A 56,475-nucleotide genomic window follows, 5' to 3' on the forward strand; every position below is an offset into this window, starting at 1 on the left:
AACATCGGCGCAAGCTACGGGCATTCGTCGAGGTCGACCGGCTGGTCAGTTCCTCGTCCCACTCCGCTGTGCCTTCCGGTGGCAGGCGCATCATCACGTGAAACATCGACGACGGACAACGCGAAGGGGCGGTGTTTCACGTGAAACACCGCCCCTTCGCGTAAAAGAGGACCTACTTCGCGGAGTACTCCGACAGGCAGAGGGTGAAGTCGTCACTGCCACCCGTCTCCGTGTACTCGGCGTACTTGGTGCGGTCGCAGCCGGAGTTGTCGCTCTTCTTCTGAGCCACCTTGTACTTCGCCTTGGAGTTGCCGCAGTCAACGACCTTCAGGCCCGGGTCCGTGGAGTTGTCCGGGTTGCTGATGCTCATGCAGTCGCCGACCTTTGCCGTGTCCGGGTCGTGCCGACTCGCCAGCCAGCCGATGCCGGCGGCTATGACCACACAGACGACGATGCCGATCCGCAGGTACTGCTTGAAGCCCCGCTTCGGGCGCTGCGGCGCGACCGGGGCGAAGCCGGGGGTCTGCTGCTGAGGGAAGCCGGGCTGGCCCGGCTGCTGCGGGTAGCCCTGCGGGGGCTGCTGGGCGTAAGGGTTCTGACCCTGGGGCGGCGGGCCGTAAGGCTGCTGGCCCTGAGCGAACGGGTTCTGGCCCTGAGGCGGCGGTGTGGTCACTGGGAGTCCCCCCATTGGAACGCTGGCGCGTGGCGCGTATAAGACCCACGTAAGTTATCGGGCCCCAGTGACAACGCAGTAGCCAGGATTGGCTCTGTGGCACTGATGTGACACTTACTGAAGTTCAAAGCGGGCCATAGCGGCAGCAATGCATGCGTAGATCGCCGCAACTGTCGCGACGAGTGCTGTCGACCGGCCGTCAGAAGGCAGCATCAGCGCGGCTACTCCGGCCGCTCCTACGAAGGCGACGTTGAACAGGACGTCGTAGATGGAGAAGATCCGGCCGCGGAATCCGTCGTCCACCGAGGACTGCACGATCGTGTCCGTCGCGATCTTCGCGCCCTGGGTGGTCACTCCCAGCACGAATGCGGCGACCAGCATCGGTGTGGGCCTGAAAGGAAGGCAGAGCGCGGGTTCCAGGACCGCGGCGGCAGCGGCGCAGACGGCGATCCAACGGCCGGGGCCCAGCCGTCCGGCCGCCCAGGGCGTCACCACGGCGGCGACGAAGAATCCCGCCCCTGACACCCCTACGGCGACTCCGAGGAGAGCGAGCCCGTCGTCCGATCCCGATGCCCACGCATAGCGGCAGAGCATCAGCAGCATGACGGTCAGGGCGCCGTAGCAGAAGCGCAGCAGCGTCATCGCCATCAGAGCCCAGGCTGCCTCCCGTCGCGAGGGCTGGGCGAGGTGGCGTACGCCTGCGGCGAGACCACGTGCTGTGCCGGCGAGTGCCGTGGCGATGCGGGGGTGGAGCAACGCGCGATCAGGTCCGAGGAGTTGCGGAGCGATGCGGGCGGCGGCGAGGGCGGCGCAGAGATACAGCACGGCTCCCACGAGGACCACGGTCGCGTCGGAGTCAGCGACCAGTAGCCGTACGGCGAAGGCGACTCCTCCGCCCATGGTCGCGGCCAGCGTTCCGGCCGTGGGGGAAAGGGAGTTGGCCAGCACCAGCCGATCCGCGTCCACGACACGGGGCAGTGAGGCCGACAACCCGGCCAGGACGAATCGGTTGACCGCCGTGACGCAGAGCGCCGAGATGTAGAAGAGCCAGTCCGGGACGTGGCTCAGCATCAGAACGGCCGTCACGCACGCGAGGGCCGCGCGCAGGAGATTGCCGTACAGAAAAACCTGCCGTCGGCGCCATCGGTCCAGTAGGACACCCGCGAAGGGGCCGATGAGGGAGTACGGAAGCAGCAGGACCGCCATCGCGGAGGCGATGGAGGCCGCCGAGGTCTGGTTCTCCGGGGAGAAGACGACGTAGGTGGCGAGCGCGACCTGGAAGACGCCATCGGCCCCCTGGGACAGCAGCCGTACGCCGAGCAGGCGTCTAAATCCCTGGAAGCTCAGGAGGATGCGCAGGTCACGCACGACAGCCATGGGGCACAGCCTCACATACGGGGAAGGTCCCCGGGCACAGTGCCCGGGGACCTTCGACAGCAAGCACGAAGAGCTGTGCTTTAGCGCTCGACCTCGCCCTTGATGAACTTCTCGACGTTGGCGAAGGCCTCGTCGTCGAAGTACTGGACCGGCGGGGACTTCATGAAGTAGCTCGACGCGGAGAGGATCGGGCCGCCGATGCCGCGGTCCTTGGCGATCTTCGCGGCGCGCAGGGCGTCGATGATGACACCGGCCGAGTTCGGGGAGTCCCAGACCTCGAGCTTGTACTCCAGGTTCAGCGGGACGTCACCGAAGGCACGGCCCTCGAGGCGGACGTACGCCCACTTGCGGTCGTCGAGCCAGGCCACGTAGTCCGAGGGACCGATGTGGACGTTCTTCTCGCCCATGTCGCGGTCGGGGATCTGCGAGGTGACGGCCTGCGTCTTCGAGATCTTCTTGGACTCGAGGCGGTCGCGCTCCAGCATGTTCTTGAAGTCCATGTTGCCGCCGACGTTGAGCTGCATGGTGCGCTCAAGACGGACACCGCGGTCCTCGAACAGCTTCGCCATCACACGGTGCGTGATGGTGGCGCCGACCTGCGACTTGATGTCGTCGCCGACGATCGGGACGCCGGCCTCGGTGAACTTGTCCGCCCACTCCTTGGTGCCGGCGATGAAGACCGGGAGAGCGTTGACGAAGGCGACCTTGGCGTCGATGGCGCACTGGGCGTAGAACTTCGCCGCCGCCTCGGAACCGACGGGCAGGTAGCAGATCAGGACGTCGACCTGCTTGTCCTTGAGGACCTGGACCACGTCGACCGGCGCCTCGGCGGACTCCTCGATGGTCATGCGGTAGTACTTACCGAGACCGTCCAGGGTGTGACCGCGCTGGACCGTGACGCCCTTGTTGGGGACGTCGCAGATCTTGATGGTGTTGTTCTCGCTGGCACCGATGGCGTCGGAGAGGTCGAGGCCGACCTTCTTCGCGTCGACGTCGAACGCGGCGACGAACTCGACGTCACCGACGTGGTAGTCGCCGAACTGGACGTGCATCAGGCCGGGGACCTTGGCCGCCGGGTCGGCGTCCTTGTAGTACTCGACGCCCTGAACCAGCGAGGCGGCGCAGTTGCCCACGCCGACGATGGCTACGCGAACCGAACCCATTCCGGTTGCTCCCTGTGTGTATCGGTGAAACCCCGAATGGGTCTCACGTGACGGTGTCGTCGGACGGATCCGGCCGGGTGCTGTCCCGGTGCCGGGGCAGGCCGCCCGTCTCTCCAGATGTGTTGTCCTGCTGAGCAGAGCCGTCGGAGGCGGAAGTCTTGATGTCCCGTCCGGCTCGCTCACTCTCGATGAGCTCGTTCAGCCAGCGCACTTCGCGCTCCACGGACTCCATTCCGTGGCGCTGGAGCTCAAGCGTGTAGTCGTCGAGGCGCTCTCGGGTGCGCGCCAGTGAGGCGCGCATCTTCTCGAGGCGCTCCTCCAGACGGCTGCGGCGACCTTCCAGTACGCGCATGCGCACATCGCGTGACGTCTGCCCGAAGAAGGCGAAGCGAGCAGCGAAGTGCTCGTCCTCGTATGCGTCGGGACCCGTCTGCGCGAGAAGTTCCTCGAAGTGATCCTTACCTTCTGCCGTCAACCGATAGACGATCTTGGCGCGGCGCCCCGCGAGCGTTGCTGTGAGGGCGTCTTCGGGTGTGGATCCTGATTCCTCGATCAACCAGCCGTTGGCGACCAGCGTCTTGAGGCAGGGGTAGAGCGTTCCGTAGCTGAAGGCACGGAAGACGCCCAGTGATGTGTTGAGTCGTTTGCGCAGCTCATAGCCGTGCATCGGGGACTCGCGGAGCAGGCCGAGTACGGCGAACTCGAGGATCCCGGCACGCCGGCTCATCGTCGCCTCCTCCCTGTCGCTGCCTCGTCGGCACGACGTTTATGCCGTGCTGATGTATCGACTCGATACATCAGCACGATAGAACGCCTCTGCGGATGCGACAAGAGGGGCCATGGTGAACGGCGTCACATCACTGATTCATACGAAGCAAGTTGCCTGATTTGGGGTGAACTTCGGTGCTAGGCAGGTTTTGACGGTGCGTAGTCTGTGCGGCATGCACACCACCGGGAACCGAGTGACGACTGAGGACGTCATCGTCTTCGGTGCAGTACGGGTGAATGCGCGATCGACCGCATCCGTACTTCGGGGGGACCGGAAACCAGCCGCCGTTTCCAGGCGCGCAAAGGTGCGCCTGCCCGAGGAGTAATCGTTCGATGAGCGAGCACCGTCGCAAACCGTCGCAGCCGCAGGGCGGCGGACGTGCCGCGGCCCGACGCGGTCAGCCCGACCCGTCCGCAGGCCGCCGCGCGGCACCGCGAGGCGCCACCGGGTCTCCTTCCGACTCATACGAGTCGGGGGGTGAAGAACGCCCGTACGGCAGTCGTGCCGAGGCACGGCGAGCCGCACAGAAAGGCAGCGGCGGCCGCCGCCGAGCCGCCGACGGCGCCGGACGTGGCGGCCCCGGCGGCCCTGGAGGCGGGGGCGGCCGACGTGGTGGTCCCCCGGGACCCAGCGGGCCGGGACGCGGTCGTGGCCGCGCCCCCGAACCCTCCAAGAAGCGCATCATCGACTACCCACGCGCCGACAAGTACGGCGCCGCACGCTGGGTGCCGTCCTGGAAGCTCGTGACGGGCCTCTTCATCGGTTTCTGCGGCAGCCTTGTCGCGGTCGCAGGTGTCGCGTACGCCCTCGTGGGTGTCCCGGACGAAGCCAAGACCGCGACCGCGCAGAACAACGTCTACTACTGGGCGAACGGCAAAGAGATGGTCGCGACGGGCGGTGAGACCAACCGCCAGATCATCGGCTACGCCCAGATCCCCAAGGAGATGCGGTACGCGGTCATGTCGGCCGAGAACAAGACGTTCGAGGACGACAGCGGCGTCGACCCGATGGGCATCGCCCGTGCCTTCGTGAACATGGCCAAGGGCGGTCAGACGCAGGGTGGTTCCACCATCACCCAGCAGTACGTGAAGAACGCCATGCTGGACGATCAGTCGCAGACGATCTCCCGCAAGTTCAAGGAGCTGTTCGTCTCCGTGAAGGTCGGTGCCTCGGTACCGAAGGAAGACATCATGGCCGGCTACCTGAACTCGGCCTACTACGGACGCAACGCCTACGGCATCCAGGCTGCGGCACGGGCCTACTTCAACAAGGACGCCACGGATCTGGACGCCAGTCAGTGCGCGTTCCTGGCGGCTGTCCTGAAGGGCGCCACGTACTACGACCCCGCGGGTGCCCAGTCGATCGGAGGGGAAGCGGCCTCGCCGCAAGCCAACCGCAAGCGCGCCGAGGCCCGCTGGAAGTGGATCCTCGATGAAGAGGTCAAGGACGGGCGCCTGACCGAGGCGGTTCGCGGCAAGTACACCGAGTTCCCCAAAGTCCATAGCCCGCGCTCCAACGCCGCTCTTGGGGGGCAGATCGGCTACTTGGTCGACCTGGCCAACTCGTACATCGTCAACAACAGTGACAAGACCGGAATCACCGAGACCAAGCTTCGTCAGGGTGGCTACGAGATCCACACGACCTTCGACAAGGCGAAGATCGACGCCCTTGAGGCCTCGGTCAAGAAGGTGCAGAAGGCCAACATCAAGGAGAAGCTGCGCCCGAAGACGGACAAATACGTCCAGTTCGGCGGAGCATCCGTCGACCCGGCCACCGGCGCGATCAAGGCCATCTACGGCGGTTCGGACGCGACGAAGCACTTCACCAACAACGCTGACCAGACCGGTGCTCAGGTGGGCTCGACGTTCAAGCCGTTCGTTCTGGCGGCCGCCATGTCCTGGGGTGCCAAGAATCCCGACGGGCCCGAGAATCAGGCGCAGGACGAACGCACCATCGTCTCCCCGAAGAGCCTGTACAGCGGCAAGAACAAGCTGAAGATCAAGGACTACACCGGAACGGACTGGAAGGACGACAAGGGCAAGGAGTGGCTGCAGCAGAACGACGGCCAGCAGTCGTACAACCCGCCCAGCTACAAGATCGACCTGCGTGAGGCGATGCGTGAGTCCGTCAACTCCGCTTACGTCCAGCTGGGCATGGATGTCGGCCTGGACAAGGTCAAGGAAGCGGTCCTGGCTTCCGGCATCAAGGAGTCCAGCCTCGCCAGCTCCAGGTTCCCGTCGTTCTCGCTGGGTACCTCGTCCCCGAGCGCGATCCGCATGGCCGGCGCCTACGCCACTTTCGCCGCCAGTGGTAAGCAGCGTGACCCGTACTCGGTCGAGAAGATCACGAACAGGGACGGCAACGTCTTCCAGCACGACGACGTCGAGAAGACCACGGAGGCCTTCACCTCGAAGGTCGCCGACAATGTCACCGACGTCCTGAAGACAGTGGTCGAGAAGGGCACCGGCACCAACGCTCAGTTGAAGGGCCGCGAGGTGGCGGGCAAGACCGGTACGACGGACGGCAACAAGTCCGCCTGGTTCGTCGGCTACACCCCGCAGCTGTCCACGGCGATCAGCATGTACCGCCTGGACGACGACGAGACCAAGAAGAACCGCAAGTTCCTGCAGATGTACGGCACGGGTGGCGAGAAGACCATCCACGGCGCGTCGTTCCCGTCGCAGATCTGGCGGGACTACATGGAAGTGGCGCTCAAGGGACAGGAAGCGGAACGCTTCCCGAAGCCCGAAGAGATCGGCACGGTGCTCAACGACACCCCGAGCCCGACGCCGACCCCGACGGTCAGCGAGAGTGAGTCCCCGAGCCCGACGCCGACCCCGACCCCGACCCCGACCCTCACGTCACCCTCGCCCTCGGCGAGTGAGACCTGTGGCAAGTTCGACTGGTCCTGCAGCAACAACGGCGGGACGGACAACGGTGGCACCGACAACGGTGGCACCGACGGAGGCGTGACGTCGACGCCGACGGAGTCCGCGACCGACGGGACCACCAGAGGCAATGGCAACGGCAATGGCGGGGGCCTCTTCGGAGGCAGCGGATAGCCGTCACCGTGTGTGTTTCACGTGAAACGCACCGTTTCACGTGAAACGAGGGCCGCCGCACCGACCAGGTGCGGCGGCCCTCAGCGCATTCCTGGACGCGTACGGCAGGATGTGCGGCATGCCCAGTGCAGAGACGACGCGCGTGAGCGCGCACGAGCCGGAGCTGGTACGGCCGACCAAGGATGACGAGGTCGCCGCCAGCGGCAGCGAGCTGATCGGCGGTCCCATCGGACGACGAGCCCTGCTCGGGACGTCTTGGTGGACGCCCGTGCGGGTCGTCGCCTTGATCGCGATCGGCATGTTCGCCCTCGGCATGGTGCAGAAGCTGCCCTGCTACGACGGAGGGTGGTTCTTCGGAGCCAGTTCGCAGTACACGCATGCGTGCTACTCGGACATCCCGCACCTCTACCAGGGCCGCGGATTCGCCGACGGGCTCGTGCCCTACTTCGACAAGCTCCCCGGCGACATGGACTACCTCGAGTACCCCGTGCTCACCGGTGTGTTCATGGAGGCCGCGGCCTGGCTCACCCCCGGCAGCGGGAGCATCCAGGACCAGGAGCAGATCTACTGGATGGTCAACGCGGGGATGCTCATGGTGTGCGCGGCGGTCATCGCCGTGTGTGCCGCCCGTACCCACCGTCGGCGCCCCTGGGACGGCCTCCTGGTGGCCTTGGCGCCGGCTTTCGCGCTCACGGCCACCATCAACTGGGATCTCCTCGCTGTGGCCCTCCTGGCCGCCGCGATGCTGATGTGGTCGCGGGGGCGCGCCTTGGCCTTCGGTATCCTGGTCGGGCTGGCCACGGCCGCCAAGTTCTATCCGTTCCTGGTGCTCGGTCCGCTCTTCCTGCTCTGCTGGCGGGCCGGCAAGTGGCGCGAGTTCGGGACAGCTCTTCTCGGGGCCGTCGGCGCCTGGCTCGTGGTGAACCTTCCGGTCATGTACTTCGCGCCCGAAGGGTGGTCGAAGTTCTACACCTTCAGCCAGGAGCGCGGGGTCGACTTCGGCTCGGTCTTCCTGTTCATCTCGCAGTGGCTGAAGATCACGATCACCCCCGACACGGCCAACACGTGGGCGCTGGTCATGATGCTGCTCCTGTGCGCGGGGCTCAGCGCGGTCACGCTCACCGCCCCCCGCAGGCCCCGCTTCGCCCAGCTCGCGTTCCTGATCGTCGCGGCCTTCATCCTGACGAACAAGGTCTACTCGCCGCAGTACGTGCTCTGGCTCGTCCCCCTCGCCGCGCTGGCCCGCCCGCGCTGGCGGGACTTCCTGATCTGGCAGGCGTGCGAGGTCGCGTACTTCCTGGGGATCTGGATGTATCTCGCGTACACGACCAGTGGGGACGCTCACAAGGGTCTGCCGACCGACGGGTACCAAGTCGCGATCGCCGTCCACCTGTTGGGGACGCTCTACCTCTGTGCGGTGGTGCTCCGGGACATCTTCATGCCCGAACGCGACGTGGTGCGGCGAGCCGGTGACGACGATCCGTCGGGCGGGATCCTGGACGGCGCCGAAGACGTGTTCGTCCTGGGCGCGGCTGCCCATCCGCCACGGCATGCGGCGCACTTCGACGGGCAGCCCCCGGTCGATTGGGGTGGCAGGAGTGGTCCCCCTGGAGGCAGTTCGCTCTGAGCGAACAGGCTGGGGAGAGGTCATGCGAAAGGCCGTACACGGAGCCCGTGTACGGCCTTTCGCATGAGTTGGAGCGGAACCGGATCCGGCGTCAGCGCTCGACGACGCGGTCGTACTGCGTCGTGGTGTGCCGCAGGTGCGCCACGAGTTCGTCACCGACCTTCGGCTCCGAGGCGTCGGAGGGAACGAAGAGGATCGACACCTGCATGTGCGGGGGCTCCGCGAACCAGCGCTGCTTGCCGGCCCAGACGAACGGTGCGAGGTTGCGGTTCACCGTGGCCAGGCCGGCGCGTGCGACGCCCTTGGCGCGCGGCATGACGCCGTGCAACGCCTTGGGAGCCTCCAGGCCCACCCCGTGCGACGTGCCGCCCGCCACGACGACGAGCCAGCCGTCCGAGGCGGCCTTCTGCTGCCGGTAGCCGAAGCGGTCGCCCTTGGAGACGCGCGTGACGTCCAGGACGGCTCCGCGGTACTCGGTGGCCTCGTGGTCCCCCAGCCACAGCCGCGTGCCGATGCGGGCGCGGAAGCGGGTCTGCGGGAACTGCTGCTGAAGACGCGCGAGTTCGTCCGCCTTGAGGTGGCTGACGAACATCGTGTGCAACGGCAGGCGGGCCGCACGGAGGCGGTCCATCCAGCCGATGACCTCCTCGACGGCGTCCGAGCCGTCGGTGCGGTCCAGCGGCAGGTGGATGGCGAAGCCTTCCAGCCGCACGTTCTCGATCGCGGCGTGCAGATGCGGCAGGTCCTGCTCACTCACACCGTGCCGCTTCATCGAGGACATGACCTCGATGACCACGCGGGCTCCCACGAGGCCGTAGACGCCGTCGATGGACGACACCGACCGGATGACACGGTCGGGCAGCGGCACGGGCTCCTCGCCGCGCCTGAACGGCGTCAGCACCAGGAGATCGCCGCCGAACCAGTCCTTGATCCGGGCGGCCTCGTACGTGGTGCCCACGGCGAGGATGTCCGAGCCCAGGCGGGTGGCCTCGTCCGCGAGCCGTTCGTGGCCGAAGCCGTAGCCGTTGCCCTTGCAGACGGGGACCAGCCCCGGAAACTGCTCGGACACCTGCTTGTGGTGTGCCCGCCAGCGCGCGGTGTCGACGTAGAGCGTGAGCGCCATGGCCGGTCCCGGAACCTTTCTCGTGGCTGCCGTGTGTTCAGAGGTACGAAAGCGAATTGTCGCTGATTTGTCGGGCCGATGGGGAGGTGCCGGGCAGGATCAGGGGCCCGGCACGTGTTCCGGGACGGCTCAGCGGCGCGACATGTAGATGTCGAGCGCCTTGTGGAGCAGCTTGTTGAGCGGGAAGTCCCACTCGCCGAGGTACTCGGCGGCCTCGCCGCCGGTGCCCACCTTGAACTGGATGAGGCCGAAGAGGTGATCGGTCTCGTCCAGCGAGTCGGAGATGCCACGCAGGTCGTAGACCGTGGCGCCCAGAGCGTACGAGTCGCGCAGCATGCGCCACTGCATCGCGTTCGAGGGCCGGACCTCGCGACCGATGTTGTCCGAGGCGCCGTAGGAGTACCAGACGTGGCCGCCCACGACGAGCATCGTCGCCGCGGAGAGGTTCACGCCGTTGTGGCGCGCGAAGTACAGCCGCATGCGGTTCGGGTCCTCGGTGTTGAGGGCCGTCCACATGCGCTGGAAGTACGACAGAGGGCGCGGCCGGAAGTGGTCGCGGACCGCGGTGATCTCGTAGAGCCGCTGCCACTCCTCCAGGTCGTGGTAGCCACCCTGGACGACCTCGACCCCGGCCTTCTCTGCCTTCTTGATGTTGCGGCGCCAGAGCTGGTTGAAGTTCTTGTGGACCTCTTCCAGCGAGCGGTTGGCGAGCGGCACCTGGAAGACGTAGCGGGGCTGGACGTCGCCGAAGCCGGCGCCGCCGTCCTCGCCCTGCTGCCAGCCCATGCGGCGCAGCTTGTCGGCCACCTCGAAGGCCCGCGGTTCGATGAAGTCGGCCTCGATGTCGCGCAGACGCTTCACGTCCGGGTTCTGGATGCCGCCCTTGATGGACGTGGCCTCCCAGCGCCGGATGATCACCGGCGGGCCCATCTTCACGGAGAAGGCGCCCTGCTGCTTGAGGTGCGCGAGCATCGGCTGCAGCCAGTCGTCCAGGTTCGGCGCGAACCAGTTGATGACCGGGCCCTCGGGAAGGTAGGCCAGGTAGCGCTTGATCTTGGGCAGCTGGCGGTAGAGCACCAGGCCCGCACCGACCATCTCGCCGGTCCTGTCGTCGAACCAGCCGAGGTTCTCGGAGCGCCATTCGGCCTTTACGTCTGCCCATGCGGGGACCTGCATGTGACTGGCCGCGGGCAGGCTCTGGATGTATGCCAGATGCTGCTCACGGCTGATGGTCCTCAGGGTCAGGCTCATTAGGGGCGCTCCTCGGGCTGGTGTGTCCCCATGGGTACAAGGGCTCCGGCTCTCGCGCCGAAGCCTACTGCGCCCTGCGAGCGCCCCGTCTGGCCGTATGGAACCTGAGCCCCGGGAAGAGAGCGTGAAGCGTCCCGGGGTCAGGGGAAAACGGACGTTCGACTCAGAACGTCCCACCGAAGAGGCCGCCGTGGGCCAGACCGAGGTAGAAACCGACCCCCGAGAGGCCGAGTCCCAGGATCAGTCCGAAGCGCTCCCGGGTCGTCACGGAGATGAACTGGCCGTAGGCGCCGGTGAGGATTCCGATGAGGCCGGCCCAGGAGCTGACCAGATGCAGACTGTGGAACATCGACGTGACGAAGGCCAGGGTCCCGAGCATCAGAGTCACCGCGAGCAAGGTGTCCTGGAGGGGATGAGGCTTGCCGTCCGTGGCGAAGAGTGAGCCGGTGGTGTTCGGTCGCAATACCTGTGCCATAAGGCACCTCCTGCGGAAGGCGGCGCATCGTAGCGCCATACACACCCGATGTGTACAGACTGGGGGTCAACCCGGTCGGATTTCAACCGGAAGCCGGGGTGCAGGTAGTCTGTACTCTCTGCACCGGTGTCTGCCCAGGCTCATGGCCAGGTCACGACAGGGATTGCCGCTCGGTTTCACCGACGGCGGCCCCGATTGTCAGTGGCGGCCGATACCGTTGCGTACGCATCACAACCCTCCTGCCACGGAACGACCGTGGCCGCTGAGTCCAAAGGAGGTGGGTTCCACATGCGTCACTACGAAGTGATGGTCATCCTCGACCCCGATCTGGAGGAGCGCGCTGTCGCCCCCCTGATCGAGAACTTCCTCTCCGTCGTCCGTGAGGGCGCCGGAAAGGTCGAAAAGGTCGACACCTGGGGCCGTCGTCGTCTCTCGTACGAGATCAAGAAGAAGCCCGAGGGCATCTACTCGGTCATCGACCTGCAGGCCGAGCCTGCGGTCGTCAAGGAGCTCGACCGCCAGATGAACCTGAACGAGTCGGTCCTCCGGACCAAGGTCCTCCGTCCCGAGACCCACTGAGCTCTCCAGCTCAGCTGATCTCGGGCATCGAGTAGCAGCACCAGCAGCCAGCAGCAAACCCGCCGAGAGGTACCCCCATGGCAGGCGAGACCGTCATCACGGTTGTCGGCAATCTTGTCGACGACCCCGAGCTGCGCTTCACCCCTTCCGGTGCGGCGGTCGCGAAGTTCCGTGTCGCGTCCACTCCCCGCACCTTCGACCGTCAGACCAACGAGTGGAAGGACGGCGAGAGCCTGTTCCTGACCTGCTCGGTCTGGCGTCAGGCGGCGGAGAACGTCGCAGAGTCGCTCCAGCGAGGCATGCGCGTCATCGTGCAGGGCCGGCTGAAGCAGCGGTCCTACGAGGACCGTGAGGGCGTCAAGCGCACGGTCTACGAGCTGGACGTCGAGGAAGTCGGCGCCAGCCTGAAGAACGCCACGGCCAAGGTCACCAAGACCACAGGTCGAAGTGGCCAGGGCGGCCAGGGTGGTTACGGCGGTGGCGGTGGCGGCGGCCAGCAGGGCGGTGGCTGGGGCGGTGGCTCCGGCGGCGCTCCGCAGGGCGGCGGCGCTCCCGCCGATGACCCCTGGGCGACCGGCGCTCCCGCCGGTGGCAACCAGGGCGGCGGCGGTGGCGGTGGCGGCTGGGGTGGAAACTCCGGCGGTGCCGGCGGTTCCGGCGGCGGCTACTCGGACGAGCCCCCCTTCTAGGCCCTCGGGCCGAAGGTGGGTCGTACCCCCACTTCTTGATCACACAGGAGATACACCATGGCGAAGCCGCCTGTGCGCAAGCCGAAGAAGAAGGTCTGCGCTTTCTGCAAGGACAAGGTCACGTACGTGGACTACAAGGACACGAACATGCTGCGGAAGTTCATTTCCGACCGCGGCAAGATCCGTGCCCGCCGCGTGACCGGCAACTGCACGCAGCACCAGCGTGACGTCGCCACGGCTGTGAAGAACAGCCGTGAGATGGCGCTGCTGCCCTACACGTCCACCGCGCGATAAGGGAAGGGTGACCGACAAATGAAGATCATCCTCACCCACGAGGTCTCTGGCCTCGGTGCCGCGGGCGACGTCGTCGACGTCAAGGACGGCTACGCTCGCAACTACCTGGTCCCGCGGAACTTCGCGATTCGCTGGACCAAGGGCGGCGAGAAGGACGTCGAGCAGATTCGTCGTGCTCGCAAGATCCACGAGATCGCCACCATCGAGCAGGCCAACGAGATCAAGGCCCGCCTCGAAGGTGTCAAGGTCCGCTTGGCCGTTCGCTCCGGCGACGCCGGTCGTCTCTTCGGTTCCGTCACCCCGGCCGACGTCGCTTCGGCGATCAAGGCTTCCGGTGGCCCCGAGGTCGACAAGCGCCGCATCGAGCTGGGCTCGCCCATCAAGACCCTGGGCGCCCACGAGACGTCCGTGCGTCTGCACCCCGAGGTTGCCGCCAAGGTCAACATCGAGGTTGTCGCTGCCTGAGTGCAGCGCTCGGCATAGCTGAGAGAAGGGCCGCATCCTTAGGGGTGCGGCCCTTCTGCGTTGCTGGGATCGAATCGTGGAGAAGGGGAGAGACTCCATCTTCGACGGGCTCGTCGTTTCACGTGAAACGCATCGCAGCCCATCGCGGTTTCACGTGAAACGGTGACGTGGCCAGTGCACTGTCAGCGCGTAGCGCCCGTCACGATCCAGCGGCCCGAACGGGAACGCAGCGACAGAGTGAGCATGCGCGTCGCCATCATCAGCGCCATGGCTCCCCAGAGAGCGGTCAGTCCGCCGCCGAGCACCGGAACGAGCAGGGCGACGGGGGCGAAGAGCGCCAGTGTCAGCAGCATCGCGCGAGCCAGATAGGGTCCGTCCCCCGCACCCATGAGGACTCCGTCCAGCACGAAGGCGACGCCGCAGATCGGCTGTACGAGAGCGACGACGATCAGGGCCGGCAGCGCCGCATCCTGCACACCCGCGTCCCCGCTGAACAGAGGAAGGAACATGGAGCGAGTCGCGACGACCAGCAGACCGAGAACGGTACCGGTGGCGATGCCCCACTGGATCATGCGGCGGCAGGTCTCGCGGGCGCCGTGGGCGTCTCCCGCGCCCAGATAGCGGCCGATGATGGCCTGGCCCGCGATGGCGATGGCGTCGAGAGCGAAAGCGAGCAGACTCCACAGCGACAGGATGATCTGGTGTGCGGCCATGTCGGCGTCCCCCAGGCGGGCGGCGACGGCTGTGGCGATCAGCAGGATCGCCCTGAGCGACAGCGTACGGACGAGGAGAGGTGCCCCCGCTTGTGCGCTGGCGCGTATCCCTCCGGCGTCAGGTCGAAGGGACGCGTTGTGCTTCCGGGCTCCTCGCACGACGACGTACAGGTAGACGGCGGCCATGGCCCACTGGGCGATGACGGTGCCCCAGGCGGAGCCGGCGATACCGAGGCCGACTCCGTAGACGAGGAGTCCGTTGAGTGCCGCGTTGGCGACGAAGCCGCCGACCGCGACATACAGCGGAGTCCGTGTGTCCTGAAGCCCGCGCAGTACCCCGGTGGCGGCGAGCACGACGAGCATGGCGGGAATGCCGAATGTCGAGATCCGTAGATAGGTCGTCGCATACGGGGCTGCGGTGTCGGAGGCGCCGAAGAGCGCCATCAGGGACGGCGCCGTGGGGAGAGTGACGGCGATGACGGCCACACCGATGAGCAGGGCGAGCCAGATGCCGTCCATCCCCTGCTTGATCGCGGCTCCGAGATCACCGGCGCCGACTCGTCGCGCGACAGCGGCTGTGGTGGCGTAGGCGAGGAAGACGAACACGCCGACAGCTGTCATGAGGAGTGCGGAGGCGACGCCGAGGCCGGCCAGTTGGGCGGTGCCGAGATGGCCGACGATGGCGCTGTCGGCCATGACGAAAAGAGGCTCGGCGACAAGTGCGCCGAAGGCCGGAACGGCCAGCGCGACGATCTCTCGGTCGTGCCGACGTCGGGCGGTCCGGGGCGCCGCGGGAGCCTGTGTCATGAGCACCAATCTAATCTTCCACAGGTAAGAGATGCAATTGCCGAAGGACCCTTACCGTCAGCCACGCGCGGCGTGTCGTGGCGAACCGTTTCAAGCGATCTTGATCCGACGGGAAAAGTTTTTCTTCTGCACAGCCGGTGGACGGGAAACCGGCAGGTCAGGGCATGTCCTCCGAGAGAGGTGAGGGCTTGTTCACAAGGCTGTCCACCGAGTCGTGCACAGGTTTTGTGGGGTTCTCCACAGCATCAGGCCCGTCGTCCACATGGCCTGTGGATAACCAGATTGGCTGACGGTGCCTGCGGGCCTAACGTGGTGCGGCGCCCGTTCTCTCCTCCGTCCTCGGAATCCACGCAAAACCGACGCGTGAGAACCGGAGTTGGGCAGCTCAGTTGTCAGTGCCGTGCCGTAGAAATAAGGGGCACGGCTAGGTCCGCTCCGGCGGACGGGAGGAGGTGGCTCGGTGAGTATTTCCGAGCCCTTGGACGACCCCTGGGCGGACAGTGGTCCCAGTGATCGTCTGCCCTCGTCCCGCCAGCGCGGCAGCGGCGGCCGAGGCCGCGACGAGCAGCACGACCGAGATCGGGACAATGGCTCGTGGGAGAGCGGCGGTACGTCGTTCGAGCGGGTCCCTCCGCAGGACCTGGACGCCGAGCAGTCCGTCCTGGGCGGCATGCTCCTGTCGAAGGACGCGATCGCCGACGTGGTCGAGGTCCTCAAGGGCCACGACTTCTACCGGCCGGCGCACGAGACGATCTACGGGTCGATCCTCGACCTGTACGCGAAGGGCGAGCCCGCCGACCCCATCACGGTCGCGGCCGAACTCACCAAGCGTGGCGAGATCACCAAGGTCGGCGGCGCCCCGTATCTGCACACGCTGGTGCAGACCGTCCCGACCGCGGCGAACGCCGAGTACTACGCGGAGATCGTGCACGAGCGCGCGGTCCTCCGACGTCTGGTCGAGGCGGGCACCCGCATCACCCAGATGGGATACGCGGCCGACGGGGACGTCGACGAGATCGTCAACAGCGCCCAGGCCGAGATCTACGCCGTCACCGAGCAGCGCACCACCGAGGACTATCTGCCGCTCGGCGACATCATGGAGGGCGCGCTCGACGAGATCGAGGCGATCGGATCCCGCTCGGGGGAGATGACCGGTGTGCCGACCGGCTTCACCGACCTCGACTCCCTCACGAACGGTCTGCACCCGGGCCAGATGATCATCATCGCGGCCCGTCCCGCCATGGGTAAGTCGACGCTCGCGCTGGACTTCGCCCGGGCCTGTTCGATCAAGCACAACATGCCGAGCGTGATCTTCTCGCTCGAAATGGGCCGCAACGAGATCGCGATGCGCCTGCTCTCCGCCGAGGCGCGCGTGGCCCTGCACCACATGCGGTCCGGCACGATGACCGACGAGGACTGGACCCGGCTGGCGCGCCGTATGCCGGACGTCTCGGCCGCTCCGCTGTACATCGACGACTCCCCGAACCTGTCGATGATGGAGATCCGCGCCAAATGCCGCCGCCTCAAGCAGCGCAGTGACCTGAAGCTCGTCATCATCGACTACCTCCAGCTGATGCAGTCGGGCGGCAAGCGTTCGGAGAGCCGTCAGCAGGAGGTCTCCGACATGTCGCGAAACCTGAAGCTTCTGGCCAAGGAGCTGGAGTTGCCGGTGATCGCGCTGTCGCAGCTGAACCGTGGCCCCGAGCAGCGCACCGACAAGAAGCCCATGGTCTCCGACCTGCGTGAATCCGGCTCCATCGAGCAGGACGCGGACATGGTCATCCTGCTCCACCGCGAGGACGCGTACGAGAAGGAGTCACCGCGTGCCGGCGAGGCCGACATCATCGTCGGCAAGCACCGTAACGGCCCCACCGCCACGATCACGGTGGCCTTCCAGGGTCACTACTCCCGCTTCGTGGACATGGCGCAGACCTGATCCGGGAGGCCTGTGGAGCCACGCCGGGCAAATCCGCTCGACGTTCGGTGACAGGGCGGGTGGACTGGTGCCATGACGACACCTCAGGACGATCTGCTCCCCGGCACCCGCCGAGCCCTTCTGCATCGCATCGCCGTCGCGCAGAGCGAGGGGCGGGCGCCATCACTCGTCGCGGCTGTGGTCCGCGGCGGGAAAGCGGTGTGGCACGGAGCGCGGACCTCGGTGGACGGTCACGGGCCGGACGAGAACGTGCAGTACCGGATCGGCTCCATCACCAAGACGTTCACGGCCGTCCTCGTGCTGCGGCTGAGGGACGAAGGCCTCTTGGACCTCGGGGACCCGCTGGAGAAGCATCTGTCGGGGACCGGCGCGGGGGAGATCACCATCGCCCAACTCCTCGCGCACACAGGCGGATTGGCGGCCGAGTCGCCCGCGCCCTGGTGGGAGCGCACACCCGGCTCGCTCCGTCCCGATCTGGCCGATGTGCTGGGCGAGCAGCCCTTCCGGCACCCGGTCGGCCGACGCCATCACTACTCGAATCCCGGCTACACGCTGCTCGGTGCCCTCGTCGAAGAGGTACGAGGTGCCCCCTGGGAGGACGTGCTGCGCCGCGAAGTACTCGAACCACTCGGCCTGCACCGTACGAGCGGACGTCCGCAAGCCCCGCATGCGGGAGGCTGGGCGGTCCATCCGTGGGCCGACGCGATGATGCCCGAGCCGATGGAGGACCTGGGGCGGATGGCCCCGGCCGGACAGCTCTGGTCCACCACCGGGGACTTGGCCCGCTTCGCCGCCTTCCTGGTCGAGGGCGACGACCGGGTACTGAGCACGATGTCGGTGCGGGAGATGCGGACGCCCGCGGCTCCGTCCGAGACCGCGGACCTGGCCGTGGGCACCTCCTACGGTCTCGCGATGCAGATCCTGCATCGCGACGGACGGACCCTCGTCGGGCATTCCGGATCCCTGCCGGGCTTCCTCGCCGGACTCGTGATCAGCGTGAACGACGACGTGGCGGCCGTCGTGCTGTCCAACTGCACCTCGGGTCCTCCCACGTTCACCGTCGCCGCCGATCTGGTCCGGATCGTCGCGGAGGCCGAGCCGAGGATTCCCGATCCCTGGCGGCCGATGAACGAGGTCGACCCGGCCGTTCTGGACATCGCGGGTCAGTGGTACTGGGGGACGCATCCCTTCGGCCTGCGAGTACCGGCGGAGGGCGGGCTCGTGTTGGGACCGTTGTCGGGCATCGGTCGAGGCGCACGCTTCAGGTCGAACGGCGACGGGACGTGGACCGGGCTCGACGGCTACTACGCGGGAGAGCTTCTGCGGCCCGTCCGGCGGGATGACGGCTCGGTGAGCCATCTGGACCTCGGGTCGTTCGTGTTCACGCGTCAGCCGTACGACCAGGAGGCACCGGTGCCTGGTGGAGTGGACACGGACGGCTGGCGGGGAATCCAGTAGGCGTTGCGTTGCGAAGGGGTGGCTGTTTCACGTGAAACAGCCACCCCTTCGCATGGGAGAGAAGGGAGCCTGGCCCCTGAACGGCTCCGTCGCGTGTGCTGTAGGGCGCGTACGAAGGACCGTTCCGGTGTCCCGGCTCGCCTGCTTCAGAGCGCGAGCTTGAAGCCGACGTGGGAGGCCTCGAAGCCGAGCCGCTCGTAGAAGCGGTGGGCGTCGGTGCGGGAGGCGTCGGAGGTGAGCTGGACCAACTGACAGTCCTGTCGGCGGGATTCATCGATCGCCCACTCGATGAGCTGCGTGCCGAGACCACTGCCGCGTTCGGCGGCGTGAATGCGAACGCCCTCGATGACCGAGCGCGTCGCTCCCTTTCGGGAGAGTCCGGGAATCACCGTGAGCTGCAGGGTGCCGACGACCCGGCCATCGCGGACGGCGACGACGACGTGCTGGTTCGGGTCGGCACTCAGGCGCTCGAGGGCGCCCAGGTACGGGGTCAGGTCGTCGGGCGATTCCCGCTGCACGCCCAACGGGTCGTCGGCCAGCATCGCGACGATGGCGGGCACGTCACCGGCTACCGCGGCTCGTATTTCAAGATCTGCCATGAGCGCACCCTACGAGGGCGGGCCCACTGAAGGCATCGGCTGTACGGGCACGCTCGCAGACTCCACGACGCGGACCAGCGGTGCCAGCTCCGGGATTTCGGCGGCGTCGTCGAGCGCCTCACGAAGGGCGGCGTCGTTGGTCGGCCGTGCCGCGGCAAGCAACTCCAGGCCCGCCTCGCTGACGTTCGTGTAGATGCCGCGGCGGTCGGTCGGGCAGAGATAGCGGGCGAGCAGGCCTCGGTCCTCGAGCCGGGTGACCAGACGCGTGGTGGCGCTCTGGCTGAGCACGACCGCGTCCGCGACCTGCTTCATCTGCAGATGGCCGCCCTCACCGTCGTGCTGCCGGCTGAGCACGTCGAGCAGGGAGTACTCGCGCACGCTGAGCCCGTGATGGGCCTGCAGGGCCCGTTCGATGTGCGCCTCGATCCTCCCGTGCAGCAGGGAGAGCGCACACCATCCCTGAGCGAGGGCGGTGAGCGCGGGGTCCGTGGCTGTCATGGCGTTTCCTCCGTCCCGGAGCGGCTGAAACCAGGATAGAGCACCAACGCAATAGCCCGCTCTTGCGCATAGCCCGCGTCTGCAACTATTGTGAACGCACGCAAAGCGCTCCTGCAATCTTCTGGAAGGTGTACCCCACCATGCCTCTCGCGCTTCTGGCCCTCGCGATCGGGGCCTTCGGAATCGGGACGACCGAATTCGTCATCATGGGCGTCCTGCCCGAGGTCGCCGGAGACTTCGGTGTCTCCATCCCCACCGCCGGACTCCTGGTCACGGGCTATGCGCTCGGGGTGGTGATCGGAGCGCCGATCATGACCGCGCTGGGCACGAAGGTCTCCCGCAAGCGAATGCTGATGGCGTTGATGGGGCTTTTCGTCCTCGGGAATCTGCTCTCCGCCGTGGCTCCGGTCTTCGGCCTGATGCTCCTCGGCCGGGTGGTCGCCTCTCTCGCCCACGGTGCCTTCTTCGGCATCGGCTCGGTGGTCGCCGCCGAACTCGTCGCACCCGAGAAGAAGGCGGGCGCGATCGCGATGATGTTCAGCGGTCTCACGATCGCCAACGTCGTCGGTGTCCCGTTGGGCACGCTGATCGGGCAGTCCGCGGGCTGGCGGTTCACGTTCGCGGGCGTCGCCGTGCTCGGACTGATCGGGCTGGTGGGCATCGCCAAGCTGGTCCCGGAGATGCCCAAGCCCGAGGGCGTGCACCTGCGCCATGAACTGGCAGCCTTCAAGAACGTCCAGGTGCTGCTCGCCATGGCGATGACCGTGCTCGGCTTCGGCGGAGTCTTCGCCGCCATCACCTACATCGCACCGATGATGACCAACGTGGCGGGCTTTGCCGACGGATCCGTCACCTGGCTGCTCGTCCTCTTCGGTCTCGGCATGGTCGGCGGCAACCTCGTCGGCGGCAGGTTCGCCGACCGCGCCCTGATGCCGATGCTGTACGTGTCCCTCGGCGGCCTCGCTGTCGTGCTGGCGTTGTTCACCGTCACCGCGCACAACAAGATCCTCGCGGCCGTCACCATCGCTCTGATCGGCGCTCTCGGCTTCGCGACGGTTCCCCCGCTGCAGAAGCGCGTACTCGACCAGGCGCACGGCGCCCCGACGCTTGCCTCGGCCGTGAACATCGGCGCCTTCAACCTCGGCAACGCTCTCTCGGCCTGGCTCGGCGGGATCGTGATCGCCGCCGGTCTCGGCTACACCGCCCCCAACTGGGTCGGCGCGGTCCTCGCCGCCGGCGCACTCGTCCTCGCCGTCCTATCGGCCGCTCTGGAGCGGCGGGCGGCCACCCCCGGCACTGTCGTCGCCGGCGGGACCCCCGCGGATCCGCGGACCGCCGTCCACTCCTGACCGCATCGAGCCGACCTGGGCCAGGGCCGTCCCAGGGCCGTCTCGAAACGGCACCTCCTCAACACCCGGAACCGAACACCCCCACAAGGAGAAACCCCTGATGAGCTCCACCGTCACCGCCGTCGCCCCCCTGACCATCGAGGACGCGGAGGTCCTCGTCACCGCGGCCCGGCATGCCGCCGAGACCGCCGGTGTGCGGGTCAGCGTCACCGTCCTCGACGCCGGCGGTCACCTGCTCGCCTTCCGGCGCGACGACCAGGCCGTCCTGATCTCGGGCGAGACCAGTACCCGCAAGGCCTACACGGCCCTTCAGCTGGACTCGGCCACCGCCGATCTGGTCGACGCCGTGCAGCCCGGCGGTCTCTTCCACACCCTGCCGACCGCGCTCGACCGTCCTCTGCTGTTCATCGCGGGTGGCGTGCCCGTCCACCGCGGCGGCCGTCTGATCGGCGCGATCGGAGTCGGCGGCGGCATGCCCGACCAGGACCACGGCTTCGCCGTCACCGCGGTCGAGTCTCTCGTCTGACCTCAGGCTGTCGAAGCCTCTGCCGGACGTTCGGCAGAGCAGAAGTGCCGGACCCCACCATGCGCGGGGGTCCGGCACTTCTGTCGTGACGTAGGGCGGAGCTCTAGCCGGCGGCCACCGTGAGCGGAGCGACGCGACGCGTCCAGTCACCCGGCAGATCAGGGATCCCGTACGTCATCACCGAGTTGAACGACAGGGAGGCCAGTCCGCGCTCCTTGAGCCAGGCCAACAGTTCCTCGTGCCGTACGTTTCACGTGAAACGTCGCCGCAGGCGCGTTGCCACTCGACGGGGTGCTCGACTCGGCGGCGAAGGTGCAGATCGCGAACCGGCTCTGTGAAGGGTTCGGGACGAGCCGAACCGACTGCATCGCTTACGGCGACTCCCTCTCGGGCGGCGTCCCTATCGGTGTTGCCCCGGTGTCCGTCGCGGTCAATGCGGATCGGCGTCGGCACCGTCTCGTCACTCACCCCTCCCTGAGCCGGAATCTGTGGGACGCCTATCAATTGGTCTACCAGGCACGGTAATTGAGGCAATTGACGGGTCCGGCAGCTGTTCATTCGCGAGGAGCGAAGAGGGGACTTGTGCAGGGGGCTACTGCCGGTATGGTCGACTCCGGTTCGCGTTCACCGAGATGTGCGCACGTCGTGGTGGAACGAACGCAGGCCAAAGCAGCGTAACGGGATGGAGAGATCGAAGACCCGTATTTTCCGTTATGCGGTCGGGTGTCGACCCGCGGTGGGATGCTGCGGTGAGAGCACTGCGGCCAATGTCACATTCTCTCCTTACTTGTCCGTACAGGGCAGGAATCCGGGTTCAATGTGGCCGCATTGGGTCAACGGAACTGAACCGGGAAAGAGAACACGCCGTCTGCGGGGGAAAGCAGGCATCTTCCGATCGTGGAGGTGCGCAGACCGACCGAAAGATGTTCGAGGCGAGGCAGAACATGGACGCTCCGACCACCACGTCGGCCGACAACGGCACTTCAGGCGGCAACGGCGGGGGCGGCTGGTTCACACCACGCAAGGAGCCCGAGGCTCCCAGCGGGGACCAGGCGCCGTCGGACGGCCGCCGACTGGCCGCGATGCGCCCGATGGGCCGTTCGGCCGCGGCGCCCGAGGAACAGGCGCAGGCCGCCCCCCAGCAGACAGCCACTGAGCTGGGAACGTCCGAGCAGGAACGAATATCCACAGGCGAAGCAGTCATGGCTCGGCACGGCGCAGATCCGGCGGTCCACTCGGAAGTTCCTGCGGCGACGAGGGCTGACGGGACGCCCCACCGCACTCTGGGCCCGCATGAGTCAGCGCTGTCCGGGACGCGTCCATCGCCGCCGGCACAGTCCGAGGCGGGCCCTCTGCCGTCGGCGCGGCCGGAGGCCCGGCAGTTCGAGCCGGAGCCCGCTCACGAAGCCGTAGGACACCGCTCCGCCGCCGGACAGCCGGAGCGCCACGCTCCGCACCCCTCAAGGGTCTCCGGGTCCGGAGACGGGGCCACACAGCCGTTCCATGGCGCTCCCGCGGCTGACGCCCGGCCGGAGCCGCGGGCTGCGGCGCCGCAGCCCGCGGCCGCGCGACGGCCGTCCCCCGACGCCGTGTTGGTCCGCCGGACCATGGCGGAGGTCGGCCCGGTCGCCGACAAGGTCACGTCGTACTTCTACGCGCTGCTCTTCGTGCGGCACCCGGAACTCCGCCCGCTGTTCCCGGCCGCGATGGACACCCAGCGGGACCGGCTGCTCAAGGCGCTGCTGACCGCCGCCGAGCACATCGACAACACCGATGTCCTCGTCGCGTATCTGCAGAACCTCGGACGCGGACACCGCAAGTACGGAACCCGGCCCGAGCACTACCCGGCCGTCGGCGAGTGCCTGATCGGTTCCCTCAGCCACTACGCCGCGGCGGTCTGGGATCCGGAGACGGAGGCCGCCTGGGTGCGCACGTACACGACGATCTCCCAGGTCATGATCGACGCAGCGGCCGTCGACGAGTTGCGGGCTCCCGCGTGGTGGTACGCCGAGGTGGTGTCCCACGACCTGAGGACACCGGACGTCGCCGTCATCACCGTCCGGCCCGACCAGCCGTACCCGTTCCTCGCCGGCCAGTACACGAGCGTCGAGACGCCGTGGTGGCCGCGGGTCTGGCGGCACTACTCCTTCGCCTCCGCGCCCCGCTCCGACGGACTGCTGACGTTCCACGTGAAGGCCGTTCCGGCCGGCTGGGTCTCCAACGCGCTCGTGCACCGTGCCCGGCCCGGCGACGTCGTCCGGCTCGGCCCTCCGTCCGGCTCGATGACCGTCGACCACACCACCGACAGCGGGCTGCTCTGCCTCGGCGGCGGCACCGGCATCGCGCCCATCAAGGCCCTGGTCGAGGATGTCGCCGAGCACGGACACCGCCGCCCCGTCGAGGTCTTCTACGGGGCGCGCACGGATCATGACCTGTACGACATCGACACCATGCTGCGGCTCCAGCAGAGCCACCCCTGGCTCGCGGTGCGCCCGGTCATCGACCAACAGGCACACCTGCAACTGCCGGACGTCGTGCGCGAGTACGGGCCGTGGAACGAGTACGACGCGTATCTCTCGGGTCCGCCCGGCATGATCCGCAGCGGTGTCGACGCGCTCCGGGACATCGGCATCCCGTCGGACCGCATCCGCCACGACTCGGTGGAGGAACTCGTCGCGGCGGTGGGCGACTGACCGCCGGCGTCCTGAACCGACGCCGACCGCGTGGGTCAGCCCAGGTCCGGTGCGTGCATGGCGCGCACGCCCTCGATGTTCCCGTCGAGGTAGTGCCTCAGCGACAGCGGCACGAGGTGGACCGAAGCGATGCCGACACGAGTGAACGGGACGCGGACGATCTCGTACTCGCCGCAGGGCTCATCCATTTCCGGACCGTGCCGCAGGGACGGATCCATGGACTCCAGGTGGCAGACGAAGAAGTGCTGGACCTTCACGCCGGTCGCGCCACCGTCGTCCCCGATGTGCTCGACGGTGTCCACGAAACAGGGAACCACGTCGATGATCTTGGCGCCGAGTTCCTCGTGCACCTCACGGTGGAGCGCCTCGACGACAGTCGAGTCCTCCGGTTCGACCCCGCCACCCGGGGTGAGCCAGTAGGGATCGACGCCGGGCTTGGTGCGCTTGATCAGGATCAGGTCGTCGCCATCGAGCAGGACGGCACGGGCGGTGCGCTTGACCACGGGTCGGACGGTCATGGGAGGAATGTGGCCCGGCTGGTTCCACGTGAAACATCACCGCCGCGCGATTTCACGTGAATCCCCCGGAAGACCCGGCCGCGGTGCTGACGACCTGAGCCATCAGCTCCAGTCCGCGGCCGCTCGCAGCAGCCACTCGTGGGCCCGCGCGATGTGCGGCATCGCCAGCGTGCCCGTCCGGACGACGAGGAAGTACGTGCGCAGGGGCGGCACGGCGGGATCGAGAAGCGCCACGACGTCACCGCGTGCGATGGCGTCGGCGCAGAGGTAGGCGGGCAGGACGGCGAGGCCGGCGCCTGCGGCGGCGCAGGCGAGGACGGCTCGCAGATCGGGGACGACGACCATGCCGGAGGAGGCCGGACGGCAGTCGAAGACCGAGGCCCAGTAGCGGGCGACGAGCGGCAGAGACTCGTGGACCTCGACGACCGGGAAGTCCTCCAGCGCGCGGGCCCCCTTGCGGCGGAGTTTGCCGGGGCCGACTTCGGCGGCCCAGCGCGGGGCGGCGACCAGGACGTGTTCTTCGTCGCAGAGCGGAGTCGCGGTGAGGAGCGCACCCCGTGGACGGGCCGTTGTGATGGCCAGATCATGATGTCCGGCGGCGAGGCCCTCCAGGGTCTCCTCCGCGTTGCCGAAGGAGGCGCGCAGCGCGAAGCCCTGGCCGTCCTCCCCGGTCAGTTCCGTGAGAGCGGGCAGTGCCCGTTCAGCCGTGAACTCCGGAGGCCCCGCGAGGTGCAGTGTGCGGACGTGGGAGTCCTCGTCGAGGCCGGTCTCGGCGATCTCGACGAGCGCGTCGAGATGCGGCGCCGCCTTGTGCGCCAGTTCGTCGCCGATCGTCGTGGGGGTCACCCCGCGGGCCTGGCGCAGGAACAGGGGCCGTCCCAGCTGCCGCTCCAGCGTGCGGATCTGTGAGGTCACGGCCGGCTGCGAGAGCCCGAGCAGCGCGGCGGCGCGAGTGAAGGAACCGGCCCGGTGCACCGTCACAAAAGTGCGCAGCAAGGCCAAGTCCATGGTGCCCCTCCCCTTCCAGCACCCCCGCGCGAGCCCCAACTATAAATAAGTCGATAGGTCTCTGTCGCTACTGTGATTGGACACTGACACAGAGTCAACTAGCCTTGTGCGCGCGGTTCTTCGCGCGCAGAACCGGGACGGTCCGAGCCACGAGGGGGGAGGCTCGGACCGTCCGTTGTGCGTAGCGGGGGTACTGATCCCGCCGTCATGCCCTCCCTACTCCGAGGACGCGTCCAGAGCCCGCAGCACGTCCGCCACCAGGTCCTCGGGATCCTCGGCGCCCGCCGAGAAACGGATGAACCCTTCCGGCACGGCGTCCCCGCCCCAGCGCCCACGCCGCTCGGCCGTCGACCGCACCCCGCCGAAGCTGGTGGCGTCGTCCACCAGGGTCAGCGCGTCGAGGAAACGGTCCGCGTGCTCGCGGGTGGGCAACGTGAACGACACCACGCAGCCGAACCGCCGCATCTGCTGCGAGGCGATCTTGTACGAGGGGTCGTCGGGGAGCCCCGGGTAGCGCAGCCCGGTCACCTCGGGCCGCTCCCGCAGCGCCTCGGCGATCGTCCGGGCGTTGGCGGTCTGCCGGTCGGCGCGCAGTTGCAGCGTGGCGAGCGAGCGGTGGGCCAGCCAGGCCTCCATCGGGCCGGGGATGGCGCCGACCACCTTGCGCCAGCGTCGGACGGGAGTCATCAGGGCGGCGTCGCGTCCGGTGACGTACCCCAGGAGGATGTCGCCGTGTCCGGTGAGCATCTTGGTGCCGCTGGCCACGGAGTAGTCGGCCCCGAGCTCCAGCGGGCGCTGTCCGAGCGGGGTGGCCAGCGTGTTGTCGACGGCCACGAGGGTGCCCCGTGCATGGGCGGCTTCCACGAGGCGCCGCAGGTCGCACACGTCGAGCCCGGGGTTGGACGGCGTCTCGATCCAGAGCAGCTTCGCCCCGTCGAGCAGCTCCAACTGGGCGTCCCCGGCGGTGGGTGCGGTGCGCACCTCGACACCGAACGCCGTCAGCTGCTCGCGCACGAGCGGCAGGACCTGATAGCCGTCGTCGGGCAGGACGACGACGTCGCCGGCGCGCAGCTGGGAGAAGAGTACGGCGGAGATGGCGGCCATGCCCGAAGGGAAGGCGAGCGTTTCGACGCCGTCCTGTCCTGGCGCCTCCAGTTCGCCGATGGCACGCTCCAGAAGGGTCCACGTCGGGTTCTCGTCACGGCCGTAGGTGTACGGGCCGGTCGGTTCACCGGGTAGATGGAAGTGCGCGGCGAAGACGGGGCCGGGCAGCGTGGGCTCGTACTTGACGGGCTCGGGCAGCCCGGCACGCACCGCGCGGGTGCCGTCACCCCGTAGCGCCGTGCCCTCGTTCTGTCCTGCCGCGCCGGCGCCGCTTCCCGTGACGAAATCCCCAGACGTCATGCCGCTCGTCCTTCCACTTGCTCTCGAACCGCGGCGAGCAGTCCTGGGCTCGCCGCCTCCACCATCTCAAGACATTCGTCGAAGCCGTCCATATGTCCGTAATACGGATCGGGGACGTCCAGGTCGGCGCCCGCCGCGGGATCGTAGGACCGCAGCAGCCGGACCTTCTCGGCGTCCTCGGCGGTCGGTGCCAGCCGGCGCAGCGCCTTGAGGTGGGACGCGTCGAGCGCTACGACGAGGTCGAGACGGGAGAACCACGAGACCTGGAACTGCCGGGCCGCGTGGCCGCTCCGGTAGCCGTTGGCCTCCAGGACGGCGACCGTGCGCTCGTCGGCGCCATCGCCCTCGTGCCAGCCGCCCGTGCCCGCGCTGTCGACCTCCACCAGTTCGGCGAGTCCGGCGTCCCTCACATGGGCGCGGAAGACGGACTCGGCCATCGGCGACCGGCAGATGTTGCCGGTACAGACGAAACAGACGCGATAGGACATGGAGGTCTCTCAGTCGTCGTCGCCGTCGGGCAGGACGACGTTCAGCGCCCAGGAGACGACGGAGATGATCAAGCCGCCCAGGACGGCGGTCCAGAAGCCCTCCACGTGGAAGCTCAGGTCGAGCTTGTCGGCGAGCCACGAGGTGAGCAGCAGCATCAAGGCGTTCACCACGAGGGTGATCAGGCCGAGCGTGAGGATGAAGAGCGGGAAGGTCAGCACCTTCACGACCGGCTTGACCAGGAAGTTCACCAGTCCGAAGACCAGCGCGACGAGCAGCAGGGTGCCTATCTTCTTGCCTGTGCTGTCGCCCGTGAGGGTGATCTTGTCGAGCAGCCATACGGCGATGGCCAGGGCCCCCGCGTTGGCGATCGTCTTGACTACGAAATTCTTCATGTGTCTGATCGTGGCAGACGAGATCGACAAGCACGTAGCGGCTGTGGACAAGGCCCGCGGTGCACGACAGCGGACGAGGACGATGAAGGCATTCCGGCTGGACGAACTGGAGGCGGAACGCGCCGCCAACGACGGGGCCTACCTGCAGTTCCTGCGTGAGCGGAACATGTCGGTCGGGCTGTACGCCCTCGACGCGGGGGAGCACGACCCCCAGAACCCCCACGCCCAGGACGAGGTCTACTTCGTGGTGAGCGGTCGCGCGTCGATCACGGTCGGTCTGGAGACCACCCCGGTGGCACGCGGCAGCGTCGTCTACGTACCCGCCGGGGTCGCCCACAAGTTCCACCACATCACCGAGGATCTCCGGGTCCTGGTGATGTTCTCTCCCCCGGAGAGCTGACCCGCAGTCTCAGGGTTCCCTAGGGGGACGGTCAGGGGAGGACAAGGGGCGCGAGGCCCCCGTGCGGCCCCATCGGCGACCTAGCATCGACGCAGGACATCAGAGAACCCGGAATCGGCGTCCCGATGTTGGGACCACGGGCGAGAAGAGGCAAGGACAAAGGCGATGCGAGAGATCTTCGACGGTATGCCGTGGTGGGTGAAGTGGGTCGCGGTGCCGGTCATCGCGCTGGTGGTGTTCGGTGGCCTGATAGCGAGCGTCGTCGGCTTCGTCATCGGCCTGCTCTTCAAGCTGCTCGTCTTCGTCGCGCTGGTCGGCGGACTGATCTACATCGTGCGGAAGTTCATGTCGAGTTCGTCCTCGCGCAGCGACTGGTGAGGTGCGAGAGGGTGAGCGATCGGTAACGGTGTGGGGGGAAAGGGAACCCAAGGTTCCCTCGGGCGAGGGAAGTTTCCGGCGAGGACGGCTGTGAGCGGCGGCTGACGGTTAAAGTCCGGAATTCGACGCGGGGGTCGATTCCCGCGGGCAGCGCACACCCCCTCCCGTGTTCCCCCGCACGGGCGGTCCTCCTCGCGCTTCGGGAGTGCCCCTTGGCCACGGTTGACACCGCACCCGCACCATCCGCCGCTCCACCCCTCCAGCGATCGGGCGAACCCGCGGGGGCCCGTGTCACACCGGTGCAACCGCGTACGTCCCCAGGGGAGACGACCCCGCCCCGCTCGTCGCCGGTCCCTCCGGCCTCCCCGGGGGAGCAGACCACTCCGCGCGGCCCGACGGCGCAGTCCCCCGCTTCCCGTACGCGGCAGGAGGACGTGCCCACGGGGAGCGCGCGTCCGCCGGCCTCCGCTCCACGCCCCCCGGCGTCCGGAGCGGTACGCACCGCGCGCGTAGCCTCCCCGGAACCCGAAGCAGCCCCCCTGGACCCGCACCCCACCACGCTGATCGGCTCGGTGCAGCGAGCCATGCGCCTGCTCGAGGCGGTCTCCTCCCGTGACCAGGGCGCCCCTGCCAAACAGCTCGCCAGGGAGGCCGGACTCGCGCTGCCGACCGCCTACCACCTGCTGCGCACCCTCGTCCACGAGGGCTATCTGCGCCGCGAGAAGGGGCTGTTCTTCCTGGGGGACGCCGCCGAACGCCTGAGCAGCAGCGGAGCCCAGCAGAAACGTCGCAGCACGGTGAGCGAGACGCTCGCCCGCTGGCGTGACGCGATCGGAGCCCCCGTCTACTACGCGATCTACCGCGAGGGCGAGATCGAGGTCATGTGCGTGGCCGACACTCCCGCGAACCCCGCGGTCGAGGAGTGGGCGGACTTCCGCGAGACCGGGCACGCGCACGCGATCGGCCAGTGCCTGCTGTCCCAGTTGGACGAGAAGTCGCGGCGCGAGCACCTCACCCGCTACCCGGTGCAGTCCCTCACGCCGTACACGGTGCGTGACGAAGACCGGCTGCTGCGGCGCCTCGAACGGACCGGCCGCATGGAACCGGTGATCGAGCGGCAGGAGTACGCGCTGGGTGCCGTCTGCGCCGCCATCCCCATCACCGTGGGCAGTACTGCCGGGTCAATCGGCCTTTCCCTCCCCTCCCACCAAGCCGACCGACTGCTCCTTGCGACACGGAAGTTGCAGAGTGAAATCGGCCTGGTCCTGGGGTCACTCGGTATCTCTATCAGTATCTGAAAACTCACTCCTTGTGATCTGTCGTGCACGTTGAGCAATATTTCAGCTGTGTCAGGGGGACGATTCCTGGCCAGGTGACAGCGAACGACGGGGTAGACGATGCGCGAGTCGGTGCAGGCAGAAGTCATGATGAGCTTCCTCGTGTCCGAGGAGCTGTCCTTCCGCATTCCGGTGGAACTGCGCTACGAGACCCGCGATCCGTACGCCGTCCGGTTGACCTTCCACCTGCCCGGCGACGCGCCGGTGACCTGGGCGTTCGGGCGGGAGCTGCTCATCGACGGGGTGGGCAGGGCATGCGGTGACGGCGATGTGCACATCGCGCCGGCCGACCCGGAGGCGTTCGGCGAGGTACTGATCAGGCTTCAGGTCGGCTCGGACCACGCCTTGTTCCGGTCGGGGACGGCACCACTCGTCGCCTTCCTCGACCGTACGGACAAGCTCGTGCCCCTCGGTCAGGAGCGGTCGCTCGACGGGTTCGACACCTACCTGGACGACGCGCTCGACCGCATCCTGGCGGAGGAGCAGAGCGCAGGCTGAAACCTCGTCACCCCCGGGCGGAGTAACGCTTCCTCAGCGGGGGCGGCCGCCACGGACCCAGGTGCGCCTGCCCGTCAGAGGCGGCTCAGCGCTTGCGGCGGCGGCCCTTCCCGCTCCTGGCCGACATCCTGGCGCCCGCGGGTGCCACCGACACGGCCGGTACCCCGTCACGGTCCGCCGCGACCACCAGAGCGGCCAGCGCTGTCGTCACCGGCACCGCGGCGACCAGGCCGATCGATCCGACCAGAGTGCGCACGATCTCCTCGGCGACCAGTTCGCTGTTGGCGACGGTGCCCACGCTGCTCTGTGCGATCGAGAAGAGCAGCAGCAGCGGCAACGCGGCGCCCGCGTACGCCAGGACGAGCGTGTTGACCACGGACGCGATGTGGTCGCGGCCGATCCGGATACCAGCCCGATACAGGCCGCGCCAGCCCATCGTGGGGTTCGCCTCGTGCAGCTCCCAGACCGCGGACGTCTGCGTCACCGTCACGTCGTCGAGCACACCGAGCGAGCCGATGATGACCCCGGCCAGCAGTAGACCGCTCATGTCGATCGACGGGTACAGGCCGTGGATCAGGCCGGTGCTGTCGTCCGTGTTGCCGGTCAGGACGGCCCAGTCGATGAAGACCGAGCCCAGGATGCCGATCAGCAGCAGGGAGAGCAGGGTGCCGACCACCGCCACGGATGTTCGGGCCGACAGCCCGTGGCACATGTAGAGGGCGATCAACATGATCGCGCTGGACCCGACGACCGCCACGATCAGCGGGTTCGACCCCTGCAGGATCGCGGGCAGGATGAAGAAGTTCAGGATCATGAAGCTGATGGCCAGAGCGATCAGCGCCATGACGCCGCGCATCCGGCCCACCACCACGACGACCACGGCGAACAGGCCCGCCAGTAGCGTCAGGGGCAGCTTGCGGTTGGCGTCCGCCACCGAGTACTGGAGATCCTTGGGGGCCGAGGGCTCGTAGGCGACGATGACTTTCTCGTCCTGATGCAACTGCCGTGACTGGTCCGGCTGGACGATCTCCGTGAACGTACGGCCCTTGTCCTTGCCGGTGTCGATCCGGATGGTCGCCCGCTTGCACTCACCCGTCGCCTGCTGCTGCGCGGACGCGCCCTCGGCCGTGGAGGTGTCGCCCGTCGGCGTCTCCCCCGAGGCGTTGACGGACTTGCAGTCCACCTGGACGATCTTGGTGACCGTCGCGTTCTGGGTCTGCCGGTCGAAGCCGACACCGGTGCGTTCGTGAGCCGGTGCGCCGCCGGGCCACAGCACCACGAGGCCCACCGCGACCGCGGCGGCGAAGGGGATGAGCACCGCGGCGATGACCTTGCGCAGATGCTTCGAGACAGGGGCAGCCGGCCCGTGGTTGTGGCTGTGCGCGTGACCGTGCCCACCGCCGGGGCCCTGTCCTTGTCCGTCGCCGTCACCAGGGCCGGTGTGTCCGCCGCCCGGTTTCGGACCGGGACCGTTTCCGGGTCCAGAACCGTGCCCGTGTCCCCGCCCATCGGAAGGCCCAGGTTCGTGCCCACGACCGCTGCCGGGACCACGTTCGTGGCCGTCGTCGGAGCCCGGACGGCGGGGCGGCTCGGACGGTGGGAACGAGGGCTGCTGGGTCGTCGTCACCGCCCGATCATCGCAAGAACGGCAAGGGCCCCCTGTTCACCGCGCCAGATATGACGCTAGCGTGGAGTCACCTTTGCACACGCGGGAGCTCGGAGCACCGGGCTGAGAGGGCGCTGACCTCCGTCTTCGCGATGTTTCACATGAAACATCGGCGAACGGAAGCCGCTGCGTCGACCGCCGAACCTGTTACCGGGTAATGCCGGCGTAGGGAGTAGGTCTCATGACCAACAAGGACGTACGCACGCCTGCCTCCAGCCAGACGGACGGCGCTTCTTCGCTGTCTCCGACCGATGAGGCCGGGAAGTCCATCGGCTGGCACAAGGCGTACGTCGGGGGTACGCGCCCCGATCTGCGCGTGCCGGTCCGTCAGGTGCACCTGACCAATGGGCAGTCCGTGACGCTGTACGACACCTCCGGCCCGTACACCGATCCGAGCATCGACACGGATGTGCGCCGGGGGCTGGCGCCGCTGCGGGAGAACTGGATCATCGCTCGCGGTGACACCGAGGAGTACGCGGGCCGTCCCGTCCGTCCGGAGGACGACGGGATCAAGCACACAACTCCGCGCGGTGGTCTGCGCAATCTCGACGCGGTCTTCCCGGGACGGCCGCGTCAGCCCCGGCGGGGGCGTTCCGGGCAGGCGGTCACGCAGCTCGCATACGCCCGCCGCGGTGAGATCACCCCCGAGATGGAGTTCGTCGCCGTTCGCGAGAACGTCGAACCCGAGGTCGTGCGCGAGGAGATCGCCGCCGGCCGGGCGGTTCTGCCCGTGAACGTCAACCATCCCGAGATCGAGCCGATGATCATCGGCAAGCGGTTCCTGGTGAAGGTGAACGCCAACATCGGCAACTCCGCCGTCACTTCCTCCATCGAGGAGGAGGTCGAGAAGATGACCTGGGCGACTCACTGGGGCGCCGATACTGTCATGGACCTGTCTACCGGGCGGAACATCCACACGACCCGAGAGTGGGTGCTGCGCAACTCCCCCGTGCCCATCGGAACCGTGCCGCTCTACCAGGCGTTGGAGAAGGTCGACGGCCGTGCCGAGGAGCTCACCTGGGAGATCTACAAGGACACGGTCATCGAGCAGGCCGAGCAGGGTGTGGACTACATGACGGTCCACGCGGGGGTCCGGCTGGCGTACGTGCCGCTCACCGCGAACCGCAAGACCGGCATCGTCTCGCGCGGCGGCTCGATCATGGCGGCCTGGTGCCTCGCGCACCACCAGGAGTCGTTCCTGTACGAGAACTTCGAGGAGCTCTGCGAGATCCTCGCCGCGTACGACGTCACCTACTCGCTCGGCGACGGTCTGCGGCCCGGCTCCATCGCGGACGCCAACGACGCCGCGCAGTTCGCGGAGTTGAGGACGCTCGGGGAACTCAACACGATCGCGAAGCGTTTCCATGTACAGACGATGATCGAAGGCCCGGGACATGTCCCGATGCACAAGATCAAGGAGAACATCGACCTTCAGCAGGAGATCTGTGATGAAGCTCCGTTCTATACGCTCGGCCCGCTGACCACCGACGTCGCGCCCGCGTACGACCACATCACCTCCGGCATCGGTGCCGCCATGATCGCCTGGTGGGGCACGGCCATGCTCTGCTACGTGACGCCCAAGGAGCACCTGGGGCTGCCCAACCGTGACGACGTCAAGACAGGCGTCATCACCTACAAGATCGCCGCTCATGCGGCCGATCTCGCCAAGGGCCACCCCCGTGCGCAGGACTGGGACGACGCGCTGTCCGATGCCCGCTTCGAGTTCCGGTGGGAGGACCAGTTCAACCTGGCTCTCGACCCGGACACGGCCCGGGAGTTCCACGACGAGACGCTTCCGGCCGAGCCCGCCAAGACGGCCCACTTCTGCTCGATGTGCGGACCGAAGTTCTGCTCGATGAAGATCAGCCAGAGCATCAACGAACGGTTCGGTGGCGACAGGGCTGCGGGTGCTTCGGAGGCGGAGATCTCCGAGGGCATGCTCCAGAAGTCCCGGGAGTTCGCGGAGGCGGGCAACCGCGTCTATCTGCCGCTGGCCGACTGACCCGTTCCGTGGGTCGCGGTCCGGGTCACCGAACCCCCGGGCCGTGACCGGCGGGCTGTCGAGCGGCAGTCGGTCGGGCGCCGGCCGGTCATGCCGTGGTGTCCTGCGGATACCAGCGCAGTTCCACTGTGTTGCCGTCGGGGTCGCGGACATAGAGCGAGGTGGCCGTACCCCGAGCGCCGAAGCGTGGGCCGGGTCCGTCGACGACGGTGAAGGTTCCGGAGGCGACCACCTCGTCCCAGTCCAGCGGTTCCACCGCGAGACAGATGTGGTCGACGTTCGACCCCCCTCGGGCGCCGGCGGCCAGGTCGATGATGGTCTCCTCGGTGACCCGCACCGACGGGAACGGAGCCTGACCGACGCGCCACTCGGCGACGCGGACCGGTTCCAGGCCGAGGAGACCGATGTAGAAGTCCAGGGACCGTTCGACGTCCTCGACGGTGAGCACCAGGTGGTCGAAGGCCTTCACGCGCACGGAGCTCATGACGTCTCCAGCGCCACGGCGAGACGGAGCCACTCGGCGAAGAGGGCCGGATCGACCTCGTCGACACGGCTGAGCTTCACGGAGGCCATCCGGCGGGACCCGGCCACCAGCCGGCCTGACGGGTCGGCCACGTCCTGGCCGCGCCAGAGGCCGAAGGTGACGTAGGACGTGTAGGCCTTGAGCAGGCAGACCGGGGTCCGGCCGGGTCTGTCGCCGAGGCTCCAGGTGGGATGCCCGTGCCACAGCGCACCGGACGTTTCCGGGAGGGCGGAGTCGATGACGGGGCGGATCTTCCCGGCGGTCTCGCGCAGCGGACCGTCGAGGTTGTCCAGATAGGAGGTGATCTCCGAGGCAGTCATGTGGTTCCCGTTCAGGTGAGGGCCCAAGGGGCTCAGGTGAAGGGTGAGGAGACGAGGGCCTGGCCGGGGTTGCCCCGAAAGGCCATGGTGACGCCTTCTACGATCCGCCGTACGGCAGTCGTCATCAAGGCAGGATCGGTGTACGACCGTTGAGCCAGATTTAACGCCGGAGGAATCGTGCTGGAGCGGCTGGAGATCGAGACCTTCCTGGCGCTGGCCGAGGAGCTGCACTTCGGCCGCACCGCCGAGCGGTTGTTGATCACCACCGGACGGGTCAGCCAGGTGATCAAGAAGGTCGAGCGTCAGGTGGGCGGCTCGCTGTTCGAACGAAACAGCCGCTCGGTCCGGCTCACCCCGATCGGACGCCGACTGGCCGACGACCTGGTGCCCTTGGTCGCCGCGATGGACGAGGCGCTGCGACGGGCGAGGGACGCCAGCCGTGGGGTCACCGGGGAGTTGCGAGTGGCCTTCCTCGGGGAGTGGACGGCACCCGCACTGCTCAGAGCGGTCGCCCTGTTCGAGGAGCGGCACCCGGACTGCCGTGTCGACGTGCGGGAGGTCCAGCTGGCCAACTCACGCGCAAGCCTGGTGGACGGTTCGATCGACCTTCTGCTCGCGTCGTACCCCTTCGACGGGATGGCTTGCGGACCCGCGCTGCTGCGGGAGGGACGGGTGCTCGCCGTCGCGGCCGGTCATCCGCTCGCCGGCGAGGAGGGCGTGTCCGTCGAGGTGCTCGCGGAGCACCCCGTGGTGCGGTACCCGCACGTGACCTCGGCGGGGTTCAAGCGGGACCGTACGCCGGACCGCACTCCGTCGGGCAGGCCCGTTCCGAAGGGCCCGGTCGGCGAGTCCTTCTCGGAGATGCTGACCCTCGTCGCGATGGGGCGGGGCGTCCTGCCCGTGGGGGACCACTCCCGGCGGTACTACCCCCGGCCCGATGTCGCCTACGTGCCTCTGTATGACGCGCCGCCGATCGAGAGGGGACTGATCTGGAGTGAGGCCAACACCACCGAGCGGCTGCGCGCGTTCGTACGGGCGGCGACGGACGCCACCCCCTCGCTCTGAGGCCGCGCCCCTACCGAGGGGCTGGGAACCGAGGTCGGAGCGGCCGCCCCGGGCCGGTGGACGGATGGAGGCGCGTGCGGCTGGTTGTGTATCGGGCGGGCCCGGTGCCCGGTTCTCTGGGCAGACTGGGCGTATGACAGCGACATCGATGAGCAAGGGCGGCAACCTTCCCGTCGCCGTCGAGGCGGTGCAGGTCGAGCTCGGCTGGTCCGGGGGCACCGGTGCGCCGGACGCCGATGCCTCGGCGCTGCTGCTCCGTGCCGACGGACGGGTGAGGGACGACGGTGACTTCGTCTTCTACAACCAGCCTCAGCACGCCTCGGGTGCCGTGCGTCATCTGGGGAAGCGACGGGACGGCGGGGCCACGACGGACACCGTCGGAGTGGATCTGGGGGCCCTGGAACCGGAGATCGACCGGGTCGTGCTCGGCGCCTCGGCGGACGGGGGCACCTTCGGCCGGCTGTCCGGTCTGCGGCTGCGCCTGCTCGACGCCGGGACGGGCCGCGAGCTGGCGCTGTTCGAGATGGAGGCCACGACGGAGACGGCGTTCATCGGTGGTGAGCTGTACCGGCGGGCCGGTCAGTGGAAGTTCCGCGCGGTGGGACAGGGGTACGCGTCAGGCCTCGCGGGCCTGGCCACCGACTTCGGGATCAGTGTGGACGAGGAACCGGATGCCACCGGGTCGCCGGCGGCCTCTGCACCCACGCCCACGCCCACGGCATCGCCCACGCCCACCTCCGTGTTCCCGCCCCCTCCCGCTGCCCCGGCACCTCGGCCGGCCGACGCGACATGGCCCGCACCGGTAGCGTCGGCCGCCCCCGTCCCGCCCGCCGGCTCGCCGCACGCGAGCGCTCCGCCGCCGTCCGCCCCTCCCGTACCGCCCCGCTCGCCTGCGGCCCCTGCCCCTGTCCCGGCCGCCGCCTCCGCTCCGCGTCTGGTCAAGGGCGAGGAGCAGTTGCCGGTGGACATGCGCAAGCGGCTCTCCCTGCGGAAGGAGCAGGTGGCGGTCAGCCTGCGCAAGCACGGGGCGGAGGGGGTGACGGCGCGCGTCATCCTGGTTCTGGATGCCTCCGGGTCCATGTCCTTCCTGTATTCGAAGGGTGTCGTCGCGGACGTCGTGGAGCGGATGGCCGCGGTGGCCGCGCAGCTCGACGACGACGGTGAGATGCAGGCGTGGACGTTCGCCTCGAACCCGGCCCGGCTGCCGGACCTCGCGCTGGGAGAGCTGCCGGAGTGGCTGCAACGCCATGTCCGGGTCGGTGAACTGACGCTGTTCCGGCGCAAGAAGCCGCGCAAGGGCCTGCTGCCGGGTCAGGTGGACATGCGCGCGGTGGGAATCCAGAACGAGGAGCAGAAGGTGATCGCGGAGGTGCGCACGTACGTCCGTGAGAACCCCGCCGCCCCCACACTGGTGCTCTTCTTCTCCGACGGCGGCGTCTACCGCAACAAGGAGATCGAGACCGAGCTGCGGGCGGCGGTGGACGAGCCGGTCTTCTGGCAGTTCGTGGGGCTGGGGCGTTCCAACTACGGTGTGCTGGAGCGGTTCGACACCCTGCCCGGCCGGCGCGTCGACAACGTGGGCTTCTTCGCCGTCGACGACATCAGCGACGTACCGGACGCGGAGCTCTACGACCGGCTGCTGTCCGAGTTCCCTTCGTGGATGCGCGAGGCCCGGCGGCTGGGGATCGTCTGAGACGACGACAGTGAGGGTGCCGGCCGGAGGACCGGCCGTCACCCTCCCCGAGGCAGCCGTGTGGGCCCGCGCGCCTGCGCGGGCCCTTCCCCCGTGGTCCCGGCCGTCGGCGGTCCGGAATTATTCGGGCTGGTGTTCCGGCCCCCCGAAGTCCGGGCTCGAGAAGTCCGGGCTGGAGAAACTCGGGCGCGGACCCGCCGCCGGTCCGCTGTCGGGGCTGCTGAACCCCGGCCGGTCGTAGCCCAGGTGCGGGATGCGGCTGGGCGCCGGTGTGGCGCGGTCCAGGGCCACCGAGCCCGGATCCGCGAGGGCTTCCCGGAAGAACGGCAGGATGCCGCGCTCCAGCAGGGCGTCGTGCCAGGCGTCCCTGGCCCGGGCGACCTGTTCGGTCAACTCGCCGCCCGCTCCCGCCAGGAGCGAGGACGAACTGTTGCGCAGGGCCGTCAGCAGCAGACCGGCCGCGGCGACGAGGATCGCCGCCGCGGTGACCGCGCCGAAGACCCATCCGGTGGTCAGGAGGGTCCGGGCGATGTCCGGCTCCGGGTTGAGCATCTTGAGGATGTAGCCCACGAGCAGGAATATCACCGCGGCCGTCCCGGCGAGGACGGGGGCGAGCACCGCGACGACGGCGATGGCGCCCGCGCCCGCGGTCTCGGTGACCTCGCTCACGGTGGCGGCGAGCCCCATCGCGCCGGCGCCCGGCTCCGGGGAGCCGGTCTCCTCACTCACGACCGGAGTGGACGCCACCGGGCGGCGCATTTCCTCGCGGGCCTTCACGTAGTGCGTGTACTCGTCCGCCGCGGCCGTCGTGATGAGGGCGGTGGCGTTGAGCGCCATGGTGCGCAGTTGTTCGAGGTTGAGCCGCTGGCCGACAGCGGCGAGTTCCGGGCGGTGTGGTGCGGAGCGCAGCGCCTCGTCGAGGATCCGCTCGTAATCCTGGCGGTCCTCGCTCAGCAGGTGCTGCGGAACGCTGTTCATCTGCATCCCCCGATGCTCCGTAGGGCTGATGGCTCGCACGCTGACGAGCCGTTGGGCAGAAACGGAGGGGAGCCTGCTACGGATAAGCCGATGGTAGAGCGGTGACGGCACGCCGTGACAGGGGGTTTCCAGAAATTGGCCCCTGGCCGGCGCGCTCCACCCGGAGAGACGCCTGCCCGCTGAACGGTCAGATATCCAAAGGAAGTTGCTGGACCAGTAGCTTTCCGGCCATGGTCACTCCGCCGTCCATGGCGATGGCGAGTCCGTCGGCGTAGAGGTGCGGCCCCTCCACCACGGGGCCCGCGCTGTCCTCGCCCTCCTCCGTGCCGACCTCGCCCAGCAGGTACGGAATGGGGCTGTGACCGTGGACGATGCGTGTGCCGCCGTACGTTCCGAGCAGTTCGCGGACGGCCTCGGAGCCGCCGTCGTCGCGGAAGGCGAAGCGCTTGGTGAGCTTGCGGAACACGTCCCAGCACTCGTCGGCGTCGTTGCGGGTGAGGGTTTCCCGGACGGTGTCGTTGACCGCTTCGATCGAGTCGCCGTAGTCGAGGTAGGCGGTCGTGTCGGAGTGCACCAGCAGGTGTCCGTCGACGAGTTCCATGGCGTCGAGGCGGGCCATCCACTGGAGGTGGTGGTCCTGGAGGCGGTCCATGTCCGTCTTCTGGCCGCCGTTGAGCAGCCAGGCGGCCTGGAAGGTGGCGGTGCCCGCGCCGGAGTTGACGGGGGTGTCGGCGAACCGCTTGGCGCCGAGCAGCAGCAGCTCGTGGTTGCCCATGAGCGCCTTGCAGTAGCCGCCGGCCGCGGCCGCCTCGGCGGAGAGCCTCATCACGAGGTCGATCACGCCGATGCCGTCCGGGCCGCGGTCGGTGAAGTCGCCGAGGAACCAGAGACGTGCGGTGCCCGCGGACCAGTTGCCCGCGGCGTCGAGGAGCCCCTGCTCCTGGAGCGCGGCGACCAGCTGGTCGAGGTAGCCGTGCACGTCGCCGACGACGTACAGCGGCCCTGGGCCCTCGTCGGGGACCGGGACGGCCGCCGGGTCGACGGTGACCTGAACCGTGTCACCTCGGTTGATGACCGGCAGATCGCGCTGTGTGGGCGTGTATCCCTCGGGGAATTCTCCCGGGAACTCGCCCGGGAAGTCCTCGGTGGAGTCCATGACCGCGTACGGCGTGGGCTCTCCCGATGGGTACAGCCCGGACTGCCCGACGGGTCCGGCGCCCTCGCCCTGAGGCGTGTTCTGCGCGTACGGACCGGTCTCGTGGACGTAAGCGGGAACCCGGAAGTCGCGCAACGTCGCCGTCCGCATCACCTCGGGTCCCTGACCGGCCCCCTGAGTCATCGACCCCTCCACCACCATCGCGCCGCATCTGCACCTGTTCGGACTGCCTGGTCGCAGCGGCCCGCGGTGTCGTCCGCCCATCATAGGAATGCGGATCGCGCCATGTGATGACCCAGGGGTGGTGAATCGGAACAGGAGGCCGGTCCACCGTGGTTTTCGCCCGAATTGGGCGGGGCTTTCCCCGCCCTTGTCGCTTCGGGGTCAGCCCTCTTCGGGTGATCGGGGCGGGCTGACCGTCGTCCGGGGCGGCCTGCGCTGCGACGAGGTCCGCACGATGAGTTCCGTCGGTATCACCTGCTCGACCGGTTGGTCCGATTCGACCCCTTCGATGGCGTCGATCAGGAGCTGGACGACGGCGGTGCCGATTCTGCGCGGTTTGAGGGAGAGCGTGGTGATGGGCGGCTCGGTGCTGGCGTAGACCGTGGACTCGCTGCAGCAGACCAGGAGCAGGTCTTCGGGTACGCGCAGACCGTAGCGGCGGGCCGCCGCCAGCAGGTCCGTGCCGTTCGGGTCGAAGAGGCCGTAGACGGCGTCGGGGCGGTCGGGTCGGGCGAGGAGGCGGTCGGCGGCGACGGCTCCGGCGCACGGATCGTGCGCCGGATAGGCCTCGTACACCGGATCCTGGCCCACGCGCTCGCACCAGCGCAGGTAGGCGGTCGTGGAGAGGTGGGTGTACGTGTCCGTGGTGGTGCCGGTGAGCAGGCCGATGCGGCGCGCGCCGGCGGCGGCCAGGTGGTCGAGGATGCCCAGGACGGCGGCCTCATGGTCGTTGTCCACCCAGGCGGTGACCGGGAGCGCTCCGGCCGGCCGTCCGTCGGAGACGACGGGTAAGCCCTGCCGGACCAGCTCGCTGACGACGGGGTCCTGGTCGGACGGGTCGATGACCACGGTTCCGTCCAGGGCCACGTTCGACCACACGTCGTGGCGGGAGGTCGCAGGGAGGATGACCAGGGCGTATCCCCGCGCGAGTGCGGCCGAGGTGGCGGCTCTCGCCATCTCGGCGAAGTAGGCGAACTCGGTGAAGGTGAAAGGTTCATCCCCGTATGTGGTCACGGTCAGGCCGATCAGGCCGGACTTGCCGGTACGGAGGGTTCGGGCCGCCGCTGACGGGCGATAACCCAGTCGGTCGGCGACCTCGCGGACATGGCGTCGGGTGGCGTCCGGGAGCCGGCCCTTGCCGTTGAGGGCATCGGACACAGTCGTGATGGAGACCCCCGCGGCCGCGGCCACGTCTCTGATACCCGCCCGGCCCGGTCGACCGCCTCGGCGGGTGGTCTCCGCCCGGCTCACCTGGTGCTTCCCTGCTGCTGTCATGGCGAGCCGATAGTAGGGCTCATGCGGTGGGGTAGTGCGGACGCATATGCACGCGTTGACAGGCACGTTTCTGCATGGTCAAAAAGTGCTAACTTCCTTGGAAACAAAGGTAGTTGAACGATCCAATGCCAGTACGTGACTTGTCGACGCGCATGGGCCTGCCAAGTGGGCCATGTTTCGAAGAGGTCTCAACTCACCTGTACGAGGGATGCGCGCCACGGCGCGGGCCACCGGCGCATGTGATGAACGCCGACGCGCCCCCCTATTCGTACACGTTCGTACGAGGATGCCCTGCCGTTCGGACGGCATCCCGAGGTTGCTCCCCTCCCGTGGTGGATCACGGCGTGAGAGGCCGGACGGGGTCCGGTTGTCCACAGAGCATTCGCAGGGGAGCCGAATCCTCATAAGGTGAGAAGCATTGGTAGCCGGTGGCGGTCTGAGCCGCTGGTGGTCACGAGGAGGACTGCGGTGAGCGAGACGAGCCCCAAGCTGCGTGCCGAGCTGGCGGGGATCCCCGCCTACAAGCCCGGCAAGCCCGCCGCGATCGGTGCCGTGGCGTACAAGCTGTCCTCCAACGAGAACCCGTATCCGCCCCTGCCCGGTGTCATCGAGAGCGTCACCGCCGCGACCGACTCGTTCAACCGTTACCCGGACATGGCGTGCACCGGGCTGATGAACGAGTTGGCGGACCGTTTCGCCGTCCCCGTCTCCCACCTCGCGACCGGCACCGGCTCGGTCGGTGTCGCGCAGCAGCTGCTGCAGGCCACAAGCGGCCCCGGCGACGAGGTCATCTACGCGTGGCGCTCCTTCGAGGCGTACCCGATCATCACGCAGATCAGTGGCGCGACCTCGGTGAAGGTGCCGCTCACGCCGGACGAGGTGCACGACCTGGACGCGATGGCCGACGCGATCACGGACCGGACCCGGCTGATCTTCCTGTGCAACCCGAACAACCCGACGGGCACCGTGGTGCGCCGGGCCGAGCTGGAGCGCTTCCTCGACCGGGTGCCGAACGACGTGCTGGTCGTGCTGGACGAGGCGTACCGCGAGTTCATCCGGGACGTCGAGGTGCCGGACGGCGTGGCGATCTACCGCGACCGGCCGAACGTCTGCGTGCTGCGCACCTTCTCCAAGGCGTACGGTCTGGCCGGCCTCCGCGTCGGCTTCGCGATCGCCCATGAGCCGGTGGCGGCCGCGCTGCGCAAGACGGCCGTGCCGTTCGGTGTGAGCCAGCTGGCGCAGGACGCCGCCGTGGCGAGCCTGCGCGCCGAGGACGAACTGCTCGGCCGGGTCGGCTCCCTCGTCTCCGAGCGCAGCCGGGTGGTCGACACCTTGCGCGGTCAGGGCTGGACGGTTCCCGAGACGCACGCCAACTTCGTGTGGCTGCGCCTGGGGGAGCGGACGGTCGACTTCGCGGCCCACTGCGAGCAGGCGGGCGTCGTCGTGCGTCCGTTCGCGGGCGAGGGCGTCCGTGTGACCATCGGTGAGACCGAGGCGAACGACATCTTCGTCAAGGCGTGCGAGGCGTTCCGCCAGGAGCTGTAGTCATCCGGACGGGGGCGGTACCGGCGGGCGCCGGTACCGCCCCCGTCGCGTTTCCCCGGCCTTCGACCCCGGTCCACGCCTGGGTTCACCTCGTCCAGCCACCCGGGCCCTACTCGCCCCGGACCTGCTCGGTTCTGTCCGGTGTCGGGCTGGATGCGGCGTGTGCGCGATCTTCGGTCGTAAGGTCCCGATCCGCCGGGGCGATCACTGTCGTCGTCGCCGCTCCCGCTGAGGGACCCCCCACGTGTCAAGGCTCGAACGGGCATGCGTCATAATTGCTTGTGAATGTGAACGCGTTCACAAACGTGTCCTGGTTGCTCCCGTGATGTCCGTGACAAAGCGGGCAAACTGCCGCTGTGACCACGGTGACGTAAGGAGACTGCGACGTGGAATTGGCTCTGGCGCCGGAAACTTTGGCGCGATGGCAGTTCGGTATCACCACCGTCTACCACTTCCTCTTCGTCCCCCTGACGATCTCGCTCGCCGCGCTCACCGCCGGCCTGCAGACGGCCTGGGTGCGGACGGAGAACGAGAAGTACCTCAGGGCGACCAAGTTCTGGGGCAAGCTCTTCCTGATCAACATCGCGATGGGCGTCGTCACCGGCATCGTGCAGGAGTTCCAGTTCGGCATGAACTGGTCCGACTACTCACGCTTCGTGGGCGACATCTTCGGCGCTCCGCTGGCCTTCGAGGCCCTGATCGCCTTCTTCTTCGAGTCGACCTTCATCGGGCTGTGGATCTTCGGCTGGGACAAGCTCCCGAAGAAGATCCACCTGGCCTGCATCTGGATGGTCTCGATCGGCACGATCCTGTCGGCGTACTTCATCCTCGCGGCCAACTCGTGGATGCAGCACCCCGTCGGCTATCGGATCAACAAGGCGAAGGGACGTGCGGAACTCACCGACTTCTGGCACGTACTGACCCAGAACACCGCGCTGACCCAGGCCTTCCACACCCTCACGGCGTCCTTCCTCACCGGCGGTGCCTTCATGGTGGGCATCGCCGCCTTCCATCTGGCCCGCAAGAAGCACATCGGCGTCATGAAGACGTCGCTGCGGCTCGGCCTCGTCACCGTCGTCATCGCCGGTCTGCTCACGGCGGTCAGCGGTGACATGCTGGGCAAGGTCATGTTCAAGCAGCAGCCGATGAAGATGGCCGCCGCCGAGGCGCTGTGGGACGGCCAGAACTCGGCGCCCTTCTCGATCTTCGCCTACGGAGACGTGAGCAAGGGCCACAACTCCGTCGAGCTCTCCATCCCGGGGATACTGTCGTTCCTCGCCGACGACGACTTCAACTCATACGTCCCGGGCATCAACGACACCAACAAGGCCGAGCAGCAGAAGTACGGGCCGGGCGACTACCGGCCCATCATCCCGGTCACCTTCTGGGCGTTCCGCTGGATGATCGGCTTCGGCATGGCGTCCTTCGCGATCGGCCTGTTCGGACTCTGGCTGACCCGCAAGAAGTTCATGCTGCCGCAGCATCTGAGGGTCGGTGACGACGAGGTGCCGCATCTCGTCCTCTTCAAGAGCAAGGCAGTCGGCCCGAAGCTGACCACCTGGGCCTGGCGCATCGCCTTCTGGACCCTGGGCTTCCCGTTGATCGCCAACTCCTGGGGCTGGATCTTCACGGAGATGGGCCGTCAGCCCTGGGTGGTGTACGGCGTTCTGCAGACCCGGAACGCGGTCTCCCCCACCGTCTCGCAGGGCGAGGTCCTCACGTCGATGATCGTCTTCACGTCGCTCTACGCGATCCTCGCCGTCATCGAGGTGAAGCTGCTCGTGAAGTACGTCAAGGCGGGACCGCCCGAGCTGACGGACGCCGACCTCAACCCGCCCACCAAGATCGGCGGCGACTCCCATGACGCCGACAAGCCGATGGCCTTCTCCTACTAGGCCCAGGGAGCTGCTGAGTCATGGAACTTCACGACGTCTGGTTCGTCCTCATCGCGGTCCTGTGGACCGGCTACTTCTTCCTGGAGGGCTTCGACTTCGGAGTCGGTGTCCTCACGAAGCTGCTGGCCCGGGACCGCACCGAGAAGCGGGTGCTGATCAACACGATCGGTCCCGTGTGGGACGGCAACGAGGTGTGGCTGCTCACGGCGGGCGGCGCGACCTTCGCGGCCTTCCCGGAGTGGTACGCCACCCTCTTCTCCGGCTTCTACCTGCCGCTGCTGATCATCCTGGTCTGCCTGATCGTGCGCGGTGTCGCCTTCGAGTACCGGGCCAAGCGGCCCGAGGAGCACTGGCAGCGCAACTGGGAGACCGCGATCTTCTGGACCTCGCTGATCCCGGCGTTCCTGTGGGGTGTGGCCTTCGGCAACATCGTGCGCGGGGTCAAGATCGACCGGAACTTCGAGTACGTGGGCAACTTCTGGGATCTGCTCAACCCGTACGCGATCCTCGGCGGCCTGGTCACCCTGACCCTGTTCACCTTCCACGGCACGGTGTTCGTGGGACTGAAGACGGTCGGCGACATCAGGGAGCGGGCCCGCAAGCTCGCCCTGCGACTCGGCCCGATCACAGCCGTGTTGGCGCTGGCCTTCCTGGTCTGGACCCAGGCCGACAACGGTGACGGAGGATCGCTGGCCGCGCTGATCGTCGCCGTGGTCGCGCTCGTCGCGGCCCTGGTGGCGGTCAACGCGGGCCGGGAGGGCTGGGCCTTCATGCTCTCGGGAGTCACCATCGTGGCAGCGGTCGCGATGCTCTTCCTGACGCTCTTCCCGAACGTCATGCCGTCCTCGCTCAATGACGACTGGAGCCTCACGGTCACCAACGCGTCGTCGAGCCCGTACACCCTCAAGATCATGACCTGGTGTGCCGGCATCGCCACGCCGATCGTTCTGCTCTACCAGAGCTGGACCTACTGGGTGTTCCGCAAGCGCATCGGTACGCACCACATCGCCGCGGATGTGTCGCACTGAGTCCGACGTAGTGGGCACGTTTCACGTGAAACGTGCCTGATGAGCCAAGGGTGTGTTTCACGTGAAACCAATCGATCCGCGTCTGCTCCGGTACGCCCGAGCCACCCGCCTCTTCCTCCTGGCGGTCGTGGTGCTGGGTGTCGTCGGAGCGACGCTGGTCATCGCCCAGGCGATGCTCATCGCCGAAGTGGTGGTGGGCGCCTTCCAGCACGGCTTCTCCGCGACGGAACTCCGTTCGCCGCTCCTGCTGTTGGTGGCGGTCGCGATCGGGCGGGGCGTGGTGGCCTGGCTCACCGAGCTGGCCGCTCACCGGGCGAGCGCCGCGGTCAAGTCCGAGCTGAGGGGGCGGTTGCTGGAACGGGCCGCACTCCTTGGCCCAGGGTGGCTCAGCGGCCGGCGGACGGGCTCGCTGGTCGCCCTCGCCACGCGGGGGGTCGACGCTCTCGACGACTACTTCTCGCGCTACCTGCCGCAACTCGGGCTCGCGGTGGTCGTCCCCGTCGCTGTGCTGGTGCGCATCGTCACCGAGGACTGGGTGTCGGCGGCGCTCATCGTCGGCACGCTCCCCCTGATCCCGCTCTTCATGATCCTGATCGGCTGGGCCACCCGCACACAGATGGACCGTCAGTGGCGCATGCTGTCGCGTCTCTCCGGACACTTCCTCGACGTCGTCGCGGGCCTGCCGACGCTCAAGGTCTTCGGCCGGGCCAAGGCGCAGGCCGAGTCGATCCGGAAGATCACCGGCGAGTACCGGCAGGCGACCATGCGGACGCTGCGGATCGCTTTCCTCTCCTCCTTCGCCCTGGAGCTGCTCGCCACCATCTCGGTCGCCCTCGTCGCCGTGACCATCGGTATGCGCCTCGTCCACGGCGAGATGGACCTGTACGTGGGGATCGTCATCCTCGTCCTGGCGCCCGAGGCGTATCTGCCACTGCGCCAGGTGGGGGCCCAGTACCACGCCGCCGCCGAGGGGCTCGCCGCCGCGGAGGAGATCTTCGCGGTGCTGGAGACCCCCGCGCCGGCCGCCGGATCGCTGCACGCGGCGGCCGGGGAGATCGACTTCGAGAGCGTGACCGTGCGCTACCCGGGACGATCCACGAACGCGGTCTCGGACGTCTCGTTCACCGTCGCACCCGGTGAGACGGTCGCCCTCGTCGGACCCAGCGGCGTGGGCAAGTCGACGCTGCTGAACGTCCTGCTCGGGTTCGTGGAGCCCACCGCGGGCCGCGTACGGGCCGGGGGAGTCGATCTCTCCGAGGCCGACCTCGCGGAGTGGCGTTCCCGGATCGCCTGGGTACCGCAACGACCGCACCTGTACGCCGGGTCCATCGCCGAGAACGTACGGCTGGCACGCCCCGGCGCGGACGACGTGGCGGTACGCGTGGCCCTCGTCGACGCGGGCGCGGCCGGATTCGTCGACGCGCTGCCGGACGGGGCGGACACACTTCTCGGTGAGGACGGCGCCGGTCTGTCGGCCGGACAGCGTCAGCGCCTCGCGCTGGCCAGGGCGTTCCTCGCGGACCGGCCCGTGCTGCTTCTCGACGAGCCGACCGCCTCGCTCGACGGGGCGACGGAGGCGGAGGTCGTCGAGGCCGTCCGGCGTCTCGCCGTCGGGCGGACGGTGCTCCTGGTGGTGCACCGGCCGGCCCTGCTCGGGGTGGCGGACCGGGTGGTCCGCCTGGAGGCCGCCTCGCCCGCGGACGCCCGGCTCGCGGAGCTGGTCACCGACTCGGTCACGGAACCAGCGCTCATCGGGTCCGGCACGCAGCCGGCCCGGGGCATCGAGCCGAACGGCTCGGGCACGGTGGACGGAGAGGGACCCACTCCGGTACCGAGCCCGCGCGGCGGCGTGCTCGCCCGCGTCCGAGCCATGGCCGCTCCCCGCCGGGGACCGCTCGCGCTCGCCCTGTTCTTGGGCAGCCTCGCGCTGGGAAGCGCCGTCGGTCTGATGGCGACCTCCGGGTGGCTCATCTCGCGGGCCTCCGAGCAGCCGCCGGTGCTCTATCTGATGGTGGCCGTCACCGCCACGCGCGCGTTCGGCATCGGGCGGGCGGTGTTCCGGTACGCCGAGCGGCTCGTGTCGCACGACGCCGTGCTGCGGATGCTGGCCGACACCCGGGTCGCCGTCTACCGGCGCCTGGAACGTCTCGCGCCCGCCGGGCTCCGCACCACCCGGCGCGGCGATCTGCTCTCGCGGCTCGTCGCCGATGTCGACGCGTTGCAGGACTACTGGCTGCGCTGGCTGCTGCCGGCCGGAGCGGCGGTCATGGTGTCCGCCGTCTCCGTCGGCTTCACCGCCTGGCTGCTGCCCGAGGCCGGGGCGGCTCTCGCCGTCGGGCTGCTGGCGGCCGGCGTCGGTGTACCCCTGGTGACCGGCGCCGTGGCACGCCGCGCCGAGCGACGGCTGGCTCCCGCCCGCGGAGCACTGGCGACCCAGGTGGCCGATCTGCTCACGGGTACCGCCGAGCTGACCGTCGCGGGCGCCCTGCCCGCCCGCGCCGCCGAAACCCGGCGGGCCGACGGCGTCCTGACCCGGATCTCCTCACGGGCCGCCACCGCGACCGCCCTCGGAGACGGACTCACGGCGCTCGTCTGCGGCCTGACCGTCGCGGCCACCGCCCTCGTCGGCGCCCAGGCCGTCGCCGCCGGACGACTGGACGGCGTGCTGATGGCCGTCGTCGTCCTCACCCCGCTGGCCGCTTTCGAGGCCGTCATGGGCCTGCCGCTCGCCGTGCAGTACCGGCAGCGGGTGCACAAGAGCGCGGAGCGGGTGTACGAGGTGCTGGACGCCCCCGATCCCGTACGGGAACCGGAGCTGCCGCGGCAGGCGCCCGTGTCACCGTTCCCGCTGCGCCTGGAAGGAGTCCGGGCCCGCCACGCCGGACAGCACCGGGACGCGCTGGCCGGCCTCGACCTGACGCTCGACGAGGGCCGCAGGATCGCCGTGGTCGGTACCTCCGGGGCGGGCAAGACGACGCTCGCCCAGGTGCTGCTCCGATTCCTGGACACCGAAGCGGGGACGTACACACTGGGCGGCGTGGACGCGTACGGGATGGACGGGGACGCCGTACGTCGGCTGGTCGGGTTGTGCGCGCAGGACGCGCACCTCTTCGACAGCACCGTGCGCGAGAACCTGCTCCTCGCCCGCAAGGACGCGACCGAGGCCGGACTGCGCGACGCACTGGGGCGAGCCCGGCTCATCGACTGGGTGGACGGACTTCCCGACGGGCTGGACACACTGATCGGCGAGCACGGTGCACGGCTGTCCGGCGGCCAGCGCCAGCGGCTCGCCCTCGCCCGCGCGCTCCTCGCCGACTTCCCCGTCCTCGTCCTCGACGAACCGGCGGAACATCTCGACCTGGCGACGGCAGACGCGCTCACCGCAGATCTGCTGGCCGCGACCGAGGACCGTACGACGTTGCTGATCACGCACCGGCTCGCCGGGCTCGACGCGGTGGACGAGGTGATCGTGCTCGCGGACGGCGAGGTGGTCCAGCGCGGGGCCTTCGCGGAGCTGTCGGCAGTGGCGGGACCGCTACGGAAGATGGTGGAGCGGGAGGCCGCCGGAGATCTGCTGGTGGGTGCGGTGGCGGGGTGACCGCGGCCCAGGCTGTCGAGAACTGCCGGGATTCGCCGCGGCTGTCCCGGACCGGGCCTGGCGGGGTTCGTCGGAGCAGTCCCGGATCCTGGGCGGGGTGAGTGCTCCCGGAGGGTCCCGGGCAGCACCGCCGCCCCGCGGCCGACTTTCCCTGGCAAATAGGACTAACTAGGCTCGGGGTATGTCAGCAGCTTCCGCTTCTCCCGCTCCGGACGGCGGCACCGGCGTGCCGGACCGGGCGGACAGCCCCGGTTCCGGTGGGCCGGACGCCGAACTGGCGGCCCGGGTGCCGCGGTTGCTGGAGGCGATGCGTTCGGTCGGCTCGGGACTGGAACTCCACTCCACGCTGGACCGGATCTGCGAGACCGCCGCCGACCTCACGGACGCGCGCTACGCCGCGATCGGCGTCGTGTCGGAGAACGCGCGCGGACTCGCGGACTTCGTCTTCCACGGCGTCGACCAGGGGACCGCGCAGCGCATCGGACGGCTCCCCGACGGACACAAGGGACTGCTGGGAGCTCTCGTCCACGACCCCGGCCCGGTCCGCCTCACGAACCTGGCCGAGGACCCGCGCTCGTGCGGGTTCCCCGCCGACCATCCCCCGATGCGCAGCTTCCTCGGGGTGCCGATCACGGTGCAGGGGGAGATCTTCGGCAATCTGTACCTGGCCGAGAAGCGCGGCGGCGGTGCCTTCGGGGACGACGACCTCAACATGGTCCGGGTGCTGGCGACGGAGGCGGGGATCGCCATCGGCAACGCCCGGCTCTACGAGGCGGCCAAGCAGCGCGAGCGCTGGATCGACGGCTCGGTCGCCGTCACCACCGCCCTGCTGGCCGGCGGCGACGCCGAGGACGCCCTGCAGGTCGTCGCCGAACAGGCCCGCCGGCTCTCCGGATCCGCGGCCGGGATCGTGCTGCTGCCCGCCGAGGACGGCGGGCTGGAGATCGTCGCCGTCGCCTCGGAACACCCCTCGAAGGCCCTCGGCGTGGTCGTCCCGCCGGAGAGCCGGGTGGTCGCCGAACTCCGCGAGGGCGAGCCGGTGTTCGTCGAGGACGCGGCGACCGACCCGCGCATGCTCACGGATCTCGCCAGCGCCTACGGACCGGCCATGTTGCTCCCCCTGCAGAGCGACGGCCGGGTCGTCGGCGCCCTCGTCACCCCGCGAGGCCGCGGGGAGCGCCCGTTCTCCGAGTCGGAGCGGACGCTCGCCGCGCAGTTCGCCTCGCAGGCCGCCCTCGCGCTGATGATGGCCGAGGCACAGCGCGACCGGGAACGGCTCGCGGTCTACGAGGACCGCGACCGGATCGCCCGTGACCTGCACGACCTCGTCATCCAGCGGCTGTTCGCCACCGGGCTGATGCTGGAGAGCGCGCAGCGCCGGTCGAACGTGCCCGAGGTGCAGCGGGGCGTCGGCAAGGCGGTCGACGAACTCGACATCACCATCCAGGAGATCCGCACCGCCATCTTCGCCCTGCAGCAGGGTCCCGCCGAGGTGCCGTCGGGTCTGCGCACCCGCGTCCTGCGCGAGATCAACATGGCCGCCGTCCCCCTCGGCTTCAAGCCCGGTCACCGCTTCGTCGGAGCCGTCGACACGGTGGTCGGCGAACTCACCGGCAAGAACCTCATCGCCGCCCTGCGCGAAGCCCTGTCCAACGCCTTTCGGCACGCCGGGGCGTCCCGCATCGAGGTCTCGGTCGACGCGAACGTCGTGCTGCCGGACGGCCGGCCCGCGGTGCGCCTCTCGGTCGCGGACGACGGTGTCGGCATTCCCGAGGGCGGCCGGCGCAGCGGCCTGAGGAACCTCAAGCGGCGCGCCGAGTCGCTGGGCGGTGCCAGTTGGTACGGACCCGGGCTCGGCGAGAACGGGGGCGGTACGACGGTGGTGTGGCAGGTGCCGCACTGAATCGCCGTACACACAGGGAACGTTGTGGCAGGCCCTGTGACGCCCCTTCGCTGGGCCATTGGTGACGGTCCGTCCCCCGGGTGCACCCCTAGAACAGGCCGGGTGCGGCGGGGCGGGACACGATCGCTTGCATGCGCTCTCCTCGTCGCCATCCCCTGCTCGTACCGGCGCTGTTGTGCGCGGTCGCGTTGCTCGTCGCGCGTCCGGCGGTGGCCGAGGGCGACGGTGCGGAGCCCGGCGTCAGCGCCCAGGTGGCGCGGCTGTACGAGGACGCCGCCGTGGCGACGCTGCAGTACGAGGCGGGACGGCGGGACGCGGAGGCTCAGCGCGGGCGTGCGGAGCGGGCCGAACAGCTGCTGACGCGGGAGCGGCAGGAGATCGCGGTGCTGCACGAGGACCTGGGCCGGATCGCGCGCGCCCAGTACCGGCAGGGTGGTGATGTCCCCTACACGGCGCAGATCCTTCTGGCGAAGGACCCTGACGACCTGATGCGCGGTCAGCGCGCCATCTGGCGGGCCGATCTGGCCGTGAACAACTCCGTCGCGAAGAGCAGGAGGGCCGAGGACCGGCTCGCCGCCGACGAGGGAAGGGCGCGGTCGGCGTGGCAGGTGCTGGAGAGACGGACCGACGAACTCGCCAGGATGAAGGGGACCATCCAGGCGAAGCTGGAGGAGGCACGGTCGACGCTGCAGAGTCAGGCGGACGCCTCGGTGGCCGCGGGGGCCTGCCGGGGCGCGGTCCGGCTCGACCAGCCGGCTCCGGACTCGACGCGGGCGTGGGTCACACCGGTGGAGACGTACGAGCTGTCCGCGGGTTTCGGCAGCGGGGGTGACCGCTGGGCGAACCGGCACACGGGGCAGGACTTCGCCGTCCCCATCGGCACGCCGGTGCGCGCGGCAGGGGCGGGCCGGGTGGTGAAGGTGACCTGTGGCGGTGCCTTCGGCATCGAGATCGTGATCGAGCACCCGGGCGGCTACTACACGCAGTACGCGCACCTCGCCGCGGTGGCCGTCGACCAGGGGCAGCGGGTGGCGGCCGGCCAGTGGATCGCGCAGTCCGGCACGACCGGCAACTCGACCGGCCCGCACCTGCACTTCGAGGTGCGGGTGACCCCGGAGATGGGGTCGGCGGTCGACCCGGTGCCGTGGCTGGCCGAGCACGGGGTGGTCGTGTAGGTCCGCCGGGCTCCGGCAGGGGTGGCCGTGGCTCCCCCTGACCGGCAGGTGCCGACCGTGTTCGCGAGGACGGCGGACCGCACCGCGGCGGAGTGTCTGTCGGTCCCGGCGGCGGCCGACCGACGCCGGGACCGTCTCTACCGGGTGGGCTACAGCCGCTCCGCCAGGATCTGCTCGATCACGATGGCCACGCCGTCCTCGTTGTTCGGGGCGGTGCGCCCGGAGGCGGCGGCGATGGCGGCGGGGTGGGCGTTGCCCATCGCGTACGAGCGGCCGGCCCAGGTGAGCATCTCGACGTCGTTCGGCATGTCGCCGAAGGCGGCGACCTCCTCGGGGGCGATCCCGCGCTCGGCGCAGCACAGTTCGAGGGTGCTGGCCTTGGAGACACCGGGGCCGCTGATCTCCAGGAGCGCGCTGGGGCTCGACCGGGTCACGTTGGCCCGGGTGCCGATGGCGGTGCGGGCGACGGTGAGGAAGTCGTCCGGTTCCATGTCCGGGTGGAACGCGAGCACCTTCAGGACGGGCTGATGGGCGTCCAGCGCGTCCTTCGCGAGGAGCTTCTCGGCGGGCGAGACGATCTCCGGGGGCTCCATGTGCATCAGGGGATAGCCCGGTTCGAGATGCAGGCCGAAGGTCCGCTCGACGGCGCACACCGTGCCGGGCGCGGCGGCTCGCAGCAACTGGATGACGTCGAGGGCGATGTCCGGCGCCAGCTCGCGGACCTTGACGAAGCGGTGGGCGCCGGGGCCGCCGTGCAGGTCGACCACGGCGGCGCCGTTGCCGCAGATCGCCAGGCCGTGCCCGTGGACATGGTCGCTGACGACGTCCATCCAGCGGGCCGGGCGGCCGGTGACGAAGAAGACCTCGATGCCGGCCTGTTCTGCGGCGGCGAGGGCGGCGATCGTGCGGTCCGACACTGTCTTGTCGTCGTGCAACAAGGTGCCGTCGAGGTCCGTGGCGATCAGCCGGGTCGGGACGGTGGAGGCCGGAGTCTCGGGCCGGCGAGTCGCTGAGGTCACGCGCTCATTCTCCCGCATATGCGCGCACGGCCGTGCGGCGGTCCGCACACTTGAGTGGTTACCGTCCTCACCAGCACGGTTACAGCCCGTCGGGGCCCGGTGCGGGTGCTGCGGGGGCGGGAGCGGTGCGACGGGTCTCAGGGGAGCTGCGCGACCGCCTCCATGGCGATGCGCTCGAAGATCTTCTGGTCGGCGGCGAAGTCCGAGTCGGGGATCGGCCAGTGGATCACGAGGTCGGTGAAGCCCAGCTCGGCATGCCGGCCCGCGAAGTCGACGAAGGCGTCGACGGACTCCAGCGGGCGGCTCCGGTCGGGGGTGAAGCCGGTCAGCAGGACCTTGTCGAGCTCGGCCACGTCCCGGCCGATCCCGGCGCACGCGTCGGCCAGCCTCTCGACCTGTCCGCGAATGGCTTGAACCGACTGGTCCGGGGTGCCCGTCTCGTACAGCTTGGGGTCGCCCGTGGTCACCCACGCCTGGCCGTACCGGGCGGCGAGCTTCAGTCCGCGGGGTCCGGTGGCCGCCACCGCGAAGGGCAGCCGGGGGCGCTGGACGCAGCCGGGGATGTCGTACGCCTCGTGCGCCGAGTAGAAGTTGCCGCTGTAGGAGACGGAGTCCTCGGTGAGGAGGCGGTCGAGCAGCGGGACGAACTCTCCGAAGCGGTCGGCGCGCTCGCGGGGGGTCCAGGGGTCCTGGCCGAGTGCGGTGGCGTCGAAGCCGGAGCCGCCCGCGCCGATGCCCAGGGTGATCCGGCCGTTCGAGATGTCGTCGAGGGAGATCAGTTCCTTGGCGAGGGGGACCGGGTGCCGGAAGTTCGGTGAGGTCACCAGGGTGCCCAGGCGCAGTCGTTCGGTGACACCCGCGGCGGCTGTCAGCGTCGGGAGGGCTCCGAACCACGGGCCCTCGCGGAAGGTCCGCCAGGAGAGGTGGTCGTAGGTGAAGGCGGTGTGGAAGCCGAGCTGCTCCGCGCGCTGCCAGGTGGATCGCCCGCCTTCGTGCCAGCGGACATGGGGCAGGATCACGGTGCTCAGACGCAGACTCATGAATCGAGCCTAAGCGGAACGAGACGTGATCGCGGACCCGGGGAGATCGCCCCGCCCGGCGTTCCCGCATCGTCCCGGTGCCGGCGGGTCCGCGTCTCTGGGCCGCCGTCTCCGTATCGCCACCGGCCGGCGCCCCCGGGAGGCGGGGTTCAGGGCGGGCCGGGAAACCGCAGGTAGCGCGGGGGGACGGCCTCGGTGAGCCAGACGCCGTTGGCGCTGACGCGGAAGACGTGGCCGTCGCGGTGCATGGCGTCGGCGTCCACGGAGAGGACGACGGGTCGGCCACGGCGGGCGCCGACGCGGGTGGCGGTCTCCCGGTCCGTGGAGAGGTGCACGGCGTGCCGGCTCATGGGCCTCAGTCCCTCGGCGCGGATCGCGTCCAGCGTGCGGGCGACGGTCCCGTGGTAGAGGTACGCGGGCGGCGTCGCCACGGGCAGGCCGAGGTCGACCTCCACGGAGTGGCCCTGACTGGCCCTGATCAGGTTGCCCTCGACGGCGAACCGGCGCTTGTCGTTGTGGGCCACCACGTGGTCGAGTTCGTCGCGCGTGAACCGGAATCCGTGGGCGGCAGCGGCGGTGATCAGGGTGTCGATCTCGACCCAGCCGCCCTCGCCGAGGGTGAGCCCGATCCGCTCGGGCTGGTGCCGCAGATGCTTCGACAGGTACTTCGACACCTTGACGGTGCGCCTGTCGTCCATCGGTTCATCCGCTCGTCCGACCGTCGGATCAGCTGTCCGCTCATCGTTCTGTTCCTTCATGCACCCAGCGTGCCTGGCGAGAGGCGGATCACGCATTTGATTTTGGTTCGTAGGTTTGATCCACAGCCAAGTGCTGTTATCCACAGGGGAATTGACCATTCTGTGGACAACGAGCCTGTGTTTTAAGGTATTTCGTCAACAATGCCGTGCTTGCTGTGATTTGTCGCCAGCCGGTCCAAGGTGCGTGCCCGTAGCTCACGTTCGGTGGCGGCCGTGACGAACTCCGCCGCGTGTTCCGCGCCAACAAGGCTCTCTACAGAGCGCATTGTCTCGGCCGGCATCTCCACCGTACGCAGCTTTTCCCGCTGCTCCGGAGGCTCTTCGTTGGCCAGGTGCTGCCGCAGGTGACGGGTGGCGAACGTCCGCATGGCCCGGGCGAGTTCGGCGTCAACGGTCTGCTGGGCGAGTGGCCGCAGCCGTCGGACGAGCGAGGCTGCTTCGGCGGCCTCCGTGTCACTCGGCGGATGTTCCCCCAGGTAGCGCGCGAAGACGTGCTCGGTGGTGAATTCCAGGAAGCGGGAGGCGATGTGCTCGACCTGTCCCCTCAACTCCCTCAGGTGGGAGGAGATCGCTGACAGTGGGACGCCCGCCTTGTGCAACTCGGCGGCGGCGGACAGCTCTTGGGGGCTCGGCACGAGGAAGCTGTCCTCGTCCCCCGGAACGGGTTCCAGCACGCCCAGTTCCACCGCGTCCGCGACCGCCGCGTCGTCCTGACGTCCACCGAAGCGCTCGTTCAGCTCCGCCCGGGACATCCGCGCGGCCTCCTCGTCGGTCCACGGCCCGTCGACCTCCGCGACCAGGCCGAGGACACCGCCGAGTCCGCGCCCCGCGTCCCACGCCTCCAGGAGCTCCTTGATCGACGCCAGCGTGTAACCGCGGTCGAGCAGGTCCGCGATCTGTCGCAGCCTGGCCAGATGGGCGTTCGCGTACACGTTGGCGCGGCCTCGCCTCTCGGGGCGGGGGAGCAGCCCCCGGTCCTGGTAGGCGCGGATCGTTCGGACCGTGGCACCGCTGCGGTGCGCCAGGTCCTCTATGCGGTACGCCGCCCCGCCCGGCTCCTCACT

At 68.8% G+C, this 56,475-nt stretch carries 49 protein-coding genes, 1 pseudogene and 1 riboswitch (1 of these 51 only partly in view); of the genes and pseudogenes, 24 read left to right on the top strand and 26 right to left on the bottom strand.

Annotated elements, in window-relative coordinates; translation table 11 throughout:
* Positions 1–172: 172 nt before the first annotated feature.
* The 4 genes from AB0C62_RS33845 to AB0C62_RS33860 all read right to left on the bottom strand — a co-directional run bounded on the left by AB0C62_RS33845 (position 173) and on the right by AB0C62_RS33860 (position 3,940).
* The gene (locus tag AB0C62_RS33845) at positions 173–673 is read right to left on the bottom strand and encodes a hypothetical protein (RefSeq protein WP_362979812.1); all 501 of its coding nucleotides are present in this window, start codon (positions 671–673) and stop codon (positions 173–175) included.
* A 114-nt stretch (positions 674–787) separates the two neighbouring features.
* Positions 788–2,050: an MFS transporter gene (locus AB0C62_RS33850; protein WP_362979814.1), complete on the bottom strand. Its 1,263-nt coding sequence runs from the start codon at positions 2,048–2,050 to the stop codon at positions 788–790.
* A gap of 80 nt (positions 2,051–2,130) precedes the next feature.
* The gene (locus AB0C62_RS33855) at positions 2,131–3,213 is read right to left on the bottom strand and encodes an inositol-3-phosphate synthase (RefSeq protein ID WP_164372699.1); all 1,083 of its coding nucleotides are present in this window, start codon (positions 3,211–3,213) and stop codon (positions 2,131–2,133) included.
* A 43-nt stretch (positions 3,214–3,256) separates the two neighbouring features.
* On the bottom strand, positions 3,257–3,940 hold the full coding sequence (locus AB0C62_RS33860; RefSeq protein ID WP_362979816.1) for a helix-turn-helix transcriptional regulator: 684 nt from the start codon (positions 3,938–3,940) through the stop codon (positions 3,257–3,259).
* Positions 3,941–4,314: 374 nt separating this feature from the next.
* Between AB0C62_RS33860 and AB0C62_RS33865 the strand changes: the two genes are divergently transcribed.
* Both AB0C62_RS33865 and AB0C62_RS33870 read left to right on the top strand, forming a co-directional pair.
* Positions 4,315–7,044 (top strand): transglycosylase domain-containing protein, encoded by a 2,730-nt coding sequence (locus AB0C62_RS33865; RefSeq protein ID WP_362979818.1) that lies wholly within the window; start codon positions 4,315–4,317, stop codon positions 7,042–7,044.
* Positions 7,045–7,162: 118 nt separating this feature from the next.
* Entirely contained in the window at positions 7,163–8,671 is a 1,509-nt protein-coding gene (locus AB0C62_RS33870; protein ID WP_362979820.1) for a glycosyltransferase 87 family protein, read from the top strand.
* Positions 8,672–8,762: 91 nt separating this feature from the next.
* Here AB0C62_RS33870 and AB0C62_RS33875 read toward each other — a convergent pair whose 3' ends face one another.
* The 3 genes from AB0C62_RS33875 to AB0C62_RS33885 all read right to left on the bottom strand — a co-directional run bounded on the left by AB0C62_RS33875 (position 8,763) and on the right by AB0C62_RS33885 (position 11,520).
* A complete protein-coding gene (locus tag AB0C62_RS33875; RefSeq protein ID WP_081218316.1) occupies positions 8,763–9,794 on the bottom strand; it encodes an alanine racemase in 1,032 nt (343 codons plus the stop codon).
* 129 nt (positions 9,795–9,923) lie between these two features.
* Positions 9,924–11,045, bottom strand: a complete 1,122-nt coding sequence (gene femX / locus AB0C62_RS33880) for a peptidoglycan bridge formation glycyltransferase FemX (RefSeq protein ID WP_081218315.1) — start codon at positions 11,043–11,045, stop codon at positions 9,924–9,926.
* Positions 11,046–11,208: 163 nt separating this feature from the next.
* Positions 11,209–11,520 carry a hypothetical protein gene (locus AB0C62_RS33885; protein WP_362979823.1) on the bottom strand — a complete coding sequence of 104 codons (312 nt, stop codon included), beginning with the start codon at positions 11,518–11,520 and terminating at the stop codon, positions 11,209–11,211.
* 288 nt (positions 11,521–11,808) lie between these two features.
* On the opposite strand from AB0C62_RS33885, the gene rpsF reads away from it, so the two are divergent.
* The 4 genes from rpsF to rplI all read left to right on the top strand — a co-directional run bounded on the left by rpsF (position 11,809) and on the right by rplI (position 13,547).
* Complete coding sequence (gene rpsF, locus AB0C62_RS33890; protein ID WP_037615007.1) at positions 11,809–12,099, top strand: 30S ribosomal protein S6; 291 nt, start codon at positions 11,809–11,811, stop codon at positions 12,097–12,099.
* 77 nt (positions 12,100–12,176) lie between these two features.
* On the top strand, positions 12,177–12,788 hold the full coding sequence (locus AB0C62_RS33895; protein ID WP_362979825.1) for a single-stranded DNA-binding protein: 612 nt from the start codon (positions 12,177–12,179) through the stop codon (positions 12,786–12,788).
* Positions 12,789–12,845: 57 nt separating this feature from the next.
* Complete coding sequence (rpsR, locus tag AB0C62_RS33900; RefSeq protein WP_003949403.1) at positions 12,846–13,082, top strand: 30S ribosomal protein S18; 237 nt, start codon at positions 12,846–12,848, stop codon at positions 13,080–13,082.
* 18 nt (positions 13,083–13,100) lie between these two features.
* Positions 13,101–13,547: a 50S ribosomal protein L9 gene (rplI, locus tag AB0C62_RS33905; protein ID WP_362979827.1), complete on the top strand. Its 447-nt coding sequence runs from the start codon at positions 13,101–13,103 to the stop codon at positions 13,545–13,547.
* A 182-nt stretch (positions 13,548–13,729) separates the two neighbouring features.
* On the opposite strand, the gene AB0C62_RS33910 is transcribed toward rplI, so the two are convergent.
* Entirely contained in the window at positions 13,730–15,067 is a 1,338-nt protein-coding gene (locus AB0C62_RS33910; RefSeq protein ID WP_362979829.1) for an MATE family efflux transporter, read from the bottom strand.
* A 460-nt stretch (positions 15,068–15,527) separates the two neighbouring features.
* On the opposite strand from AB0C62_RS33910, the gene dnaB reads away from it, so the two are divergent.
* Both dnaB and AB0C62_RS33920 read left to right on the top strand, forming a co-directional pair.
* Positions 15,528–17,003, top strand: coding sequence for a replicative DNA helicase (dnaB, locus tag AB0C62_RS33915; protein ID WP_362979831.1), 1,476 nt, complete (start codon positions 15,528–15,530; stop codon positions 17,001–17,003).
* A 72-nt stretch (positions 17,004–17,075) separates the two neighbouring features.
* Complete coding sequence (locus AB0C62_RS33920; RefSeq protein WP_362979833.1) at positions 17,076–18,461, top strand: serine hydrolase domain-containing protein; 1,386 nt, start codon at positions 17,076–17,078, stop codon at positions 18,459–18,461.
* A 146-nt stretch (positions 18,462–18,607) separates the two neighbouring features.
* On the opposite strand, the gene AB0C62_RS33925 is transcribed toward AB0C62_RS33920, so the two are convergent.
* Positions 18,608–19,060, bottom strand: a complete 453-nt coding sequence (locus tag AB0C62_RS33925) for a GNAT family N-acetyltransferase (protein ID WP_362979835.1) — start codon at positions 19,058–19,060, stop codon at positions 18,608–18,610.
* A 9-nt stretch (positions 19,061–19,069) separates the two neighbouring features.
* Positions 19,070–19,558 (bottom strand): MarR family transcriptional regulator, encoded by a 489-nt coding sequence (locus tag AB0C62_RS33930; protein WP_362979837.1) that lies wholly within the window; start codon positions 19,556–19,558, stop codon positions 19,070–19,072.
* A 140-nt stretch (positions 19,559–19,698) separates the two neighbouring features.
* On the opposite strand from AB0C62_RS33930, the gene AB0C62_RS33935 reads away from it, so the two are divergent.
* Together AB0C62_RS33935 and AB0C62_RS33940 are read left to right on the top strand one after the other, a co-directional pair.
* Complete coding sequence (locus tag AB0C62_RS33935) at positions 19,699–20,907, top strand: MFS transporter (protein WP_362979839.1); 1,209 nt, start codon at positions 19,699–19,701, stop codon at positions 20,905–20,907.
* 100 nt (positions 20,908–21,007) lie between these two features.
* Positions 21,008–21,433, top strand: coding sequence for a heme-binding protein (locus tag AB0C62_RS33940; protein WP_362979842.1), 426 nt, complete (start codon positions 21,008–21,010; stop codon positions 21,431–21,433).
* A 103-nt stretch (positions 21,434–21,536) separates the two neighbouring features.
* Here AB0C62_RS33940 and AB0C62_RS33945 read toward each other — a convergent pair.
* Positions 21,537–21,683, bottom strand: a pseudogene (locus tag AB0C62_RS33945) (GNAT family N-acetyltransferase); the annotation flags it as partial.
* Positions 21,684–22,377: 694 nt separating this feature from the next.
* Here AB0C62_RS33945 and AB0C62_RS33950 point away from each other — a divergent pair.
* On the top strand, positions 22,378–24,126 hold the full coding sequence (locus AB0C62_RS33950; protein WP_362979844.1) for a globin domain-containing protein: 1,749 nt from the start codon (positions 22,378–22,380) through the stop codon (positions 24,124–24,126).
* A gap of 35 nt (positions 24,127–24,161) precedes the next feature.
* Here AB0C62_RS33950 and AB0C62_RS33955 read toward each other — a convergent pair whose 3' ends face one another.
* The 5 genes from AB0C62_RS33955 to AB0C62_RS33975 form a co-directional block, all read right to left on the bottom strand.
* Positions 24,162–24,644 (bottom strand): NUDIX hydrolase, encoded by a 483-nt coding sequence (locus AB0C62_RS33955; RefSeq protein WP_362979846.1) that lies wholly within the window; start codon positions 24,642–24,644, stop codon positions 24,162–24,164.
* 102 nt (positions 24,645–24,746) lie between these two features.
* Positions 24,747–25,652, bottom strand: coding sequence for a LysR family transcriptional regulator (locus AB0C62_RS33960; protein WP_362979848.1), 906 nt, complete (start codon positions 25,650–25,652; stop codon positions 24,747–24,749).
* A gap of 216 nt (positions 25,653–25,868) precedes the next feature.
* Positions 25,869–27,056 (bottom strand): cystathionine gamma-lyase, encoded by a 1,188-nt coding sequence (locus AB0C62_RS33965; RefSeq protein ID WP_362979850.1) that lies wholly within the window; start codon positions 27,054–27,056, stop codon positions 25,869–25,871.
* On the bottom strand, positions 27,053–27,544 hold the full coding sequence (locus AB0C62_RS33970) for a low molecular weight protein-tyrosine-phosphatase (protein ID WP_362979852.1): 492 nt from the start codon (positions 27,542–27,544) through the stop codon (positions 27,053–27,055). Before AB0C62_RS33970 ends, AB0C62_RS33965 begins: the two co-directional genes overlap by 4 nt.
* Before the next feature lie 9 nt (positions 27,545–27,553).
* Positions 27,554–27,937, bottom strand: coding sequence for a phage holin family protein (locus AB0C62_RS33975; RefSeq protein WP_164372680.1), 384 nt, complete (start codon positions 27,935–27,937; stop codon positions 27,554–27,556).
* Positions 27,938–28,019: 82 nt separating this feature from the next.
* Between AB0C62_RS33975 and AB0C62_RS33980 the strand changes: the two genes are divergently transcribed.
* The 4 genes from AB0C62_RS33980 to AB0C62_RS33995 all read left to right on the top strand — a co-directional run bounded on the left by AB0C62_RS33980 (position 28,020) and on the right by AB0C62_RS33995 (position 30,550).
* Positions 28,020–28,337 carry a cupin domain-containing protein gene (locus AB0C62_RS33980; protein WP_081221685.1) on the top strand — a complete coding sequence of 106 codons (318 nt, stop codon included), beginning with the start codon at positions 28,020–28,022 and terminating at the stop codon, positions 28,335–28,337.
* 165 nt (positions 28,338–28,502) lie between these two features.
* Positions 28,503–28,715, top strand: a complete 213-nt coding sequence (locus AB0C62_RS33985) for a DUF5326 family protein (RefSeq protein WP_081218298.1) — start codon at positions 28,503–28,505, stop codon at positions 28,713–28,715.
* 539 nt (positions 28,716–29,254) lie between these two features.
* Positions 29,255–30,013, top strand: coding sequence for a helix-turn-helix domain-containing protein (locus AB0C62_RS33990; RefSeq protein ID WP_362979893.1), 759 nt, complete (start codon positions 29,255–29,257; stop codon positions 30,011–30,013).
* Positions 30,014–30,112: 99 nt separating this feature from the next.
* Positions 30,113–30,550, top strand: a complete 438-nt coding sequence (locus AB0C62_RS33995; protein ID WP_081218297.1) for an SsgA family sporulation/cell division regulator — start codon at positions 30,113–30,115, stop codon at positions 30,548–30,550.
* A gap of 85 nt (positions 30,551–30,635) precedes the next feature.
* Here the strand turns inward: AB0C62_RS33995 and AB0C62_RS34000 are convergent, their stop codons facing one another.
* A complete protein-coding gene (locus tag AB0C62_RS34000) occupies positions 30,636–32,177 on the bottom strand; it encodes a YibE/F family protein (protein WP_362979854.1) in 1,542 nt (513 codons plus the stop codon).
* A gap of 71 nt (positions 32,178–32,248) precedes the next feature.
* Positions 32,249–32,405, top strand: a riboswitch (TPP riboswitch).
* Between AB0C62_RS34000 and thiC the strand changes: the two genes are divergently transcribed.
* Positions 32,398–34,218, top strand: coding sequence for a phosphomethylpyrimidine synthase ThiC (gene thiC / locus AB0C62_RS34005; protein WP_362979856.1), 1,821 nt, complete (start codon positions 32,398–32,400; stop codon positions 34,216–34,218). It overlaps the preceding riboswitch by 8 nt.
* A gap of 88 nt (positions 34,219–34,306) precedes the next feature.
* On the opposite strand, the gene AB0C62_RS34010 is transcribed toward thiC, so the two are convergent.
* A complete protein-coding gene (locus AB0C62_RS34010; RefSeq protein WP_362979895.1) occupies positions 34,307–34,693 on the bottom strand; it encodes a VOC family protein in 387 nt (128 codons plus the stop codon).
* Positions 34,694–34,698: 5 nt separating this feature from the next.
* Positions 34,699–35,061, bottom strand: coding sequence for a DUF1801 domain-containing protein (locus tag AB0C62_RS34015; RefSeq protein WP_362979858.1), 363 nt, complete (start codon positions 35,059–35,061; stop codon positions 34,699–34,701).
* A gap of 177 nt (positions 35,062–35,238) precedes the next feature.
* Between AB0C62_RS34015 and AB0C62_RS34020 the strand changes: the two genes are divergently transcribed.
* Positions 35,239–36,126 carry a LysR family transcriptional regulator gene (locus AB0C62_RS34020; protein WP_362979860.1) on the top strand — a complete coding sequence of 296 codons (888 nt, stop codon included), beginning with the start codon at positions 35,239–35,241 and terminating at the stop codon, positions 36,124–36,126.
* Positions 36,127–36,259: 133 nt separating this feature from the next.
* Positions 36,260–37,819 (top strand): VWA domain-containing protein, encoded by a 1,560-nt coding sequence (locus tag AB0C62_RS34025; protein WP_362979862.1) that lies wholly within the window; start codon positions 36,260–36,262, stop codon positions 37,817–37,819.
* A 120-nt stretch (positions 37,820–37,939) separates the two neighbouring features.
* On the opposite strand, the gene AB0C62_RS34030 is transcribed toward AB0C62_RS34025, so the two are convergent.
* From AB0C62_RS34030 to AB0C62_RS34040, 3 genes are all read right to left on the bottom strand, one after another.
* The gene (locus AB0C62_RS34030; protein ID WP_362979864.1) at positions 37,940–38,803 is read right to left on the bottom strand and encodes a hypothetical protein; all 864 of its coding nucleotides are present in this window, start codon (positions 38,801–38,803) and stop codon (positions 37,940–37,942) included.
* A 181-nt stretch (positions 38,804–38,984) separates the two neighbouring features.
* On the bottom strand, positions 38,985–40,136 hold the full coding sequence (locus AB0C62_RS34035) for a metallophosphoesterase (RefSeq protein ID WP_362979866.1): 1,152 nt from the start codon (positions 40,134–40,136) through the stop codon (positions 38,985–38,987).
* A gap of 201 nt (positions 40,137–40,337) precedes the next feature.
* Positions 40,338–41,450 (bottom strand): LacI family DNA-binding transcriptional regulator, encoded by a 1,113-nt coding sequence (locus AB0C62_RS34040; RefSeq protein WP_267051315.1) that lies wholly within the window; start codon positions 41,448–41,450, stop codon positions 40,338–40,340.
* A gap of 468 nt (positions 41,451–41,918) precedes the next feature.
* On the opposite strand from AB0C62_RS34040, the gene hisC reads away from it, so the two are divergent.
* From hisC to AB0C62_RS34070, 6 genes are all read left to right on the top strand, one after another.
* The gene (hisC, locus tag AB0C62_RS34045) at positions 41,919–42,995 is read left to right on the top strand and encodes a histidinol-phosphate transaminase (protein ID WP_362979868.1); all 1,077 of its coding nucleotides are present in this window, start codon (positions 41,919–41,921) and stop codon (positions 42,993–42,995) included.
* A 386-nt stretch (positions 42,996–43,381) separates the two neighbouring features.
* On the top strand, positions 43,382–44,890 hold the full coding sequence (locus AB0C62_RS34050; RefSeq protein ID WP_362979870.1) for a cytochrome ubiquinol oxidase subunit I: 1,509 nt from the start codon (positions 43,382–43,384) through the stop codon (positions 44,888–44,890).
* A gap of 20 nt (positions 44,891–44,910) precedes the next feature.
* Complete coding sequence (gene cydB / locus AB0C62_RS34055; protein WP_362979872.1) at positions 44,911–45,918, top strand: cytochrome d ubiquinol oxidase subunit II; 1,008 nt, start codon at positions 44,911–44,913, stop codon at positions 45,916–45,918.
* A 52-nt stretch (positions 45,919–45,970) separates the two neighbouring features.
* Positions 45,971–49,516 carry a thiol reductant ABC exporter subunit CydD gene (gene cydD / locus AB0C62_RS34060; protein ID WP_362979874.1) on the top strand — a complete coding sequence of 1,182 codons (3,546 nt, stop codon included), beginning with the start codon at positions 45,971–45,973 and terminating at the stop codon, positions 49,514–49,516.
* 307 nt (positions 49,517–49,823) lie between these two features.
* Complete coding sequence (locus AB0C62_RS34065; protein ID WP_362979897.1) at positions 49,824–51,419, top strand: GAF domain-containing protein; 1,596 nt, start codon at positions 49,824–49,826, stop codon at positions 51,417–51,419.
* Positions 51,420–51,550: 131 nt separating this feature from the next.
* Positions 51,551–52,594: a M23 family metallopeptidase gene (locus AB0C62_RS34070; protein ID WP_362979876.1), complete on the top strand. Its 1,044-nt coding sequence runs from the start codon at positions 51,551–51,553 to the stop codon at positions 52,592–52,594.
* Between the two features lie 149 nt (positions 52,595–52,743).
* Here AB0C62_RS34070 and AB0C62_RS34075 read toward each other — a convergent pair whose 3' ends face one another.
* The 4 genes from AB0C62_RS34075 to AB0C62_RS34090 all read right to left on the bottom strand — a co-directional run.
* A complete protein-coding gene (locus AB0C62_RS34075) occupies positions 52,744–53,631 on the bottom strand; it encodes a Cof-type HAD-IIB family hydrolase (protein WP_362979878.1) in 888 nt (295 codons plus the stop codon).
* A 119-nt stretch (positions 53,632–53,750) separates the two neighbouring features.
* Positions 53,751–54,653: an LLM class flavin-dependent oxidoreductase gene (locus tag AB0C62_RS34080; protein WP_362979879.1), complete on the bottom strand. Its 903-nt coding sequence runs from the start codon at positions 54,651–54,653 to the stop codon at positions 53,751–53,753.
* Between the two features lie 149 nt (positions 54,654–54,802).
* Positions 54,803–55,351: an RNA 2'-phosphotransferase gene (locus tag AB0C62_RS34085; protein ID WP_362979881.1), complete on the bottom strand. Its 549-nt coding sequence runs from the start codon at positions 55,349–55,351 to the stop codon at positions 54,803–54,805.
* 182 nt (positions 55,352–55,533) lie between these two features.
* On the bottom strand, positions 55,534–56,475 hold the 3' portion of the coding sequence (locus AB0C62_RS34090) for a MerR family transcriptional regulator (protein WP_362979883.1). 3 nt of this gene lie beyond the right edge of the window; 942 of the gene's 945 nt are visible here — the last part of the coding sequence; its start codon lies beyond the right edge, outside the window; it ends in the stop codon at positions 55,534–55,536.

Source organism: Streptomyces sp. NPDC048643 (genome assembly GCF_040650615.1).
Classification (GTDB): Bacteria; Actinomycetota; Actinomycetes; order Streptomycetales; family Streptomycetaceae; genus Streptomyces.

Bases quoted from the DNA above. Each gene is read 5' to 3' on its own strand.
- AB0C62_RS33850 (WP_362979814.1), bottom strand. From the start codon at position 2,050: ATGGCTGTCGTGCGTGACCTGCGCATCCTCCTGAGCTTCCAGGGATTT.
- AB0C62_RS33855 (WP_164372699.1), bottom strand. From the start codon at position 3,213: ATGGGTTCGGTTCGCGTAGCCATCGTCGGCGTGGGCAACTGCGCCGCC.
- AB0C62_RS33860 (WP_362979816.1), bottom strand. From the start codon at position 3,940: ATGAGCCGGCGTGCCGGGATCCTCGAGTTCGCCGTACTCGGCCTGCTC.
- AB0C62_RS33865 (WP_362979818.1), top strand. From the start codon at position 4,315: ATGAGCGAGCACCGTCGCAAACCGTCGCAGCCGCAGGGCGGCGGACGT.
- AB0C62_RS33870 (WP_362979820.1), top strand. From the start codon at position 7,163: ATGCCCAGTGCAGAGACGACGCGCGTGAGCGCGCACGAGCCGGAGCTG.
- AB0C62_RS33875 (WP_081218316.1), bottom strand. From the start codon at position 9,794: ATGGCGCTCACGCTCTACGTCGACACCGCGCGCTGGCGGGCACACCAC.
- femX (WP_081218315.1), bottom strand. From the start codon at position 11,045: ATGAGCCTGACCCTGAGGACCATCAGCCGTGAGCAGCATCTGGCATAC.
- AB0C62_RS33885 (WP_362979823.1), bottom strand. From the start codon at position 11,520: ATGGCACAGGTATTGCGACCGAACACCACCGGCTCACTCTTCGCCACG.
- rpsF (WP_037615007.1), top strand. From the start codon at position 11,809: ATGCGTCACTACGAAGTGATGGTCATCCTCGACCCCGATCTGGAGGAG.
- AB0C62_RS33895 (WP_362979825.1), top strand. From the start codon at position 12,177: ATGGCAGGCGAGACCGTCATCACGGTTGTCGGCAATCTTGTCGACGAC.
- rpsR (WP_003949403.1), top strand. From the start codon at position 12,846: ATGGCGAAGCCGCCTGTGCGCAAGCCGAAGAAGAAGGTCTGCGCTTTC.
- rplI (WP_362979827.1), top strand. From the start codon at position 13,101: ATGAAGATCATCCTCACCCACGAGGTCTCTGGCCTCGGTGCCGCGGGC.
- AB0C62_RS33910 (WP_362979829.1), bottom strand. From the start codon at position 15,067: ATGACACAGGCTCCCGCGGCGCCCCGGACCGCCCGACGTCGGCACGAC.
- AB0C62_RS33920 (WP_362979833.1), top strand. From the start codon at position 17,076: ATGACGACACCTCAGGACGATCTGCTCCCCGGCACCCGCCGAGCCCTT.
- AB0C62_RS33925 (WP_362979835.1), bottom strand. From the start codon at position 19,060: ATGGCAGATCTTGAAATACGAGCCGCGGTAGCCGGTGACGTGCCCGCC.
- AB0C62_RS33930 (WP_362979837.1), bottom strand. From the start codon at position 19,558: ATGACAGCCACGGACCCCGCGCTCACCGCCCTCGCTCAGGGATGGTGT.
- AB0C62_RS33935 (WP_362979839.1), top strand. From the start codon at position 19,699: ATGCCTCTCGCGCTTCTGGCCCTCGCGATCGGGGCCTTCGGAATCGGG.
- AB0C62_RS33940 (WP_362979842.1), top strand. From the start codon at position 21,008: ATGAGCTCCACCGTCACCGCCGTCGCCCCCCTGACCATCGAGGACGCG.
- AB0C62_RS33950 (WP_362979844.1), top strand. From the start codon at position 22,378: ATGGACGCTCCGACCACCACGTCGGCCGACAACGGCACTTCAGGCGGC.
- AB0C62_RS33955 (WP_362979846.1), bottom strand. From the start codon at position 24,644: ATGACCGTCCGACCCGTGGTCAAGCGCACCGCCCGTGCCGTCCTGCTC.
- AB0C62_RS33960 (WP_362979848.1), bottom strand. From the start codon at position 25,652: ATGGACTTGGCCTTGCTGCGCACTTTTGTGACGGTGCACCGGGCCGGT.
- AB0C62_RS33965 (WP_362979850.1), bottom strand. From the start codon at position 27,056: ATGACGTCTGGGGATTTCGTCACGGGAAGCGGCGCCGGCGCGGCAGGA.
- AB0C62_RS33970 (WP_362979852.1), bottom strand. From the start codon at position 27,544: ATGTCCTATCGCGTCTGTTTCGTCTGTACCGGCAACATCTGCCGGTCG.
- AB0C62_RS33975 (WP_164372680.1), bottom strand. From the start codon at position 27,937: ATGAAGAATTTCGTAGTCAAGACGATCGCCAACGCGGGGGCCCTGGCC.
- AB0C62_RS33980 (WP_081221685.1), top strand. From the start codon at position 28,020: ATGAAGGCATTCCGGCTGGACGAACTGGAGGCGGAACGCGCCGCCAAC.
- AB0C62_RS33985 (WP_081218298.1), top strand. From the start codon at position 28,503: ATGCGAGAGATCTTCGACGGTATGCCGTGGTGGGTGAAGTGGGTCGCG.
- AB0C62_RS33995 (WP_081218297.1), top strand. From the start codon at position 30,113: ATGCGCGAGTCGGTGCAGGCAGAAGTCATGATGAGCTTCCTCGTGTCC.
- thiC (WP_362979856.1), top strand. From the start codon at position 32,398: ATGACCAACAAGGACGTACGCACGCCTGCCTCCAGCCAGACGGACGGC.
- AB0C62_RS34015 (WP_362979858.1), bottom strand. From the start codon at position 35,061: ATGACTGCCTCGGAGATCACCTCCTATCTGGACAACCTCGACGGTCCG.
- AB0C62_RS34025 (WP_362979862.1), top strand. From the start codon at position 36,260: ATGACAGCGACATCGATGAGCAAGGGCGGCAACCTTCCCGTCGCCGTC.
- AB0C62_RS34030 (WP_362979864.1), bottom strand. From the start codon at position 38,803: ATGCAGATGAACAGCGTTCCGCAGCACCTGCTGAGCGAGGACCGCCAG.
- AB0C62_RS34035 (WP_362979866.1), bottom strand. From the start codon at position 40,136: ATGACTCAGGGGGCCGGTCAGGGACCCGAGGTGATGCGGACGGCGACG.
- AB0C62_RS34040 (WP_267051315.1), bottom strand. From the start codon at position 41,450: ATGACAGCAGCAGGGAAGCACCAGGTGAGCCGGGCGGAGACCACCCGC.
- cydB (WP_362979872.1), top strand. From the start codon at position 44,911: ATGGAACTTCACGACGTCTGGTTCGTCCTCATCGCGGTCCTGTGGACC.
- AB0C62_RS34065 (WP_362979897.1), top strand. From the start codon at position 49,824: ATGCGTTCGGTCGGCTCGGGACTGGAACTCCACTCCACGCTGGACCGG.
- AB0C62_RS34070 (WP_362979876.1), top strand. From the start codon at position 51,551: ATGCGCTCTCCTCGTCGCCATCCCCTGCTCGTACCGGCGCTGTTGTGC.
- AB0C62_RS34075 (WP_362979878.1), bottom strand. From the start codon at position 53,631: ATGCGGGAGAATGAGCGCGTGACCTCAGCGACTCGCCGGCCCGAGACT.
- AB0C62_RS34080 (WP_362979879.1), bottom strand. From the start codon at position 54,653: ATGAGTCTGCGTCTGAGCACCGTGATCCTGCCCCATGTCCGCTGGCAC.
- AB0C62_RS34085 (WP_362979881.1), bottom strand. From the start codon at position 55,351: ATGGACGACAGGCGCACCGTCAAGGTGTCGAAGTACCTGTCGAAGCAT.